Below are 50,682 nucleotides of genomic sequence, written 5' to 3'. Positions count from 1 at the left end.
GCCATTTGGCGCAGCAACGTGGCTTGCGACGAAACGGGAACAGACCCTAGGATACGGCGCAGGTTTTCCGGAGAAACTCGATGTTCAAGCCGCACAGATTGTCGCTGTTGGCCGCTGCTGTCGTGCTGGCGGGCTGTCAGGCCGTCAACACCACCAGCGGTGGCGCCGTAGGCGTCGACCGCAAGCAGTACATGTTCAGCATGCTGTCGACCGAGCAGGTCAACCAGATGTATGCCCAGTCCTACCAGGAGACGCTCAGTGCGGCGTCGAGCAAGGGTGTGCTGGAGAAGAACAGTGCAATCGCCAAGCGGGTCAATGGCATTGCCCAGCGGCTGATCGCCAAGGTCGGAGTGTTCCGTCCCGATGCCACGCAATGGGACTGGCAGGTCAACGTCATCGACAGTCCGGAGCTCAACGCCAACTGCGGCCCGGGCGGCAAGATCATCTTCTACACCGGCCTGATCGAGAAGCTGAAACTCACTGACGACGAAATCGCGGCGGTGATGGGCCACGAGATCGCCCACGCATTGCGTGAGCACGGCCGCGAAGCCATGTCCAAGGCCTACGGCGTGCAGATGGCGACTCAGTTGGGTTCGGCTATGGGGGTCGGTACGGGTGGCCTGCAGCTGGCGAACATGGGCGTCGAATACCTGATGACGCTGCCCAACAGCCGCGGCAACGAGAACGAAGCGGATCTGATCGGTCTGGAACTGGCCGCTCGTGCCGGTTACAACCCGAACGCGGCGATCACGCTGTGGGAAAAGATGGCCTCGGCCGGTGGTTCGGCTCCGCCTGAGTTCATGAGCACCCACCCTTCCTCGGCGACTCGCACCGCGGCGCTGCGTGCCAATATTCCGAAAGTGATGCCGCTCTACGAGCAGGCCCGCAGCGGCCGCTGACCAAGGCGACGCTGCTCGCCGACCGCTCAGGTCGGCGACAGCAGCGTCGAGAGAGGTGTTTCGATACCCAGCTGCTGGTGCACGCCCTCGAGATCGATCAGTGTGTGAATTTCCTCGATATCGCCGGCCGGATTGAGCGTCCAGACGCTCATGGCGGCGATGGCGAGGATCTTGTCGGTGGCCGAATAGCCGAACAGCGGCGTCGCCAGTGTTCCCATCACCGTGCTCGAGGTGACCACCTTGTGGCCCTCGCAGATGCACTCGTCCACCACCACTTCCAGGTCCGGCATGGCGCTACGCACATTGCGCACGAGCTCGGCGAAGCCTGCGCTGTTCAGCGGCTGGCCAATGAATGAGCCCTTGTAGGCGAAATACTTGCTCTGCATCTGTTCGGAAAGGGCCAGGCGGCCCTTGTTCCAGCTCAGATCGATATGGTTGCAGACTCGTTTCTTGCGTCCATCCGCTGACATGCAGCCTGATCTCCTCGGGGCGCTGATGTGCGCTGCGGTAGCGCACTCTATCAGCTCCCCGGTTGCGCAGATTTGCGCTGGGTATCAGCCTGAGACAATCGTGCTCATGGTCAGCGCCTGATAGCCGGCGTACAGCGCCAACGCGGCAAAGCCGGCGGCGGCGACCCGGCGGATCAGCGTCAGCGGCAGCCGGTCGGCGGCGAAGTGGCTGGCCAGTACCACCGGAACGTTGGCCAGCAGCATGCCGACCGTGGTGCCGAGGATGACCAGCACGAACTCCGGATACTGCGCGGCGAGCATCACGGTCGCGACCTGGGTCTTGTCGCCCATCTCGGCAATGAAAAAGGCGATCGTTGTCGCGACGAAGGGGCCGTAGGGGCGGCCCAGCTTGGCGTCGTCGTCATCGAGTTTGTCCGGCACCAGCGTCCACAGCGCCACGGCGGCGAAGCTGGCTGCCAGTATCCAGCTCAGCGCTACCGGCGAGAGCAGGCTCGATACCCAGCTGCCGACCGCACCGGCGGCGGCATGGTTGGCCAAGGTGGCGACGACGATGCCCCAGATGATCGGCCAGGGGCGCCGGTAACGCGCCGCCAGCAGCAGTGCGAGCAACTGCGTCTTGTCGCCGATTTCGGCGAGCGCAACGATCAGAGTGGGGACAAAAAACGATTCCAAGCGGCATTCCTTTAGGGCGGGTCGACAGATTCACCATGACATGCGCAGCCTGCCCGCCCGGGTCAGGTGTACATGTCATGGGTCTTGTCAAACCTGACCTGGCGTATCGTTACGCGCTGGCCGGTCGCATGCGCCATGGTCTGTGGACCAAGTATGTTGACGCATGCCGGACGAGCAGGGCGCTCGTCGGAGACTACTCCCCCAAGGACGGCGGCGAGTTTGCCGCAACCGGCCGTTCGGTGCAACCGCCGGTCGCGGGCATCAGGGCCGCACGGCGCGGTAGATACGGAAGCCGTCGCGCTCGGCGAGCGTGTGGCAGGGGCCAAGATGCTGCTCGATCAGGGGGGGATACCTGAGGAACGCGTTGGCTACCAGCCGCAGCTCGCCATCGCTGACCAAGTGCTCGGCGGCGCGTTCGATCAGCGTCTCGCTGGCCCGGTAGCTGGTGTGCACGCCCTGATGGAACGGCGGGTTACTGACGATCGCAGCCAGTTGCCGAGGCGCGGCGTCGATGCCATCGCCGGCAATGACTTCAGCTTCGAGCCCGTTCGCGGCGAGCGTCCGGCGACTGCTCTCGACGGCGAAGGCGTCGACGTCCAGCAGCACCAGCTCGCTTTGCGGATAACGGCGTTTCAGCGTGGCACCGAGAATGCCGGCACCGCAGCCGAAATCCAGCAGTCGGCCGCCGGGCAAGTCGTCGAGGTGCTCGAGCAACAGGGCGCTGCCCAGATCCAGGCGGCCATGGCTGAACACACCCGGCAGACTGACCACCTCGAGCGGCCCGTCAGCCAGTTGCAGGGTAAAACGGCTGGCCAGCGCATCGAGATCCGGCGCGGCGGGCGCCTGCTCGACCTCGACCTGCCAGAGCTGGCAGTGACGGGCACTGTCGAGCTTGCGCGCGCGGCCGAAACTGGCCAGCTGCTTGGCGGCGCGTTCGATGCCGCCGCGCTTCTCGCCCACCAGGTACAGCGGTCGGCCGGGCAAACGTGCCGCCAGGGCCTGCAACAGATAGTCCGTCAGCTCGCGGGACTTCGGCAGGAACAGCACCGCCGTGTCGAACACCCCCTGCGGCGGGGCAACGCCGAAGCTGCAGCGCCCGCCGAAGCGCTTGTCCAGCTGCTGCTGTTCGCCGGCGTGCCAGCTCCAGGCGGTAGCGCCTGTCAGCTGCCCCAGCAGATCGTCGGCCGGCAGGCCGGCGAGCAATACCCGGCCGCCGAACAGCTCGGCCTGACGCAGCAGCACTTCGCTTCGCGGGTCCATTGGGGTCTCCCTGAAAAAGGCCGGAAGCTTAGGGGCGCGGTGGCTTCCCTCGCAAGTCGTAGTTGCCCGGCTCAATTGACCTGGCGGCGTGGGCTTCCGGCGAAGAACGCCGTGGCGTTCTCGGCCAGCTGGCCGACGATGCGCTGGCGTGCCTCGCGGCTACCCCAGGCGCTGTGCGGCGTGATGATCAGGCGCGGCAGGTCCGGGGCGAGCAACGGGTTGTCGTCGCGTGGCGGCTCGCTGGTCAGCACGTCGGTGGCGGCGCCACCCAGGTGGCCGCGGCGCAGCGCATCGGCCAGTGCCTGTTCGTCCACCAGACCGCCACGGGCGGCGTTGATCAGGAAGGCGCTCGGCTTCATCAGCTGCAGCTCGCGGGCACCGATGAGATTGCGCGTCTGTTCGGTCAGCGGGCAATGCAGGGTCAGTGCATCGACCTGTGGCAGCAGCTCGTCCAGGTCGAGGCGATCCGGGCGCTTCGGCCGTCCCGGCAGGTTGCCGACCAGCACGCGCATGCCCAGAGCTTCGGCCAGCTTCGCCACGGCACTGCCCAGCTCGCCATGCCCGAGCAGGCCGAGGGTCTTGCCGTCCAGCTCGACGATCGGGAAGTCGAGCAGGCAGAACTGTCCGCTTTCCTGCCAGCGTCCGCGGGCGACGGCGGCCTGGTAGTCGGGCAGCCGCGTGGCCAGGGCCAGCAGCAGCATCAGGGTGTGCTGGGCGACGGTTGGGGTGCCGTAGGCCTGGCAATTGCTGACGACGATGCCGCGTTCGCGGGCGGCCTGCAGGTCGATGTTGTTGACGCCGGTGGCCGAGACGAGGATCAGCTTGAGTTCCGGACAGGCGGCGAGCGTCTCTGCATCAAGCGCCACCTTGTTGACGATGGCCACCTGGGCGCCGCGCAGACGCTCGACGATCTGGTCCGGCGAACTCAGTTCATGGCAGACCAGCTCGTCGAAGGCGCTGCGCAGCGGGACGAGATCGAGATCGCCCTGATCGAGCGGGGAGAGGTCGAGGAAAACGGCGCGAATGGGCATCAACTGTACCTTTCGAAGTCGCCGGGGCTGGACGACAATGTCTAGCCCGGCTTAAGCGTGGAGAGCGGATTGTGTACTGGATGGAGTTTATGACCGTGGCGCTGGTGCATCTGCTCGCGGTGGCGAGCCCCGGCCCGGATTTCGCGGTGGTGGTGCGCGAAAGCGTGGCGCAGGGCCGGCGTGCGGGTAGCTGGACGGCGCTGGGAGTCGGCTGCGGAATATTCGTCCATGTCGCCTATTCCCTGCTCGGCATCGGCCTGATCGTCTCGCAGTCGATTGTGCTGTTCAACCTCTTCAAGTGGCTGGCGGCCGCTTATCTGGTGTACCTCGGTTGGCGAGCGCTGCGGGCGCGGCCGATGAGCCTGGAGGCGATCGACGGGGCGAACGCACCGGTGGCGCGAAGCGCGTGGCGGGCGTTCGTGATCGGCTTCGTCACCAATGGCCTGAATCCCAAGGCCACGCTGTTCTTCCTCTCGCTATTCACCGTCGTGATCAGCCCCGATACGCCGCTGCTGGTGCAGGCCGGCTACGGCGTCTATCTCGCCGGCGCGACCGCGCTGTGGTTCCTGCTGGTGGCCTGGCTGTTCAGTCGAGGCCGCGTGCGTGCTGGCTTCGCGCGCATTGGCCACTGGTTCGATCGGCTGACGGGGGCGGTGCTGATCGGCCTTGGTGCTCGCCTGGCCCTGAGCGAAGTCGGTTAACACGCTGAAACGAGGTGTGGGGAAAATAATCCTTTGGACTGATTTTGCCTGGGGGGCGACGCTCTAGAGTGCAGCGTACAAGTCCAACAAGAACAGGATGCCCCCCATGCAGACCCGTGTCATCAAGCCCGCGGCGAACGCCTACCAGTATCCCCTGCTGATCAAGCGCCTGCTGCTGTCCGGCGTGCGCTACGAGCGCAGCCGGGAAATCGTCTACCGCGACCAGCTGCGTTACGACTACCGCACCCTCAACGAACGGGTCGCGCAGCTGGCCAACGTGCTGACTGCGGCCGGGGTCAAGCCGGGCGATACGGTGGCGGTGATGGACTGGGACAGCCACCGCTACCTCGAATGCATGTTCGCCATCCCGATGATCGGCGCGGTGGTGCACACCATCAACGTGCGGCTTTCACCGGATCAGATCCTCTACACCATGAACCACGCCGACGACCGTTTCGTACTGGTCAACAGCGAGTTCGTGCCGCTGTACCAGGCGATCGCCGGGCAGCTGACCACCGTGCAGAAGACACTGCTGCTCACCGATGGCGACGCGCACGACGTAGGCCTGCCGGATTGCGTCGGCGAATACGAAAGCCTGCTGGCCGCCGCTGCGCCGAGCTATGACTTCCCGGACTTCGACGAGGATTCGGTCGCCACGACCTTCTACACCACGGGCACCACCGGCAACCCCAAAGGCGTGTACTTCACCCATCGCCAGCTGGTGCTGCACACCCTGGCCGCGGCGGTGACCGTCGGCTGTCGGGAAAATCCGCGGCTGATGGGCTCGGACGACGTCTACATGCCGATCACACCGATGTTCCACGTGCATGCATGGGGGCTGCCCTATGTTGCCACCATGCTCGGTCTCAAACAGGTTTATCCGGGCCGCTACGACCCCGAGTACCTGATCGATCTCTGGCGCCGCGAGCAGGTGACCTTCTCCCATTGCGTGCCGACCATCGTGCAGATGCTGCTCAATGCCAAGGCCGCCCAGGGCACCGACTTCAAGGGCTGGAAGATCACCATCGGCGGCAGCGCGCTGACCCGCGGCCTCTACGACCAGGCAAAGGCGTCCGGTATGAATCTGATTGCCGCCTACGGCATGTCCGAGACCTGCCCGCTGATCTCAGGAGCGCACATCAACGACGAGTTGCTCGAGGCCGACGAGGACACGCGCAGCACCTTCCACCTCAAGGCCGGCGTGCCGGTGGTGCTGGTCGATGCGGCGATCCAGGCCGCCGATGGCAGTTTCCTGCCGGCGGATGGCGCCTCTCAGGGCGAGCTGGTACTGCGGGCGCCGTGGCTGACCCAGGGCTACTACAACGAGCCGGAGAAGAGCGAGGAGCTCTGGGCCGGCGGCTGGCTGCATACCGGTGACGTCGCGGTGATCGACGAGATGGCCAATATCGAGATCCGCGACCGCATCAAGGACGTGATCAAGACTGGCGGGGAGTGGTTGTCGTCACTGACGTTGGAAGGACTGATCAGCCGCCACGAGGCTGTGCGTGACGTGGCCGTGGTCGGGGTACCGGACGAGCGCTGGGGTGAGCGGCCCTTCGCACTGGTGGTGCTGGGCGAAGGCCAAGAGTTGAATGCCGAACAGCTGCGTACCTTCCTCGAGCCGGCGGTTGCCGAAGGCCATATCAACAAGTGGGCGATTCCCCAGCAGATCGCCGTGGTGAGCGAGATTCCCAAGACCAGCGTCGGCAAGCTGGACAAGAAGCGCATCCGCAGCGAAATCGCCCGCTGGCAGGAGGAGAGTGCGTAACAGGCCTCGCGCTGAGGCGTTCGGCTAGGCGGGGGTGGACTCCAGCAGCGTCTGCACCCGCGTCTGCAAGGCATCCAGCGTGAAGGGTTTGCCAAGCGCCTCCTGCGCTGGTGCCGAGGGTTGCTCCGCGAACTGCGCCTGCTCGGCGTAACCAGTGATCATCAGCACCTTCAGGTCGGGTAGCTGCCGGCGCGCCTGCTCGGCGAACTGGTGGCCGTTCATGCCGCCAGGCAGACCGATATCGGTAATCAGCAGGTCTATCGAACCGGTCTCCGCCAGCAGGTCGAGGGCGGTGACGCCATTGGCCGCCTGCAACGTCCGGTGACCCATTTCCTCCAGCACCTCGCAGACCAGCGTGCGGATACTGTCCTCGTCATCCACCACCAGCACCCGCCGGCCGGCTATGCCGCTCGGCAGCTGTCGCGGAGCCGTCTGCTCCGTCTGCTCGCTCAGCGCGCCACTGTAGCGCGGCAGATACAGGCAGACCGAGGTGCCCTGTCCGGGCGTACTGTCGATCTGAGCACTGCCTCCCGATTGGCGGGCGAAACCGTAGACCATCGACAGGCCGAGCCCGGTACCGGCGCCCAGCGGCTTGGTGGTGAAGAAGGGGTCGAAAACGTAGGGCAGCTTTTCCGGGGCGATACCACTGCCCGTGTCTTCCACGCTCAACACCACGTAGTCGCCTGCAGTCATGCCCAGGCGCGCGGCAGCTGATTCATCGAGTGTCTGGTTAGCGGTCCTGATGCCCAGGCGGCCGCCGTCGGGCATGGCGTCTCGCGCATTGAGCGCCAGGTTCAACAATACATTCTCCAATTGATTGGCGTCGCACCGGGTCAGCCAGAGGTTGTGCGCCAATGCCAGGTCGAAGGTCACCAGCGGGCCGATGGTTCGCTGCAGCAATTCGCGCATGCCATCGACCAGCGCGTTGGCGTCGGTCGGGCGAAGATGCAACGGCTGACGCCGGGAGAATGCCAGCAACCGGTGAGTCAGCGCTGCCGCCCGGTCAGCGGAACTCAGCGCACTGTCGAGATGGCGGTGCAGCTCGTCATGGCGGCCCTGATCCAGGCGCCGGCCGAGAAGGCCCAGCGCGCCGACGATGCCACCCAGCAGGTTGTTGAAGTCATGGGCGAGGCCGCTGGTGAGCTGGCCTACCGCCTCCATCTTCTGCGCCTGGTGCAGGGCCGATTCGGCGGCGGCGCGGGCGGCGATGGCTTCTTCGACACGACTTTCCAGGGTGTCGTTGAGCCGCTGCAGGGCCAGTTCGGTGCGCTTGTGGTCGGTGACGTCAATGCACGCGCCGACCAGGTAGGAAGGTTGCCCGGCCTGGTCGCTGACGTTCATCGCCCGACCGAACAGCCAGCGCTCACCGAGGGCCGGTAGCAGCACGCGAAAGTGCATCTCGAAATCGTCACCGCTCGTGGCGCAGCGCTCGGCCAAAGCTGCCATGCGCTCGCGGTCATTGTGATGCACGCGCGCGAGCAGGTCGCTCAGGTAGATCTCGCCGAAGCCCTCCATGCTCACCAGGCGCAACATTGCTGCGTCCATGTCGATTTGCCCGCTGGCGAGCTGCCAGTAGAAGGTTCCGGTGCCCGATACCAGCAGCGCGGCATTCAGGCGCTCGTCGCTTTCCTGCAGTTGAGCGCGGGCCAGTTCCTGGGCGTGCAGCTGTGCAGTGACATCCTCGACCCGGTGGATGATATAGCGCACCCGTCCCTCGGCGTCCTTCACCGGTGCGTTGACCACGTTCCAGAAGCGCTCCTCGAAACCGCCGCCGCTGGAATCGGGGCGCCGAATCGCGTAGCGCACCTGGGTCAGGCGCTGGGGCTGCCCGGTGGCGATTACCTGTTGCAGTGAACGTCGCAACGTCGCGGCGCCCGAGTTCGGGTTGTCCGGTTGCTGGTCGCTGAACACCTCGAATAGCGGCTTGTCGATTACGTCCTCGCGGCGAGTCATAGTGATGCGCAGTCGCTCATCACTACAGGCAACCATGGTGTAATCGGCGTCCGCCACCACGATCAGGTAAATACCGGGCAGGCCGTCGATGATTGCCTGCAAATCATGCATAACGATCAGGTTCCCTTTTGCGGCGCGCCTCATGCGCGTCTATGTAGTGACTCCATCGCAGCGGGAAAATTGCCCGCCAGGTCACGGGCGGCCCGCGTGATTGCCTGTCGTCCACGCAGGCGGCAATCTGTTGCTTGCTGCGCCAGCGCCGCGATTAACCTTGCCCTGCTTGAGGATGTCATGACTGACACTGGACCCACCTTGATCCGCGAAACCTTTCCCGTCGGCCCCTTGCAGTGCAACTGCACCATCATTGGCGACCCGCTGAGCAAGAAGGCCATCGTCGTCGACCCAGGCGGCGATCCTGAGCTGATCATGGCGCGGTTGGACGCTCATGGTCTGAAAGTGGTAAGCATCATCCATACTCATGCGCATCTGGATCACTTTCTTGCATCCGGCAAGATGAAGGAGCGCACCGGAGCCACGCTGCATCTGCACAAGGCCGATCAGTTTCTCTGGGACAATCTGGAGATGCAGTGCCGCCTGTTTGGCGTGCCCTATACGCCGGTGCCGGCGCCCGATCGGTGGCTGGCGGATGACGAGGAGCTGGCCTGCGGCTGCGGCGTGGCGTTGCATACACCCGGGCATACGCCGGGCTCGATGAGCTTCTGGTTCGCCGACGCCAAGCTGCTGATCGCCGGTGACACCCTGTTCCGCCGCGGTATCGGGCGGACCGACCTGTGGGGCGGCGACTACGCGGCGATCGAGCGCTCCATCAGGCAGCGGCTCTACAAGCTTGATGAGGAGGCCACGGTGGTGACGGGCCACGGTCCGGACACCCGGCTGGGCGACGAGATGCGCGAAAATCCTTTCGTCCGTGGCTGAGCAGGCAGGGGGCGTTGCGCGGGTTCTGCTGCACGGTTCCAATCGCTAGTCATGGTCGGTGTTAATCTAGCGCCGCACTCAGGGCTGGGCTCGCATGAGCACGGGATCGCCCTGGTAACTGTCGAGAGAAGGAAGTACCTATGAAAAAGCTGAACATCACCGCTCTCGCAGCGGGTGTCGTCCTGCTGGCTGGTTGCACCACCAATCCCTATACCGGCGAGCAGCAGGCAGGTAAGGCTGGTATCTACGGCGGCATCGGTGCGGTCAGCGGTGCAGTCATCGGCGCGGCGACTTCGAGCAAGAAGGACCGTACCAAGGGCGCGCTGATCGGCGCCGCGGTGGGTGGTGCGGCGGGCGGTGGCTACGGTTACTACGTCGATACCCAGGAAGCCAAGCTGCGCCAGACGCTGCAGGGCACCGGTGTTCAGGTGCAGCGCAACGGCGACAACCTGACCCTCATCATGCCGGGCAATATCACCTTTGCCAGCAACTCCGCGGACATTTCCAGCAGCTTCTACCCCACCCTGAACTCGCTGGTGCAGGTCTTCAAGGAGTTCAACAAGAACGGTGTCGATATCGTCGGCCATACCGACAGCACCGGCTCGCTGCAGCTCAACCAGGACCTGTCCAACCGCCGCGCGCAGAGCGTCGCGTCCTACCTGATCGCCAATGGCGTCGCCCCTGCGCGCATTTCGTCCTACGGCGCCGGCCCGAGCCAGCCGATCGCGAGCAACGACACTGCTGCTGGTCGCGCGCAGAATCGCCGCGTCGAGATCAATCTCCGTCGGCTGTAATCGCCGTCCCGGCGGCCGGTTGGTTGAGTCCCCGTCAGCCGGAGTTTGCAGGGCCTGCTTACGGAACGCCTCATAGGCATCGGCATCGCAATGGTGCCGATGCCGTCGTTATTCAGACGCCATCAATCCGTTCGTGCTCGCAACCATGGAACCTCTCTGCGCTATGCGAATCTGACATTCGATAGCGCGCCAGTAGTGGCACAGAGGAGGTCGAATGGATGATCGTCCCGCTCTCCATTCCCGCAGGTCCTGGCTGCCATTACTGGTCGCTCTGACCCTGATGGCGGGGCTGGGTGGATGGATTGGCTGGCAGTGGCATGTCCAGGAGCAACGCAGCAAGGTCGAGCAGGAGCAGCGCTTCACTTTCGCGGTCGATGACATCGAGCACACGCTGCGCGAGCGCATGCGCGCTTACGAGATGGTGCTGCGCGGCCTGGCCGGCGTCGTCGCGGGCAGCGATCTGGTGACGGTGGACGACTGGGCGCGGGCTGCCGATCAGCTGCAGTTGCAGGACTTCTATCCCGGCATTCAGGCGGTGGCGCTGGCCCGGCATGCCACGCCGGAAACCATCGACGACATGATCGAGCAGATTCGCGCCAGCGGGCGTGAACGCTTTCGCATGTACCCGGCCGGTGAGCGGGCCGAGTACGTGGTCGTCGACTACATCCATCCCACCGACTGGCGAAACCGGCGGGTGCTGGGCTTCGATCTGTTCAGCGAGGCCACCCGTAGGGAAGCCATCATCAATACCCGCAACAGTGGCAACCCGGTGCTTACCGGACCGTTGCGCTTGAAGCAGGAAACCGAGCAGAACATCCAGGTCGGCGTCTTGCTGTTCCTTCCGCTCTACGCTGCGGCCGCTCCGGTAACTACGGAAGAGGAGCGCCAGCGAGCCTTCGTTGGGACCTTGCACGGTGCGTTTCGCCTCACCGATCTGATGGAAGGCATCCTCGGTTCGCGCAGCCGAATGCTGCAGCTGCAACTGTTCGACGCCGCTAATCCGGACGAGCCGTTGCTGGCTGGCCGAGCCCCGGTCAGCAACGATGCGGCCTTCCAGCGGGTGCGCAACATTTACATGTATGGCCGCAGCTGGCAGCTGCAGGTCGCCAGCACGCCGGAATACGAGGCAGTACTGCGCGACAACAACCGGGCCTTCAGCCTGGCGGCAGCTCTCACGGCGGCGGCTCTGTTCTCGTTGCTGGTTGGCGGTTACCTGTATCTGCGCGAACGTGCGTTGCGCAGCAGCCAGGCGCTCAGCCTGCAGCTGCAGGAACGGGAAGCGCGCTTTCGCCAGCTCATCGAGCAGCTTCCCGTCGCGACGCTGCTGTGCAATGCCAGTGGGCGCATCGAGCTGGCCAATCAGAGTGCCGGGCTGCTGCTCGGCAGCACGGCCGAACTGTTGGCCGGCGAACGGGTGAGTCGCTACGTGCCGGGCGTGCTCGGCGAGCAGATCCTGCGACAGTTGCGCGAAACGAGTCAGCTCGAGTTGCAGGGTCAGCGCGACGATGGTCGGCCGATCCCGTTGGCGGTCAGCCTGACCAGCTTCAGTCACGACGAGACCCTGTACTACGTACTCAACCTGCTCGACCTGCAGGCGCGCAAGCGTGATGAAGAACGTTTTCGTAACGTTGTAGAGGCATCGCCCAACGCGTTCGTGCTGGTTGATGAGCACGGCGAAATCGTCATGGTCAATCGCCAGACGGAGCTGTTGTTCGGCTACACCCGCCAGGAGCTGCTCGGGCAACCGGTCGAGCTGCTGCTGCCGGAAGTCCTTCGCGAAGCCCATCGAGGCTTGCGCCAGGGTTACGCCGAGCATCCGGAGCCGCGGCGCATGGGCGGCAATCGCGAGCTGTTCGGACGCCATCGCGATGGCAGTGCGTTGCCGGTGGAGATCGGTTTGTCACCGCTGCGCAGCGGCGACGAGCAGCTGGTGCAGGCGGTGATCATCGACATCAGCCATCGCAAGGCCGCCGAGCGCCGGCTACGCGAGCAGGCGGACCAGCTGGCAGTGGCCAATCGCTACAAGTCCGAGTTCCTCGCCAACATGTCCCATGAGCTGCGTACCCCGCTCAACAGCATCCTGATTCTCAGCGACCAGCTGCGGCAGAACGGCTCGGGCAATCTCAACGACAAACAGGTGCGCCATGCCGACATCATTCACCGTGCCGGTCATGAACTGCTGCAGCTGATCAACGATGTGCTGGATCTGGCCAAGATCGAGTCCGGACGCATGCAGCTCAAGCTGGAGCCGTTCAATCTGCGCGAGCTGCTGAGCGAACTGGAGTCGGCACTGCGGCCGATGGCCGAGCAGAACGGCCTGCTGTTCAAAGTCAGCGTCGACCCCGACGTGCCGTCCAGTCTGAGTTCCGACCGGGCGCGGCTGCGGCAGGTGTTGCACAACCTGCTGACCAATGCGCTCAAGTTCACCGAGCAGGGCGAGGTGGAGCTGCGGGTGAGCTGCCCGAGCGACGCTCATGAGGCCGATCGGCAACTGCAGATCGAGGTGCGCGACACCGGCATCGGCATCGCCGCGGATCAGCAGGAGCGCATTTTTCAGGCGTTCCAGCAGATCGATGGCTCGATCAGCCGTCACTACGGCGGCACTGGCCTGGGCCTGGCGATCACCCGCCAGCTGGTGGAGGTGCTGGGCGGCGAAGTCAGAGTGCAGAGCGAACTGGGCCACGGAGCCATCTTCACCGTGCGCTTGCCGATTGGTGCGTCGGCTGCACCGGCGCAGGCCGAGCTACCGCGCCAGCCGCAGCGTCGTGGACGTGGTCCGGGGCTGTTGATCATCGAGGACGACGCCGACTTCGCATCCGTCGTGGCCGAGGTGGGGCAGAGTCATGGTTTCACCAGTCTGATCTGCAATACCGGGCAGCAGGGCCTGGAGGCCCTGCAGCGAGAGCATTTCGCCGCAGTGATTCTGGATATCCTGCTGCCGGACATGAGCGGTTGGCAGGTCCATCGCGAGCTACGCAACGACGAGCGACACCAGGGGTTGCCGGTGCTGATCATTTCCTGTGTGCCGCAGCCCAACGACTGGCGTGACGATGGGACTCGCTACCTGGTCAAGCCGGTCGCGCAGGCTGAACTCGAACGCATCTTCTCCGAGCTGGCGCGGCATGAGCACAACCCGTTACGGCTGTTGCTGGTGGAGGCCGATTCGCAGCGCCGCGAGCTGATTCGCAACTACTTCGAGCGGCTCGGCTACCGCGTCACGCTCGCCGTTACTGCCGGCGGGGCAAGGTTGGCCTATGCCGAGCAGGTGTTCCCGGTGCTGGTGGTCGACAACGAACTGGCCGACGGCAATGGTCTGGATTTGCTGGACGCGCTCGACCAGGTGCGCTCGTTGCGTGGCGTGACCGTGCTGCTGAACAGTCGCGAGCCGCTTTCTGACGCCGACCTCAAGCGGCTGCATCGGTATTCGGCGACCGCGTTGTCCAAGACCGAAGCGCTCGAGCGCATGGGTCAGGTGCTGCGCCCACAATCCGATTCAGCAGTACCGAGCCCGGTGGTTGCGCTGCAATTGTCGGCGCCTGGGCGAAGGGTGCTGTTGGTGGATGAAGACGTGCGTCTGATCTATTCGCTAACGGCCCAGCTCGACGCGCTGGGCCTGCAGGTAGTCCCGGCAACCAGCGCCGAAGAGGCCATTGCGCGTTTCCAGGAGGATGCCTTCGATCTGGTACTGCTGGACATGGATCAGCCGGGGGTGGAAGGTCCGGAAGTGACTCGACGCCTCAAGCATGAGCTCGATTGCCAAGTGCCGATCGTGGCGCTGACCGGCCCCGAGGCGGCGCGGACGAAGGACTCTGTTCTTCTGGCGGGTGTGGATGATGTGCTGGCCAAACCGGTCGAGGATACGGCGTTGCTGGAACTGGTGCGGCGGAGGCTGGGCCTGGAGCAGGGCGCGACCGATGCGGAGAAGGAGTAGCGAGTGGGACAGGCTGAACAACGTGATTTCAAGCTGGTAGCGCAGTCATCGGTATACGTGGTGCATGCTCCCGTCGGCGGGTGTTCACCGCTGACGGTCCTGCAGTGTCGGCCCGGAGGTTGGCGATGAGTCAGGCGCAGCTCAAGGCCAGACCGCGCAGCCGTACGCTGCTGGTGGTGGATGATCGCGAGGCCAATCTGGTGGCGATGGAGGCGCTGCTGGGCGACGGTGACTGGCAGGTGCATACGGTCAACTCCGGCGAGGCGGCGCTCAAGGCCTTGTTGGAACTCGACGTGGAGCTGGTCCTGCTGGATGTGCAGATGCCTGGCATGGATGGCTTCGAGGTTGCCCGCTTGATGCGCGGCAGTCCGCATACCCGCTATACGCCGATCATCTTCGTCTCGGCCATCGCGCATACCCGTGATTCGGTGTTGCGCGGCTATGCCACCGGCGCGGTGGATTTCATCCTCAAACCGTTTGACCCGCAGGTGCTCAAGCACAAGATCAACACGCTGTTGGCCCACGAGCACAACCGGCGCGATCTGCAGTTGCTCACCCAGCAACTCGACAGTGCCCGCGCGTTCAACGCGTCGGTGCTGAGCAACGCCGCCGAAGGCATTCTGGTGGTTGCCGAGGACGGCATCATCAGCTTTGCCAACCCGGCGATCGCCGGCATGCTGCACACCCGCGTCGAAGACCTGCAGGGCACACCCTTGCTGTCACACCTGGCCGCACCGGATATGCCCGCGGAGTGGCACGAGTCGGACTTCTATCGTTACTGGCGCAGTGGCTCGACCTTCCGCCTGCACGAAGCGCAGCTGCATACCGCCAACGGAACGCCGCTGCCGGTGGCGCTATCGAGCTCGCCGCTGCCGCGCCAGCAGCGCTCGATGGTGGTGATCGCCCTGGATATGTCAGTGGTGCGCAACCTGCACACGCAGCTGGAAACCCAGGCGGTCACCGACTCGCTCACCGGACTGCTCAATCGCCGCGGGTTCCATCAGGCGCTGGAATCGTCGCTGGCACGGGTCGATCGCAACGGCAAGCGCATGGCGATCCTCTACATCGATCTGGACGGCTTCAAGCGCATCAACGATTCGCTCGGCCACGACGCCGGTGATGAAATCCTCTGCAAGGTGGCGCGCCTGCTGGAAACCTGCATGCGCCCGTACGACATCATCGCGCGCATGGGGGGCGACGAGTTCACCGCGCTGCTCGATTCCCTAGACCAGCCGGAGGACGCCGCGCGGGTCGCGGAAAAACTCATCGAACTGATCTCGGTGCGGCACAAGATCGATGGCACCGAGGTAACCCTGGGCGCCAGCATCGGCATCGCGCACTTTCCCGACTGCGGAGTCAGTGTCGACCAATTGCTGCGCTCGGCCGATATGGCGATGTACGAGGCCAAACGCGCCGGTCGGCGGCAGTATCGCTTTTTCTCCAGCGATATGAACGAGCGGGCGCATGCGCGGCTGATGATGGAGGAGAACCTGCGCAGCGCCACCGACCGCAACGATTTCGAGCTGCTCTACCAGCCGCAGGTGATGCTCGACAGCGGAGCCCTGCGCGGTTTCGAAGGCCTGTTGCGCTGGCCGCAGGGCGAGGCCGGCGAGAACCAGCCCGGCGTGTTCATCCCATTGCTGGAAGAGACCCGGCTGATCGAGCGGGTAGGCGACTGGGTGCTGCGCGAAGGGATGAACGAGTACGTGCGCTGGCTGCCAGCCCTCGGCACCGACCTGATCCTCAGCCTGAACGTCAGTCCGGTGCAATTCAGCCGGGCCGGGCTGTTCGATTCACTGCGACGGCTGCTTGATGAATACCAGCTGAACCCGGCTCAGCTGGAGCTGGAAGTCACCGAAGGCACGTTGATGCAGGATCTCGACCAAAGCTGCGAGAAGCTGCGGCAGCTGCGCAAGCTCGGGGTGCGCGTGGCAATCGACGACTTCGGCACCGGCTATTCATCACTGGCCTATCTGCGGCATTTCGAACTGGACACGCTGAAGATCGACCGGCTGTTCATCGCCAATATGCTGGACTCGCCGCGCGATGCGGCGGTCGTCAGCACCATCATCGACCTGGGGCGCAACCTGGGGCTGGAAGTGGTGGCGGAGGGCGTGGAAACCCTCGCTCAGCGCGATTGGCTGGTGGAAAACGGCTGTGATGTCATGCAGGGCTTCCTCGTGTCCCCTGCGGTTACCGCTGAGCAGGCGCGCGCCTTTGCGGCGCAGCCCGTCTGGCAGCCGCCGAGCCGCTAGAGCTGCCTCAGCGGCGCGGCGCAAACTGCTCGTGCAGTTGCGCCAGCTCGGCGTCCTTTTCGCTCCATAGTTCGTTGACCCACTGCTGGAAGCTCAGTCGATAGGCCTCTTCCTGGTCATAGTTTCTGCGCAGGAACTCGCCAGGGATCGGCTGTGCCTTGAGCCGCAGGACCACCTCGGGAATGTTGCCGGCGAGCAGATCCCAGAAGCTCGGTCGACCGTGCGGGTAGTGGATGGTGACGTTGATCAATGCCGTCAGCTGCTCGCCCATGGCGTCGATGACGAAGGCGATGCCGCCGGCCCGGGGCTTGAGCAGGTGGCGGTAAGGGGACGCCTGCTCGCCGTGCTTGTCCTCGGTAAAACGCGTGCCTTCGAGGAAGTTGAACACCGACACCGGGTTGGTCCGATAACGCTCGCAGGCCCGCCGCGTGGTGGCCAGGTCCTCGCCGCGCTTTTCCGGGTGCTTGGCCAGGTATTCCTTGCTGAAGCGCTTCATGAACGGAAACTCCAGCGCCCACCAGCACAGGCCGATCACGGGCACCCAGATCAGCTCCTGCTTGAGGAAGAACTTGAGGAACGGCATGCGCCGGTTGAGCTGGTACTGCAGCACCAGGATGTCCGCCCAGCTCTGGTGATTGCTGGTCACCAGGTAGGAGTGATGCATATCGACCTGATCCAGCCCCTGCACGTCCCAGCGGATTGGACGGACCAGGTCCATCCAGAAGCTGTTCATCGCGATCCAGGACTCGGCGATCCAGTGCATGCCGAAGCGCAGTGTGCGTTGTACCGCGGGAAGGGGAAGCGCCAACTTGAGCAGTGACAGGGCGAACAGCGGCCAGCACCAGAACAGGGTATTGAGCGCGAGCAACAGCGCGGCGAGGGCGCCTCGCACTGGCGCGGGGAGGAAATTCAGCATGGAATTCTCATCGATACGGCTGATTCGAGGCGCCAAGAGTAGCGATTATGCGCTGAACTGCAACTATCGAGAGCGAAAAGCGATTGCTGCCGCCGGCCCCAGGGCGCGGCGACAGCGATCGTCGAGGCCGATCAGGCCTTCTGGTTGGCGGCCTGCAGTGCGGTCAGGGCGATGGTGAAGACGATGTCGTCCACCAGGGCGCCGCGCGACAGGTCGTTCACCGGCTTGGCCAGGCCCTGCAGCATCGGGCCGACGCTGAGGCAGTTGGCGTTGCGCTGAACGGCCTTGTAGGTGGTGTTGCCGGTGTTCAGGTCGGGGAAGATGAACACCGTGGCCTGGCCGGCTACCTTGCTGTTCGGCGCCTTCTGCCGGCCGACGCTGAGCACGGAGGCGGCGTCGTACTGCAGCGGGCCGTCGATCGGCAGCTCCGGTGCGCGCTCCTGGGCGATGCGCGTGGCTTCGGCGACCTTCTCGACTTCCGCTCCGCTGCCGGAGCTGCCGGTGGAGTAGCTGATCATCGCCACACGCGGGTTGACGCCCAGCGCCACGGCAGACTCGGCGCTCTGCAGGGCGATTTCGGCCAGCTCGGTAGCGCTCGGGTTCGGGTTTACCGCGCAGTCGCCATAGACCAGTACCTGGTCCGGCAGCAGCATGAAGAACACCGAGGATACCAGGCTGTAGCCCGGTGCAGTCTTGATCAGCTGCAGGGCCGGGCGGATGGTGTTGGCGGTGGTGTGCACGGCACCGGAAACCAGGCCGTCCACTTCGTCCAGTGCCAGCATCATGGTGCCGAGGACCACGGTGTCCTTCAGCTGCTCGCGGGCATCGTCGGGCGTCAGGCCCTTGGCCTTGCGCATTTCGCACATCGGCTCGACGTAGCGGTTGGCGATGCTGTCCGGATCGAGGATCTCCAGGCTGGCCGGCAGGGTGATGCCCTGCTCGCGGGCGACCTGCTGGACTTCCTCCGGATTGGCCAACAGCACGCAGCGGGCGATGCCACGCTCCTGGCAGATGGCGGCGGCGCGGATGGTGCGCGGCTCGTTGCCTTCCGGCAGTACGATGCGCTTGTTGGCGTCCTGGGCGCGCTTGACCAGCTGGTAGCGGAATGCGGCCGGCGACATGCGCAGCTCGCCACGCGGTACGCTGCAGCGGGTGTGGAGGAATTCCGGGTGCAGGTGCTTGGCGATGAACTCGGTCACGCGGGTGGCGCGCTCGATATCGTCCGCCGGGGTTTCCTTGTTCAGGCCGAACAGGTTGTTGGCCGTATCGTAGGAGTTGCTCTCCACGGTCATCACCGGCAGGCCGCCATCCAGGGCGGCCTTGCACAGCTCGAGGATGCGAGGGTCCGGCTCGAAGTCGCTGCACAGCAGCAGGCCGGCGAGCTTCTCGCCGTTGAGCGAGGCCAGGCTGGCGGCGAGGATGATGTCGTCGCGGTCGCCCGGGGTCACCACGAGCACGCCGGAGCGCAGCAGTTGCACGGTGTTGGGCACGGCGCGGGCGCAGAGAACGATCTTGTTCACGCGGCGCTGGTCGGCCTCGCCGGCGTTGAGCACCTGGGCGCCGAGCAGTTCGGCGATGTCACGGGTGCGCAGGGCGTTGAGTTCCTCGGAGAACGGGATGGCGCCGAGCAGCTGGAAGTCGGCGCTGCCCAGCAGCGGCAGGTGCTGCTTGAGGCTGTCGATAAAGGCCGGCAGACCTTCTTCGGTCTTGACCTTGTTGAGGATCACGCCGAGCACTTTCGGATCCTTGGCGCCGCCGTACAGCTGGGCCTGGATCTCGATGCGTTCGGCCAGGCGCTTGAGGCTGTCGCTGCCCTGGGCGCCGATCAGGATGACCTCGGCGTCCAGGCTCTTGGCCAGCTGGGTGTTGATGCGCTGGGTGTAGTTGGACTCGCGGGTCGGCACCATGCCTTCGACGATGACCACGTCCTTGCCCACAGCAACTTGCTGGAAGCGGCTGACCACGTCTTCGAGCAGCAGGTCGATCTCGCCATCGGCAAGCTGGCGCTCGACCTGTTCCAGCGGCAGCGGCTCGGGAGAGGTCAGGTTCAGCGTGCGCTCGACCAGGATGCAGGAGCGTTCACGGCCCTGGTCGACCGGGAAGGGTTGAGCGATCGGCTTGAAGAAGCCGACCTTCAGCCCGGCGCTTTCCAGCGCGCGGATCAGGCCAAGGCTGATGGAGTTGAGGCCGCCGCCGAAACCGGTAGGGGCAAGGAAGAGTGTGTGCATGGCATCTCCTAGTGGACAGGGTGCTCGGGTAACGGGAGCTGGGCGCCGGCTAGGCTAGGCGACTCGCCCGGGGGCGGAAACTGCCGGATTGCCGCGGCGCTCAAGAGCAGAAACCCGACGGCGGAGCCAGTCGGGTTTCGTATCGCTGCTCGCCTGCTGTGCTCAGGCGTCCAGCAGGGCTAGCGTGTCGAGGGCAATCTGGCGCTCCTCGTTGGTCGGCACGACCATGACGCGCGGGCTGCCCTCGGCTTGGATCTCGCCGGCAACGCCGCGGGTGCAGCGGGCGTTGGCCTCGGCATCGAGCTTGAAGCCGAACAGCTTGAGGTGATCCAGGGTGCGCTCGCGTACGGCCGAGGAGTTCTCGCCGATACCGCCGGTGAAGACCAGACCGTCCAGCTGCGGCAGGGCGCAGGACATGGCGGCCAGCGACTTGGCCAGGCGATAGCAGAACACCTCGAAGGCCAGCACGGCGCCCGGATGGCCAGCCTGGCGCGCTTCGGCCAGGGTGCGCATGTCGTTGGACAGGCCGGACAGTCCCTTCAGGCCGCTCTCCTTGTTGAGCATGTTGTCGATCTTGGCCAGATCCCAGCCCAGAGTCTTGTTCAGGAAGTTCTGCAGGCTCGGATCGACGTCGCCGCTGCGGGTGCCCATGACCAGGCCTTCGAGCGGGGTCAGGCCCATGCTGGTGTCGCGGCTTTCGCCATTGACCACGGCGCAGGTCGAGCAGCCGTTGCCCAGGTGAGCGACCAGCCAGCTGCTGTTCTCGACCGGCAGGCCGGCCAGCTCCGCGGCGCGCTTGCTGACGTAGCGATGGCTGGTGCCGTGGAAGCCGTAGCGGCGTACGCCGTGCTCCTTGTAGAGCACATCCGGCACGGCATAACGGTAGGCGTGCTCGGGCATGGTCTGGTGGAAGGCGGTGTCGAACACGCCGACCTGTGGCAGTTCGGGGAAAAGATTGATGGCGGCGTGGATACCGCTCAGGTTGGCCGGGTTGTGCAGCGGTGCCAGCTGGATGTTGGCTTCGATGCCGGCGAGGGTTTCATCGGTGAGCAGCGACGAGGCGAAGAACTTCTCGCCACCGTGCACGACACGGTGGCCGATGCCGTCCAGGTGGCCACCGGCGGCGTCTTCCACGCGCGGCAGGATCTGGGCCAGAGCAGCCTGATGATCGGCATTGGGCACCTTGACGCTTTCCTTGCCAGCGGCGCTCTCGAAGTGGATGACGGCCTCCGGGCTGCCGATGCATTCGGCCAGGCCTTGTAGTGGGAAGGTCGCTTGCGCTTCGTTGACCAGGGCGAACTTGATCGACGAGCTGCCACAGTTAATCACCAGGATGTTACGAGCCGACATCGGTGCTCCTTGGATCTCTAATGTTATTGAAATGGGTGCCAAAGATACTTTTCGCGGATTCTTGCACATCGGCCATGAAAGCGATGCCATCCAAAGGTTGTAGTCCCACGTTCGATGGGACTACATCGTGACCGCTTGCGACGAGCGGCGATTGGTCCGTTCATCCAAGGTCGGTTCGCAATCGGCGTGGCGGATGGTTAAACTTCGACATCCATTCTCTAAAGCAAAGGTTCTGCCCCATGCTGATTGCCGCTAACAAGGCTGTCTCCATCGACTACACACTCACCAACGACGCCGGTGAGGTGATCGACAGCTCGGCCGGCGGCGCGCCGCTGGTCTACCTGCACGGCGCAGGCAACATCATCCCCGGCCTGGAAAAGGCGCTTGAGGGCAAGCAGGGCGGTGACCAGATTCAGGTCGCCATCGAGCCGCAGGACGCTTACGGCGAGTACAGCCCGGAGCTGGTCGCTACGCTGAATCGCGCCATGTTCGAAGGCGTCGACGAACTCGAAGTCGGTATGCAGTTCCACGCCTCGGGTCCCGATGGCGGCATGCAGATCGTCACCATTCGCGACGTCGAAGGCGACGACGTGATCGTCGACGGCAACCACCCACTGGCCGGCCAGCGCCTGAACTTCGACGTCAAGGTCGTCAGCGTGCGTGACGCCAGCGAGGAAGAAGTGGCCCACGGTCACATCCATGGCGAGGGTGGTCACCACCACTGATCCGGCTGCCCTAACGGCGACCGCACGCACGGCGGCAGGAATGGCTGCCGTGCCGATCGAAAAAGAGAGCGCTCCGGTCGTGTGCCGGGGCGTTTTTTTGTCAGGAGAAATGTCATGAGCGCATTCCATCAATTGGTGTTGCCAGGCCTGGGTGGCGAGGAATTGCCGCTGGCGCAGTTCGGCGATCGGATCACGTTGGTGGTCAATGTCGCCTCGCAGTGTGGCCTGACGCCGCAATACGCCGGCCTCGAGCGGTTGCAGCAGCAGTACGCCGCGCGCGGCTTCAGTGTGCTGGGCGTGCCGTGCAATCAGTTCGCTGCGCAGGAGCCAGGTAGCGACGATGAGATCCGCTCGTTCTGCACGCTGAACTACGGCGTCAGCTTCCCCCTGAGCGGCAAGCTCGAAGTCAACGGACCGCAGCGTCATCCGCTGTATCGGCTGCTGGCAGGTGAGGGCGCCGATTTTCCCGGGGACATCAGCTGGAACTTCGAGAAGTTCCTCGTCGGCAAGGATGGCCGAGTACTGGCGCGCTTCTCGCCGCGCACCACGCCGGACGATCCTGCCCTGATCCAGGCAATCGAAAGCGCCCTGAGCTGATCCCGCCAGATCGCGCGGCCGCGATTGCGGTCGCGCATCTTTCTTCCCGCTCTGCGTGTTATGCCATCGCTGCCATGGTTGCGGCTGAATAAGCGCCATGGATGATGCTGTGCCGGCGAGACGACCGGTCATATTCTCGGCGCATGAGCAATCCAGCACGCAACGACAAGCGCGACCTTATCCTCTCCAAGGGCGCCCAGGTGATGACCCGCCGCGGCTACCACGGTACCGGGGTCCAGGAAATCGTCCAGGCCGCGGGAATTCCCAAGGGCTCGTTCTACCATTACTTCGCCAGCAAGGAAGACTTCGCCTTGCAGGCGCTGGAGTACATCTATGCTCCGCGGCTGGAGCGCTATCGGCTGGCGCTGAGCAACGCCGTATTGCCGCCCGCGCAGCGCATCCTCGATTACTACGCCGACCTCGTTGCGCATTTCGCCCGCCAGGAAAAGCCCGAATATCACTGCTTCATCGGTAGCCTGAGCTTCGAGATGGCCGAACTCTGTCCGCCTATCGCCACCCGGCTCAGCGAGATTCTGGCGCGCTCCGTCGAGCTGCTCGCGCACTGCCTGGAGCAGGCGCGCAGCACGGGCGCGCTTGCGCCGGACAGCAATAGCCAGGTCGTTGCCGAGTTCATCAGCAACGCCTGGGAAGGCGCGCTGCTACGCATGAAAGTGAGCGGCAGCGTCGCACCACTGCAGGTTTTCCTCCAGCAGCTCGAGCGCCTGCTGGCGCCGGTCGCACCTCATTCACCGGGCGCGAGCGCCCGGTTGCCTTGCCCAGATGAATAAAAAGGAGTCGTATCGATGACCGCTAGCGTACAAGCCCTGTTTGAGCCCTTCGAATTGGGCGCCCTTCGTTTGCCGACCCGTGTGGTCATGGCACCGATGACCCGTTCGTTCTCACCCAACGGCGTGCCCACTGCCGACGTGGTGGAGTACTACCGCCGGCGTGCTGCCTCCGGGGTCGGACTGATCATCACCGAAGGCACCACGGTCGGTCATGCCGCGGCGAACGGCTATCCCCATGTGCCGCGCTTCTACGGTGAGGATGCCCTGGCTGGCTGGAAGGCGGTGGTCGAAGCGGTGCATGCCGCTGGCGGCAAGATCGTCCCGCAGCTCTGGCACGTAGGCAACGTGCGCCGCAAGGGCACCGAGCCAGAGCCGGAAGTGCCGGGTTATGGGCCGATGGAAAAGCAGAAGGACGGGCAGGTCGTCGTGCATGGCATGACCAAGCAGGACATTCAGGATGTGATCGAGGCCTTCGCCCAGGCTGCCCGCGATGCGCAGGCGATCGGCATGGACGGCGTCGAGATTCACGGCGCTCACGGCTATCTGATCGACCAGTTCTTCTGGGAAGGCAGCAACCAGCGCACCGACGAGTACGGCGGCAGCCTGGCCAACCGCTCGCGCTTCGCCATCGAGCTGGTGCAGGCCGTACGCGCAGCGGTCGGCCCCGATTTCCCGGTCATCTTCCGCTTCTCGCAGTGGAAGCAGCAGGACTACACGGCACGCCTGGTGCAGTCGCCCGAAGAACTCGGCGAGTTCCTGGCACCTTTGTCGGCGGCCGGCGTGGACATCTTCCATTGCTCGACGCGGCGTTTCTGGGAGCCGGAGTTCGAAGGCTCCGAGCTCAACCTGGCCGGCTGGACCCGCCAGCTGACCGGCAAGCCGACCATCACCGTGGGTAGCGTCGGCCTGGATGGCGAATTCCTGCAGTTCATGGTCAAGACCGACAAGGTGGCGCAGCCGGCCAACATCGAAGGGCTGCTGGAGCGGCTGAACAAGGCCGAGTTCGATCTGGTGGCCGTGGGACGTGCCCTGATCTGCGATCCGGAATGGGCGGTAAAGGTGCGTGAAGGGCGGATGGAAGAGATCCTGCCGTTCAGTCGGGAAGCGTTGAAGACGCTGGCGTGAGTGACGGCGGCAGCCAGGGTGATCTGGCTGCCGATTTCCCCTTACCCGGCAGCATTCGATCTCGCCAGGCCTTCGTGCTGTAGCTGTCAGCATGTGACGTGGTGCGGACGGAGAGATTCGAACTCTCACACCTTGCGGCGCTGGAACCTGACCGCCGAGCGCGACGCCTGACGTCTATGCGGGTCGGTCCAACTGCCGATTCGGCCCGCCTTCCCGGACCCAGAACAGCGTCGCCCCCGCCACCGCCGCGGGCATGATCAGCAGGTTCAGCACCGGCACCAGCAACGCCGCATAGGTCACCGCGCCAAAGCTCAGGCTCTGCCAGCGGCGCTGGCGCAGCCACACCATCATGTCCGCCCAGCTCAGCTTGTTGTTGTCCGCTGGATAGTCGATGTATTGCACCGCCATCATCCACACGCCGAACAACAGCCATAACGGTGCAGCCGCAAGGTTCAGCACCGGGATGAACGAGAGCACCAGCAGGGCCAGCGCACGCGGTGCGAAGTAGGCCAGCTTGCGCAATTCACGACCGATGGTGCGCGGTAGCATGGCGAGCAGCTCGGTCCAGCTGAACGGCGGGGCGGCATCTTCCCCGCGTACCACCACCTCGACCTTTTCAGCGAGAAAGCCGTTGAACGGCGCGGCGATGATGTTGGCCAGCATGGTGAAGGTGAAGAACACCATCAGCACCACCAGTGCAACGAACAGCGGCCAGAGCAGGTATTCGAGAAAGGCCAGCCAGCTCGGCAGGCTCGGCATGAAGGTGTCGACCCAACCGCTGAACTGGCCCACGGCCAGCCAGATCAGGCCGAAGAACAGCAGTACGTTCACGGTCAGGGGCAGGATCACGAACAGGCGCAGCCCCGGGCTAAGCACCAGGCGCAGACCTTCGCGCAGGTACTGCGGGCCGGAAAGAGCGGATACGGGCATGGCATCTCCTGTGAGGCGTTGTCGCGACGGGAAGGCGGGATAGCCCATGACTATGGGCGAGATGCGAAAACTGAATTATCCGCAGCGCTGCGTGATGGGTAAGGTGGCGCCCATCGCTTTTCGGGTCATCCGCTCCTTAAGCCTTCCCCAAGTGCTTGGATGACCCTTTTTATTTCAGTCGAGTCGGGCGAACCGGCTCGCAACGCACGGCGTCTACTTGCGCTTGAGCGGCACGCTGTCGAAGCGCACGCCTGGCAACCCGGTTTCCATCAGAGCGCGAATGTTGCGGTGGTCGCTGCCGTTCGGGGTGGCCAGCACCGCCTGGTAGTGTTCGCCGAATGCGAGCAAGGCCTCTTCGGTGCTGAAACCCTCCAGTACCGCCAGACCAAGTGTCTTGCAGGAACCTTCGTTCTCGCCAGCAGCGTTCTCGACGGCTCCGTTGACGAAACGAGTGGGCTGGTAGTCGTAGGCGGCCTCGATAAAGGCGAGCGTTTCACTGAACGCGTGGTTGCGATTGCGCAGGCTGGCGCGGAAGTCCTTGAGGTCTTTCATGGTTTCTGTGCCTTGTCGAAAGCGGCCTGCTGCTCGGCGCTCGCTTCCTTCTGATAACGTTTTTTCCATTCACTGTAAGGCATGCCGTATACCTCTTCGCGGGCCTGGTCGATGCTCACTTCGACTTCCAGATCGTCCGCGGCGGCCTTGTACCACTTCGACAGGCAGTTGCGACAGAAACCAGCCAGGTTCATCAGTTCGATGTTCTGGACGTCGGGGCGGGTGCGCAGGTGCTGGACCAGGCGGCGGAAAGCGGCAGCTTCCAGTTCGGTGCGTTCTTGCTCGTTCATCTCTCGGGTCTCGGCGTTGGCTGAGGTCGGCCGGATCATAACCTCGCGTCGTTGAGCGAACCAGCCTTGCGCAGGGTCAATCCCGATGGGCTGCCAGGGTGATCGATACCGACTCGGCGAAGCGCAGCGCGTGAGGTTTGTCGACCTCGACTTCGGCGTAACGGACCTGCGGATAACGCATCACCAGATCGAGGATCTCCTGGGTCAGCCGCTCCAGCAGGGCGAATCGGTTGTCCTCGACGTGCTGGATGATCGCCTTGGTGATGGTGCGGTAGTTCAGTGCCTGCTCGATATCGTTCTCGCGTACCGCTTCGGCGGCAGGGTAGAGCATGGTCAGGTTGATCAGCACGTCCTGGCGATTGAGGATTTCTTCTTCCTTGATGCCGATGTAGGTGCGCAGCCGTAGGTCCTTGACGCGGATGCGCGCCATCGCGGGTTCCAGTCTGGGCATGTCGTCTCCTTGTCGTGTTAGATCAGATGGCGACCGCCATTGACGGTCAGTGTGGTGCCGGTGACGTAGGGGTTGTCGAGCAGATAGCGCAGGCTCTGGTAGATCACCTCGGCGCCGGGCTCGATGCCCAGTGCGGACTTGGCCAGCGCCTTGCGGCGATAGTCCTCGTCGTCGTCCGGATTGAACTGGATCAGCGCCGGTGCAATGCCGTTGACCTTGATCTGCGGCGCCAGGCTGGCGGCGAAGGACAGTGTCAAGTTGTCCAGACCAGCCTTGCTCGCAGCGTAGGCGATGTGCTTCTTGCTGCCCTTGCGGGTGACGTCGTCCCCGATGTGCACGATATCCGCTGGGCCGCCATGGCGCAGCAGCTCGGCGCAGTGCAGGTTGATCAGATAGGGCGCGAGCATATGCACCTGGAACAGCTGGCGAAACGCCTCGGCTTCCTGCCCCGGGGTATCCGCGCGCCACTCGGAGGCGTTGTGGATGATGGCCCGCAGGCTGGAGATCTGTTGCCGGATGGCTGCAATGAAGTCATGGATGCCGGCTTCGGTGCTGAAGTCCGCCTGCAGCGCCAGCGCACCGCGGGCCCGCAGGCGTGCGATGCTGTCGCGCTCGCGACGATAGGTGACGATGATCGGGAAGCCGTCATCCAGCAGCCGCTCGGCGCAATGCAGGCCGATTCGCTGGCTGGCTCCGGTGATTAGAATCGGTGCCTGATGCATGAGAGTCCACTGCCGGATCATGAATGGGCCGCTGGTCTTTGCCAGCGGCCGCTACAGGCGTGGCAGCTTACACCAGATCGGTCGGCGGCTCAGGCTGCAGGCGGGGGTGTAGCCGCTGGTGCTGACGATAGAGGAACGAGCGGATGCGCTCAGCGTCCCGTTCCTGTGGGAATTCCACCTCGTAGGCGGCCAGTCCTCCGGTCAGCTCGCGTACGCGATGGGCATCGATCTCCAACGGTGTGTCGTCCGGCAGGGCCAGGCGCAGGTGAAAATGCTTGGGTGGTCTACGATGTTTGCCGGACTCCACCAGCAGGCCGTGGGGAGAAAGCTCATGCACGCTGAGCGAGCTTTTGCCACCGTCGTTCTCCAGCAAGGGTAGCGGTTCGTCCAGGTGCAGACGCCAGGCGCGCGTCGTCGGGCCGCGTTCGTAGATCACCGGAGGCGCCAGCTGCAGATTGAGGCTGTGAAGCTCGTCCTCCTCGAGCTGCACGGGAAACGACATGCAGAAATCTTCGAACTCGGCTTGCAGCGACAGGTTGGCACGGTCCGCCAGTTGCATGAGCAGCTCGTTGGAGTGCGTACCACCGTCGATCCGGAAGCCTGTCGGGCGTTCGCCACTGGCCTCGCCATTGCGTTGCATCAACTTGCGGATGAAGGTCAGTTCGTCTTTGCTGAGAATCGTCTGTTCCGCCATGCGGATAACCTCGGAGGGCAATGCCTCTCCCGTCCAGCGTCGCTGCATGCGGGTGCAGCAGCTGGCTGCATTGTGGCAATCGGCGCTATGACTGGCGTTTTTCATTTTAGTTCAACTTCAGCGATGGGCATGCCGCTCGTGCCAGCGCCGCCCGCGGACGGCGAATGCGGCATAATGCGCGGCTTGATTCGTCTCGGAGCTGCACATGAAAGTCGCCATCCTTTCCGCGAGCGTCTACGGCACTGCCGAAGATGTCGCTCGCCACGCCGAACACCAGCTCAAGGCCGCTGGCTTCGAAACCTGGCACGACCCTCGTGCCCAGCTGCAGCAGATCATCGACTTCGCGCCCGATGCCTTGCTGGTCGTAACCTCGACCACTGGCATGGGTGAACTACCGGACAGCTTCATTCCGTTGTATTCAGCCATTCGGGACCAATTTCCAGCCTGGAGCGGCCTGCCCGGTGGCGTCATTGCGCTGGGTGATGCCAGCTACGGCGATACCTTTTGTGGCGGTGGCGAATTGATTCGCGAGCTGTACGCCGAGCTGGGCGTGCGGGAGGTGGTGGAGATGCTGCGTCTCGATGCCAGCGAGACGGTCACCCCGGAAAGCGATGCCGAGCCCTGGCTGGAGGCGTTCGCCGCTGCCCTGCGTGGCTGAACCTGGCTCGCCGGGTCAGCGGCCTGGCTGCAAAGGCAACTGCCGCGCTGTCGGCGGCTGGCTAGAATCGATGGCACCTTCATGACAATAACAAGAGGTGCCATCGATGACTGCGCTGCACAGCCTGCCTTCGCTTCAGTCCCAGGTCAGCCCCGCCGAATGGCAGGCGCGGGTCGATCTCGCCGCCTGCTACCGCCTGGTGGCGCTGCACGGCTGGGATGACCTGATCTTTACCCATATCTCGGCGAAGATTCCCGACACCGAGCACTTCCTGATCAACCCGTACGGGTTGATGTTCCAGGAAATCACCGCCTCGAGCCTGGTCAAGGTCGACCTGGCCGGCAACAAGGTGATGGACAGTCCGTACGAGATCAATCCCGCCGGCTATACCATCCACAGTGCGGTGCATGAGGTACGCCACGACGTCGCCTGCGTGATGCATACCCATACCTCCGCCGGGGTCGCGGTGTCGGCACAGCGCCAGGGCCTGCTGCCCATCAGCCAGCAATCGCTGTTCGTATTGGCCAGCCTGTCGACGCATGGCTACGAGGGCGTTGCGCTGAACCACGACGAAAAGGCGCGGCTGCAGGCCGATCTGGGCGAGACCGGCTTCATGCTGTTACACAACCACGGCCTGATGACCTGCGGTGGCAGCATCGCCGACACCTTTCTGATGATGTTCATCTTCCAGCGCGCCTGCGAAATTCAGGTCATGGCGCAATCCGGTGGCAGCGAACTGATCGCCATTCCGGAGCAGATCCTGGCCGGCGCCAAGGCCATGGCAGCCGGGGTGACCCGTTCCCGCTCGGGCATGGGTGGTGCGCTGGCCTGGCCGGCCCTATTGCGCAAGCTGGATATGCAAAGCCCCGGCTACGGTGCCTGAGGCAGCAGCGGCTCAGGCCGTTCGGGCGAAATGCTGAAGGGCTGGATAGAAGTCACGGAAGTCCTGGAGCAGCGGCTCGTATAGCTGCTCCAGCTCGATCAGCCCGCCGGCGAGGCCATCCGGTCGACTCAGGCGCCGGCTCATGTTCGCAAGCACCCGTTCCAGTACACCGAATTCGCGATAACTGCCCAGCCAGTCGTGCGCCGCCATGTGCGGCGCGATCACCGCGAGCTTGCCTGGCAGCTCGGGTTCGGCGGCCAGCACGTCGTAGACGCGCTGGGTAAAGCGTTCCAGCGGTTCTGTGGAGTAGTCCGCCCAGTTGGCCGCCAGGCAATGATCGAAAAACAGATCGACCAGGATGCCGGCGTAGCGGCGCCGTTCGCTGGGGAAGCGGCTTTTGGCCTGCAGGACCAGCGGATGACTGTCGGTAAAGGCGTCGATCTGGCGATGCAGGCGGATGCCGGCTTCGATCTCGGCCGGCCAGCGACCCTGTAGCGGCCCCTTGACGAAGTCGCCGTAGAGGCTGCCGAGCAGGTCGCCCGGCCGCGGGCCACCGAGGTGAAGGTGTGCAAGATAGTTCATGGGCGAAGCTTAGCGCAGCCACCTGTTTTTCCGTACGCCTCAGGCGGCCTTGCTGATCTGCGCGCGGGGCTCGACTAGCAGCGCGTTGGCGATCGCTTGCTGCGCGTTCATCGCAACGGCCTTGCGATCGAGCGCCATCACATCGATCGGCGGCAACAGCTGGATTTCCACGTCGCAGATATCGCTCGTCAGCAAGCGGCGCAGATGGGCGGGCAATTCGTCGTCGCCGACGAAGGGGGCGACGGTGTCGGGCTTGCCGTTGCGCCAATAGCGAATGGCGACCGGCTGGACGGCACAGCCGGCCTCGAGCGCGCAGGCGAACAGCCTGGGGTGGAAGGTTCGCACGTCGGTTCCATCGGTCGAGGTGCCTTCGGGGAAGATCAGTAGATGGCGCCCTTGTACCAGCTGCGTGGCCAGTTGCCGATTGACCAGCGCCGCGTCGCCGCCGCCGCGGCGGATGAACAGCGTGCCGGCGGCCTGAGCGAGCCAGCCGAGGGCCGGCCAGGCACGGACCTCGGCTTTGGCCAGAAAGGATAGCGGTGCGAGCATGCCCAGCAGCGGGATATCGCACCAGGAGACATGATTGGCGACCCACAGCATCGGCTGAGTTGGTAGCTCGCCCGTGACGCGTAGGCGAAAGGGCAGGGCGGCCGCCAGCCGGGTGAGGAACCACTGGGTCAGCCGCTGCTTGCGCAGGGCCGAGACGGGTATCGCGCAGCGTTCGGCAATACCCAGTGCGCCGGCCAAGATCAGACCGCTCAGCACCACCCCGGCGACCCGCAGCAGGCGCCAGTACCGGCGCAGGCGCGGCATCTATACCGCTGCCTTGAAGTGGCGCGCATAGCGTGGGCAGAGCTCCTCGCGCTTGAGCAGGATGAACACGTCGGCCACCTGGAATTCCTGATCCCAGCAGGGCTCGCCGCAGATCTTCGCGCCCAGGCGCATGTAAGCCTTGAGCAGCGGCGGCAGCTGGGCGGTAACGTTGTCCGGCAGCTCTTGCGCGGGCAGGGGTGTACGCGGCTCGGCATGCAGCAGCTCGGTGCTGAGGTGGCTGTCGCGCAGTCGCTGCATGATGGCGTGGGCCTGGATGCCGCCGTCGCGCATAGGGATGCTGGCGCAGCCCATCAGGTAGCGGTAGCCGCCCCGGTTGAGCTCCTCGGCTAGCTCGCTCCAGAGCACGGCGATGGTCGCGCCGTTGCGATAGGCCGGCGCCACGCAGGTGCGGCCGATTTCCAGTACTGGCTCGTCCAGCTGGGCCAGGCCATGCAGGGCGAACTCGCCTTCGCTGTAGAAGCGGCCCAGCTGGCGAGCGGTAAGGTGATCCAGCAGGCGGGTGGTGGCGACCAGTTCGCCGCTGGCCAGGTCACGCACGCCGATATGCCGGCAGTGGCTATCGAAATCGTCCATGTCCAGGCCCAGTTCGGCGCCCTGCAGCCGAGCTTCGAACTCGCTGCTGAATACGCGGTAGCGCAGGGCCTGGGCTTCGCGCAGGGCCTCTGCGCCTTGCAGGCGTTCGGCTTGAAGCTGGCGTGTGCTGCGGTCGACGATGGCATTCATTGCTCTGTCTCCTTGTCCGCCGTGGCAGTGGCGGGTTGGCGATGCATCGCGAGCGTCTGGTTGTTATCGTTGGGCTCGCCTGGTCTGGCTGGATCAGGCTAGGGACCAGCCATGTCGCCGCTGTGACGAACGGATGATGGTTGGATGACGGCGTGAAACCTTGGAGATGAGCATGTCGTGGGCAGGATTGATCGGGCCGCTGCAGCCCATCGCGGCTAGCGCCGGGCTACGTGGCTGGTATGAAGAGCTGTGCGCAGCGGCTGGCGACGCAGATTCGCTGGGGCTGGCGGTACTCGGCGGGCGCCTGGCGGCGACGCCGGGGCTGGCCTTTCTTGCTGGCTATCAGGCAGCGCTGCGGGCGCTGTGGCCCGAGGCGCCGGCAGGGCTGGGAGCGCTGTGCGCCACGGAGCGACGCACATTGCGGCCGGCGGACATGTCCACGCGCTGGGACGGCGTGCAGCTGAGCGGCAGCAAGGACTTCGTCACGGCCGGCGATGCGGTGCAGTGGTTGCTGGTGTCGGCCCGCGAGGAGCGCGTCGATGAGGCACCGTGCCTCGGTCTGTTCTTGGTCGAACCAGTCGCTGCGGGCGTGGTGCTGAAGCCAGGGCCGAGCCTGCCGATCGTGCCTGACATCTCGCACGCCCGCCTGCAGCTCGACGGTGCGCCGGCGACGCGGCTGGCTGGTGATGGCTGGAGCGACTACGTCAAACCCTTCCGTACCCATGAGGATCTGCACGTGCTGGCAGCGCTGAGTGCCTGGCTTTATGGCGTGGCGCTGCGCGAGCGGTGGCCGCTCGGCCTGCAGCTTCGTCTGTTAGCGATTCTCGGCGGCGCTGCGGAAGTGGCCCGCTTGCCGGCTAAAGAGCCCTCCACGCATCTTTTGCTGGCTGCACAGCTCGAGCAGTTCGCTGCGCTGCAACCCGATTTGGATTCGGCCATGACGCATGCGGGAGGGCATTGCGCCGCGCTGTGGCAACGCGATCGAGCTGTCCTGACGCTTGCACGCGGTGCCCAGGCACGACGCCTGGAACAGGCCTGTAGCGCGCTCGGGCTGGGGTAGGTCCAGTTCGGGAACTCTGCCCGCTCGGTGCGAGCCTATAGGAGTCACCGCATTGCGCCGGCGTCGGTCATGCCGGCCATTGCCTTGCCGAGACGGGCAGGTAAGCTACCGCGCTGCGTCCGTCTTGCGCGGATCGATGTAGCACTTCCGTTTTGCTTCGGGATGCCCGCCGGAAAAAGGGATTTCATGTCGTATCGTTGTTGGTCTGCCAAGTCGTTTCGCTGGACTGCTGGCGCGCTCAACCCGGGTGTTCCCAGGTGATGCTGGCTGGTGCGGTATTCCCCTGGCGCAGCGACAACCGCTTCCGTCTGCTGGTCGACGGGCCGCAGTTCTTTCCCGCCATGATCGAAGCGATCGAGCGCGCCGAGCGGCGCATCGATCTCGAGCTCTATTTGGTGGAGGACGGCTATTGTCTGGAGCGCATGCTCGAGCCGCTGCTGCGCGCGGCGGAGCGGGGCGTACGTGTGCGCTGCCTGTTCGACGGCTTCGGTTGCCTGAAGATGAGCCAGGCCAATCGCGATAGGATGACCACGGCCGGAGTCGAGCTGCGGCTGTACAACCCGCTGTCGCTGCGCCTGAAGCTGCGCAATCTGCACCGCGATCATCGCAAGCTGTTGCTGGTGGACGGCTGCGTCGGCTTCGTCGGCGGCACCGGCATCACCGATGACTTCTGGAACCCGCGCAAGCCTGCGGTGCACTGGCACGAGGTGATGGTCGAGATGTTCGGCCCGCTGTTGCAGGACTGGCAGGCGCTGTTCGACAGCCAATGGGTGCACTGCCTGAAGCGACGCATCTGGCAATTGCCGCTGCCGAGCCGCGCACCGCGCATTCCGCATGTGCCTGAAGGGCTGGGCCTGGGCCGCGTCGCCTATGCCGCGGCGCGTCAGCACCGCGATATCCTGCTCAGCCTGCTGCGCAACCTGCGCCGCGCGCAGAATCGTATCTGGCTGGCGACGCCCTATTTCCTGCCCACCGGAAAGGTGCGCCGTGCGCTGATCCGCGCGGCACGCCGTGGCGTCGACGTGCGCCTGCTGCTCACCAGTCGCAACACCGACCACCCGCCGGTTCGCTATGCCGGCCAGCGCTTCTACCCGCGTCTGCTGCGCGCCGGCGTGCGGATCTACGAATATCAGCCACACTTCTCGCACCTGAAAATGGTGCTGGTCGATGACTGGGTCAGCGTCGGCTCGTGCAACTTCGACTACTGGAATCTGCGCTGGAATCTGGAGGCCAATCTCGAAGCCATCGATGCCGCCTTCAGTGCGCAGGTCCAGCAGAGTTTCGAGCGTGACTTTCAGCACAGCAGGGAGATCGACCTGGCCGGCTGGTACGCCAGGCCGCTGCACGTGCGGCTCTATCAGCGCATGTGGGGCGCAATGGACCGCCTGCTGGTGAACATTTTCAACCGCAATGGCTGAGGCCGTTGCGTACCGGAGCGATGCTCCAAACCCGCGCGAAAGAGGACGATGCAATGGCAGCAAAGAACATTTTGATGCTGGTGGGTGATTACGCCGAGGATTACGAAACCATGGTGCCGTTCCAGGCACTGCAGATGGTCGGCCATCGCGTGCATGCGGTGTGCCCGGACAAGAAGGCCGGCGACACCGTACGCACCGCGATCCATGATTTCGAGGGCGACCAGACCTACAGCGAGAAGCCGGGCCACAACTTTGCGCTGAACTTCGATTTCAACGCGGTGCGTGCCGAGGACTATGACGCGCTGGTGATTCCTGGCGGCCGCGCGCCGGAGTATCTGCGTCTGAACGAGCAGGTGCTGGCGCTGGTACGGGCCTTCGACGAAGCCGGCAAGCCGATCGCCGCCGTCTGTCATGGCGCACAGCTGCTGGCCGCTGCTGGTGTGTTGAAGGGCCGCGCGTGCAGCGCTTACCCAGCCTGCGCACCGGAGGTGAAGCTGGCCGGCGGCGACTACGTCGATATCCCGGTGGACCAGGCGCACACCGAAGGCAATCTGGTCAGCGCCCCGGCCTGGCCGGCGCATCCGGCCTGGCTGGCCGGCTTTCTCAAGCTGCTCGGCACCGAGATAAAGCTGTAGGATGCCCTGCGTGCCGTCCCGCATTTGCCGGCGGCACGCATGACCACCCCGCGGCTCGTGCCGCTTCAGCAAGAGCGCCATCCGTGTCTGCAACTCCCAACGATCCCCTTCATGGCGTCACCCTGGAAGCCATACTCACCGAGCTGCACGCCCACTACGGCTGGGACGGTTTGGCCCAGCGCGTCGACATCCGCTGCTTCAAGAGCGAGCCGAGCATCAAGTCGAGCCTGAAATTCCTGCGCAAGACGCCCTGGGCGCGGCAGAAGGTGGAAGCGCTGTTCGTCCAGTTGCACCGCCGCGGCTGATCGATCCGGTCTGACGCTGACAACGAAAAGCCCGGCACTGAGGCCGGGCTTTTCATTTTCCACCGGGGCGATTACTGCACTTCGACCGCCAGGCTGTCGGCGATCTTCTTCTGCCAGATCGCAGGTCCCGTGATGTGCACCGACTCGCCGTTGGTGTCCACCGCAACGGTGACCGGCATGTCCTTCACTTCGAACTCGTAGATCGCTTCCATGCCCAGTTCGGCGAACGCCAGCACCTTGGACTTCTTGATCGCCTGCGCCACCAGATAGGCGGCGCCGCCAACGGCCATCAGGTAGACGGCCTTGTTGTCCTTGATCGCCTCGATGGCGATCGGGCCGCGCTCGGACTTGCCGATCATGCCCAAGAGGCCAGTGCTCTCGAGAATCTGACGGGTGAACTTGTCCATGCGCGTCGCGGTAGTCGGGCCAGCCGGGCCAACCACTTCGTCACCGACCGGATCGACCGGGCCGACGTAGTAGATGAAGCGGCCCTTGAGGTCTACCGGCAGCTCTTCGCCCTTGTTCAGCATGTCGACCATGCGCTTGTGCGCGGCGTCGCGACCGGTGAGCATCTTGCCGTTGAGCAGGATGGTCTCGCCCGGCTTCCAGCTCTGCACCTCTTCCGGGGTGATGCTGTCGAGGTTGACGCGGCGTGCGCTCGGGCCGGCTTCCCAGACGATTTCCGGGTAGGCGTCCAGCGGCGGTGCTTCCAGGCTGGCCGGGCCGGAGCCGTCGAGTACGAAGTGCGCATGACGGGTGGCGGCGCAGTTAGGGATCATGCATACCGGCAAGGATGCGGCATGGGTCGGGTAATCCATGATCTTGACGTCGAGCACGGTGGTCAGGCCGCCCAGGCCCTGGGCGCCGATGCCCAGCTGGTTGACCTTCTCGAACAGCTCCAGACGCAGCTCTTCGATGCGGTTCTGCGGGCCACGGGCTTTCAGCTCATGGATGTCGATGGATTCCATCAGCACTTCCTTGGCCATCACCGCGGCCTTCTCCGCGGTGCCGCCGATGCCGATGCCGAGCATGCCCGGCGGGCACCAGCCGGCGCCCATGGTCGGAACGGTCTTCAGGACCCAGTCGACGATGGAGTCGGACGGGTTGAGCATGGCCATCTTCGACTTGTTCTCCGAGCCACCGCCCTTGGCGGCCACATCCACCTCGACTTTGTCACCCGGGACGATGGAGTAATGGATGACGGCCGGGGTATTGTCCTTGGTGTTCTTGCGGGAACCTGCCGGGTCGGCCAGGATCGAAGCACGCAGGACGTTTTCCGGCAGGTTGTAGGCGCGGCGTACACCCTCGTTGATCATGTCGTCGACGCTCATGGTGGCGCCGTCCCAGCGCACGTCCATGCCGACGCGGATGAAGACGGTGACGATGCCGGTGTCCTGGCAAATCGGACGATGACCGGTGGCGCACATGCGCGAGTTGATCAGGATCTGCGCCATGGCGTCGCGCGCGGCCGGGGATTCTTCACGCAGGTAGGCTTCGTGCATTGCCTGAATGAAATCCACGGGATGGTAGTAAGAAATGAACTGCAAAGCGTCGGCGACGCTTTGAATCAGGTCGTCTTGCTTGATCACGGTCATGCAGCGCGTCCTCATGGCGGGGCGGTAAGAGGCGCGTCGGGAGTGGCAGTCGACGCGCCGCGAAAAAATGCGCGGCAGTATAACGCGTCGGGCTGCGCGGTACACGGACGGACCAGGAGCGATGGGAATGCCGGCTAGGTTTTTGTTTTCGGTAGGCGTAGAGTGCGGCAAATTGCCACAGTGGGATGGATCCCTATGAGCCCGGTACGTGACGAGACCGATGAGCGGACGCTGCAGCAGTTGGTGACGCGGCGCTTCGCGATGGCTTCGGTGACTTATGGACTTGCGCTGCTGCTGACATGGGTCGCGGTGGCGGGCGGCTTCTACCAGGCGACCATTTCCAGTGCGGTCGTGCATTCGGCGCTGATCGTGCTGAGTCAACTGGCGTTCTTCTGGCTTTTCCATCGCGGTATCAATCTGCGCTTCAAGGACCCCAGCCTGACGGAGCCTCAGGTACTGGTCGCGCTGGTGTGGCTGACTTACTTCCTGTTCAACCTGGGCAGCGCCCGCGGTTCGCTTCTGGTGCTGTATCTGCTGGTCCTGATGTTCGCCGTGTTCCTGCCGCCGAAGGTTTTCGTTCGCTACGCGACGTTGGCTTTTCTCAGCTTCATCGGCCTTGCCGCAATGGACTACTACCTGCAGCGGACGGTGGATGTCACGGTGTTTCTGTTGCAGGCCTGCGTGCTGCTGGTCACGCTGATCTGGATGTGCCTGCTCACCGGGCATGTGTACCGCCTGCGGCAGCGCATGCGGCAAAGGCGATTCGCCCTGCAGGCACATCAGGACACCCTGCGCGGCATGATGCGGCAACTGGAGGATCTGGCCTCCACCGACGAGCTGACCGGCCTCTACAACCGTCGCCGCTTCCTGCGGATTGCCGAAGGCGACCTGAGCCGCTTGCGCAGGGGACACCAGTCCGGGCTGGCCTTGATCGACCTCGACCACTTCAAACGAATCAACGATATCCACGGCCACGCGACAGGTGATCGCGTGCTGCAGACGTTCGCCAAGGTGGCGCGGACCTGTCTGCGTGATGACGACGTACTGGCCCGTTACGGCGGCGAGGAGTTCGTGCTGTTGCTGCCGGAAACCGACGCCGAGCAGTTCCGCGCCTGCTGCGAGCGCTTGCGCGAAGCGTTCGCCAATGCCGAGCCGGAGGATGCCGACATCGCGTCGGGGCACCTCAGCCTGTCCATCGGGCTGACCCTGCTGAATGCCGGGGATAACCTGGATGCCGCGCTGCAACGTGCCGACGAGGCGCTCTACCGCGCCAAGCGCGCCGGGCGTAACCGCTGCGAGGCGGCGTGGGATGTCTGCAATGCCTGAACTCTGCTGTGCCGGGAGGCGTTGGCAGGTGGCAACTGCAAGCAATCTGCTCGATGCCCTGATCCAGGGCGGCGTGCCGGTACCCTCCGGTTGCCGGGCCGGAAGCTGTCACGCCTGCCTGGTGCGCTGTCTTGAGGGCGAGCCGCATGACCTGCAGCCGGACCTGTTGCGTCCCGAGCAACGTCATGCCGGCTGGCGGCTCGCATGCCAGTGCCGGGTCGAAGGCGATCTGAGCCTGGAGGTCTTCGATCCCCGCCGCGATGGGTTGGCGGCGCGCGTGGAAAGCCTGGAATGGCTGGGCAGCAGCGTGCTGCGCCTGCGTGTGCTGCCGGAGCGGCCGCTGCGCTATCGAGCCGGTCAGCACCTGCTGCTATGGACGGCTACGGGCGTGGCTCGGCCGTATTCGCTGGCCAGTCTTCCCGACGATGACCCGTGGCTGGAGTTTCATATCGACTGCAGCCGGCCCGGCGCTTTCTCTGACTTCGCGCGTCAGCTGCGTCCCGGCGATCTGCTGCGGCTGGGTGAATTGCATGGGGGCGCTCTGCACTACGAGCGGGAGTGGGCCGAGCGGCCGTTGCTGCTGCTGGCGGCCGGAACCGGCCTCGGACCTCTCTGGGGCGTGCTGCGCGAGAGCCTGCGCCAGGGCCACCGGGGCCCTATCAGGTTGCTGCATACCTGTCGCGACGGGCATTACCTGAAGGAGCCGCTGCAGGCGCTCGCGCAGACGCATGACAACCTGCAGCTGGAATGGATTGGGGCGGATGGGCGAGACCGTATGTTGGATACGCTGCGGCCCACTTCGCGCCGGGATGTCGCGCTGGTCTGTGGCAGTCCGTCGTTCATCGAGGCCTGTGCCAGGCGCCTGTACCTCGCCGGTCTGCCGCGCGGACAGATATTCGGCGATGCCTTCATCAGGGCCAATCGGGGCGACGTTCCCTGAAAAACAGAAAGGCCGGCAAACGCCGGCCTTTCTGCTGCTGCGCTGGCGCGATTACTGATCGCCGACGCGCAGGATCTTCATGGTGTTGGTGCCGCCGGTGCTGTCGTGGTAGCTGTCGCCCTTGGTCAGGATCACCCAGTCGCCCGGCTGCACGATGTTGCGCTTGAGCAGTTCCTCCACGGCCATCTGGCTGACCTTGTCTGCCGGCAGTGCGGCCGGGTCGAACGGCACGGTCTGCACGCCGCGGAACAGGGCGACACGCGCTTGGGTCTCGCGATGCGGCGAGAAGGCAAAGATCGGTACCGAGGAGCGGATGCGCGACATGATCAACGGCGTGTAGCCACTCTCGGTCAGCGCAATGATCGCCTTGACGCCGGGGAAGTGGTTGGCGGTGTACATCGCCGCCAGCGCCGCGCTTTCGTCACAGCGCTCGAACTGCTGGCCGAGGCGGTGACCGGACTTGGTGCTGGTCGGGTGCTTTTCCGCACCGCAGCAGACGCGCGCCATGGCCTTGATCGCTTCGATCGGGTATTCGCCAGCGGCGCTTTCCGCCGACAGCATCACCGCGTCGGTGTAGTCGAGTACCGCGTTGGCTACATCGGACACTTCGGCACGGGTCGGCATCGGGCTGTGGATCATCGACTCCATCATCTGGGTCGCGGTGATCACCACCTTGTTGTGACGGCGCGCGTGCAAAATGATCTTTTTCTGGATACCCACTAGCTCGGCATCGCCGATTTCCACGCCGAGGTCGCCGCGCGCCACCATTACACCGTCGCTGGCGCGGATCAGGCCGTCCAGCGCCTCGTCATCGGCCACGGCTTCGGCTCGTTCGATCTTGGCGATCAGCCAGGCGCTGGAGCCGGCTTCGTCGCGCAGGCGGCGCGCCAGGTCCATGTCGGCGGCATCGCGCGGAAAGGAAACCGCCAGGTAGTCCAGCTTGAGGTCGGCGGCCAGTTTGATATCGGCCTTGTCCTTGGCGGTCAGCGCCGGCGCGGTCAGACCGCCGCCGCGACGGTTGATCCCCTTGTTGTCCGACAGCGGGCCGCCAATCAACACGGTGCAGTGCAGTTCGTCAGCCGTGGCGTTGTCCACGCGCATCACCACGCGCCCGTCGTCCAGCAGCAGTTCGTCACCGACGCCGCAATCCTTGACCAGGTCCGGGTAGTCGATGCCGACCACTTCCTGGGTGCCGGCGTCGCGCGGGTGGGTGACGGAGAAGCGGAAGTGGTCGCCTTCTTTCAGCTCGATGCGCTTGTCGGTGAACTTGGCGATGCGGATCTTCGGGCCCTGCAAGTCGCCCAGCAGTGCGACGAAGCGGCCATGGCGGGCGGCGATCTCGCGGACCAGTTCGGCCCGGGCACGGTGCTCGTCGGGGCTGCCGTGTGAGAAGTTCAGACGGGCGACATCCAGCCCGGCGATGATCATCTTTTCCAGCACCTCCGGTGAGCTGCTGGCCGGGCCCAGGGTGGCGACGATCTTGGTGCGACGCTGAATCATTCAAATGGCTCCTTTTTCTGGCTGGCAGCGAGGCTACTATGCTCGTCCGTTGTAGTCATCGCTCGCCAGCCACTACTCTTTCGGCGCATTTGACGGGCTGTCTGCAGGTTTTTCCGGCGCGGTCGATACAGCGGCAAAACGGAGGAACCCCATGCGCACCCTGATGATCCTTTTTCTGACCCTGCTCACCGTTGGCTGCAGCGCCCGTCATGCGTCCGATCGCCATCTGGATGAGGCATACCGGCATTACGAAGCGGACAATTGCGAGCGGGTGATGCAGTCGCTGTCGCAGGCCGAGCGTAGCAGCAAGCCGCGTAGCCAGGTGCAGCCGGAGATTTCGCTGTTGCGCGGCCAGTGCCTGGAGCGCCAGAGCCTGTTCGTCGATGCCGCGCAAACCTACCGCTTCATCATCGAGCGCTTCCCAGCGAGCGAATATGCCTATCGCGCCCGCGCCCGACTGGAGACGCTGCGACAGCTTGGCCACTATGATGCCGAGGCGCAGCCGGCGATTTACCCGGCGAAACCTTGATGCCGTAGCGAACTGTTCATGTGAGGGACCATGCGAACTCTATTGCTGATTACCCTGCTGTTGCCGACCCTTGCATCAGCGCAGATCTACCGTTGGACGGACGCCGAGGGGCGTGTCCACTTCGGCCAGCGACCTGCTGCCGGAGCCGAACAGATCGAGGTGCGGCCACAGGTTGTCGAGCGCGACGATCAGACCCGTGAGCGCGAAGCGCGCAGCGAACGCTTCTTCGATGCGCGCCGGCAGGAACAGCAGGCGGCACGAGAGCAGGCCAGCCAGACTCGGGCGGCGCAGGAGCAGGAATGTCAGAGCTTGCGCAACCGTTTATCGCAGCTGCAGCTCGGCGGACGCTTTTTCCGTAACGATGCAGCCGGAGAGCGCGTCTACTACAGTGACAGTGAACTAGAGGCGGCTCGACAGCACCTGGCGGCGCGAATCAGCCAGGTATGCAGCTGAGCCGAAAGGACTCGCACAAGGCTAAGGTAGAAGGCTTCGACGACATGAACATGGCGAACCAGCGTCGTATTCAGCGGCAACAGTTGCCGTACTACCTCAACGTATTCAACCGTTTCACCGACAGGCCCTTAGGTTTCATCGGCAACCTGTCCGAAGGCGGGCTCATGCTGATCAGCCCCTATCCGATGATGCTCGGCGTGCGTTTCGAAATGCGCCTGAAGATTCCCGGGAAGGCCGGGCAGCTGCGTCATGTGGATTTTAGTGCGCTCAGTCTCTGGAGCCACGAGGATGTCACGCCGGGCAGCTACGACACCGGCTTTTCGCTGATCGAGCCACCGATCGAAATCCGCGACATGATCCTGGCCTTGCACCATTACTTCAGTTTTCAGCCGATGCCGCACGTACCCATGGCGCATCATCCGAGCCCGTCGTCCAACCGCTTTACGGATAAGGATTGCTGTCACGGCTTGTAGCGCGGTCACAGCGATCCGGCTTTCTTCCAGGCCAGGTAGCGCCCGACCAGCTCCGGCCCCAGATCGCCGGGGCGTGCATCGAGTACAGGCACTCCACGGGCATGCAGGCGCTTGTGCAGATTCTCGCGGATACACAGGTAGTCCTGCGCGCCGCAGTAGTCCAGGGCATCTTCAAGGGTCTGTACCGGGCGCAGGCGAAGCCGGTCCAATATTTCCTCCCTGAGGCTCACCATCAGCACCTGATGTCGGCGCGACAGGCGTGTCAGCGCTGCGTGCAGGCCGGCGTCATCTTCATCACGCAGATTGCTCAGCACGATGACCAGTGCCCGCCGCTGCTGGCGGGCAAGCAGCCGTTCTACCGCCTCGCTGTAGTCGGCGGGGCGCTGAGTGGCCTGCAGATCGTAGACCGCGTTGAGCAGCACCCGTAGCTGCTGCTGGCCCTTGGCTGGCGCGATGTGCCGGGGGTTGTCGCTGGCAAAGGTGCAGAGCCCGACGGCATCGCCCTGACGCAGGGCGGCATAGGCCAGCAGCAGGCTGGCATTGAGCGCGTGGTCGAAATGGGTCAGCTCGTCATCCTGGCTGCGCATCCGGCGGCCGCAGTCGAGCATCAGCATGATCTGCTGGTCGCGTTCGTCCTGGTATTCGCGGGCGATCGGCGTCCGGGTGCGGGCAGTGGCCTTCCAGTCGATCTGGCGCAGCGTGTCGCCCTCGCGAAACTCGCGCAATTGGTGAAACTCCAGCCCCAGGCCGCGGCGAGGTTGCGGGCGTACACCAAGGCGGTTCAGCCAGAGGTCGATGGCCTGCATGCCGGCGCCCTGCAGCTGGGCGAAGTCAGGATAGACCCGCGTCTCGTCGACCCGCTCCACGCGATGGCGGCGGCGCCAAAGGCAGAAAGGGCTGGTCAGCCGGATATCGCAGCGCTCGAACTGAAAATGGCCGCGCTGAAGCGGGCGAAGGCGGTAGTGAAGCAGGCAGTGCTGCCCAGGTGGCAGGCGCAGTCCTTGTGGCAGCTGTTCGAAACGCATGCCATTTGGGACATGATCGAACAGCTCGATCTGCAGCGCGCGGGTATGGCGGTTGCGAACCACCAACTGCACGTCGCTCCAGTGTCCGAGCGGCAGATTGCCCGCCAGCTGCCGTTGTACGGCCGGAACGGGCAAACGCCGCAGGGCGAGGGCATCGAACAAAGCAAACCCGAAGAGGGCCAGCAGCGCCCCCCACCATGCGCTGTGCCAGCTGTCGGCCAGCGCTACATCGAGCGCGGCGCAGACGCCAAGCGGCAAAGCCAGCAGCGCCAATGCGCCCAGCGCAGCGAGGAGACGGCGAGACGGTGTCATGCGCGCGGTGCCGCCGCCTGGTCGAGCAGCTGCTGCAGAACCTGATCGACGGCGACTCCCTCGATGTCCAGCTCGGCGGAGAGTCGTACGCGATGGCGCAGCACCGCCGGTGCGCAGGCCTTGACGTCGTCCGGCGTCACGAACTCGCCGCCGCGCAGCAGGGCCCGTGCGCGGGCGCCGCGAACCAGTGCGATCGATGCGCGCGGCCCGGCCCCCAGCGTCAGTCCCGGCCAGCTGCGGGTACTGCGCACCAGGCGTACGGCATAGTCCAGTACCTGATCGTCCAGTGGCAGCTCACTGGCGATTTTCTGCAGTGCCAGCACATCGCGCGGCTGTACCAGCTGGCGCAGGGCGCTGACATCGAGCATGTCGGCACGTGCCGAGCGGGTGACCTGACGCACCAGCTCCAGTTCTTCCTCGGCCTGCGGATAGTCCATGCGCAACATCAGCATGAAGCGGTCGAGTTCGGCTTCGGGCAACGGGTAGGTGCCTTCCTGCTCGATGGGGTTCTCCGTGGCCATGACCAGGAAGGGTTGGGGTACGGCCAGCGCCTTGCCTTCGAGGGTCACCTGACGCTCCTGCATCACCTCGAGCAATGCTGCCTGGGTCTTGGCGGGCGCGCGGTTGATTTCGTCTGCCAGCAGCAGATGGGCGAACACCGGCCCCTTGCGCAGCTTGAACTGCTCGCTTTGCAGGTCGTACACGGCGTGGCCAGTGATGTCGCTGGGCATCAGGTCTGGCGTGAACTGAATGCGCGAGAATCCGCCACCGAAGCAGTGCGCCAGAGCGCGTACCAACAGCGTCTTGCCCAAACCGGGCACGCCCTCGATCAGTACATGACCACCAGCGATCAAGGCGGTCAGCACACCGTCGATGACCTCGTCCTGGCCGATCACCGCCTTGTGCAGCTCGTCGCGCAGGGCCTGGGCCAGCTGACTGGCTCGTATGCGCTGACTGCTTGGATTGCTGTTCGGGGCGGGACTGCTGGATTCGGGGGTGTATTCGCTCATAGCGCATTCCTGAGGGTTTGCAGGTGGGTCACCTGCCGGGTGAATTCAACCGCTGACATCCGTTGCGCCGGCCGTGGTTGCATGGCCGCCTCGATGCTGGCGACCGGCATGTTGCTGAGGCGCGCGAGCACGGAGCGCTGTGCAGGCTCGGTAAGCCGGTCAAAGCCGGGATGGTGAAGATTGGCTCTGCGCCGGATGTCGTGCTGCAGGCGCTGCAGCAGGCCATGTTGGCGACCGTGACGAAGCAGGAATTCTGCGGTACCGCGCAGGTGCTCCTGCAGCTGGCGGCGGGCGTTATTGGCCGGCGGTTGCAGCGGGCCGAAGCGCTGGCCGACGTGCCAGGCCCCGAGCAGGATGAGCAGGCCGAGAATGACCAGCAGCTCCGGGAAGTAGCGGCGCAACTGCGTGAACAATCCGTCATGCTCGCTGCGGTGCACCAGCGTCACTGCGCTGTCCTGGGTCAGGTACCAGAGCAGCCAGGCATGGTCGTACTTGCCGATGTTGCGGTTCTGCCAGAGCCAGCTGTCGGTCAGTGCGGTGATCAGCCCATCGCCATGTTGCAGCTGCAGCATGTGGGTGGCGCCGGCGCTGTTGGCCCAGGCGTGGGCGCGATTGTCGGCGTCGTACAGGTGATAGTCGGTATCGAAGGCCAGGTAGGCCGGCGCAGTCTCGTTTTCCAGATAGAGCTTGGTCAGCTGAGGATGATCGTCGGCGGTACCCTGGACGGAAGCGCGTGCGCTTTCGTCGTCCAGATCCTCGGCCTGGTACTGCTGGATATTCAGGCGGTCGAGCAGCAGATCGCCGCTCTTGCCCGCCTGCTCATCCCAGATTCGCTCGGCGACCACGACCAGGTGACCGCCAGCTGCGGCCCACTCCAGCAAGCGATCGGTTTGTCGCGGCGTCAGGTTGCGCCGGTCGCCGAGCAACAGCAGGGTCTGACCACGGCTCGGCAGGGTCTCGAGGCCCGCCGAACTCTCGAGCTGAGTCACCGGCAGGTCGAGAGAGCGCAGGAACAGTTCGGCAGCGAGATAGGTATTGCGCTGTGCTTCAGGAGACGGGCCGTGTTCGACCACCTCCTCATAGGGCTGCAGCTTGGCAAACAGCCAGCTGGCCGCGAGCGCGACGAGCACAACGAAGGCCGCGATCAGCAGGCGCGAACCAAGCCGGCTCATGTCGGCCTCGCCGTCGAAAACAGGGCACGCCACTCGGCGCAGAGTCTGTCGCGTACAGTCTCGTCCGCATCCTGATGTCCATAGGCCTGGCGCTGCCAGTGCTGAGTGACGCACTCGGCGAACCGCACCAGCTGCGGCTGAGCCAGTCGGTGCACGGCGGCCAGTACTTCGCCTTCCGTGTGCGCAGTCTTGAGCGGCAGCCGGAACTCATGCAGCAGGATGCTGAGCAGGCCGCGGTAGAGTAGTGCGAGCGCGGCTCTGGGGTTTTCGCTCCAGAGTCGCTCAGCCTCGCCAGCGACATCGCTCGGCAGGCTTTCCGGGGCGACGTCCAGGCCAAACATCTGCGTTGGGCTCGGGTTGTGAGCTCGGGTCGGTATTCGACTCCGGCCCGCGAAGGTGCGCAGCCAGTCGCGATAGCGCCAGCACAGCAGCACGACCAGAATCGCCAGCGCGCTCCACAGCAGCACCTCCAGCACCTGCGCCAGATGTTCGAGGCTGCGCCAGAAGGAGCCGCCTTTCAGCAGGTTTTCGATCAGGCGTGCCAGCGTGCTGGTTTCTTCCGCCTGGTCGGCATCGCCCAGTCGCCAGCGGGTAACCGTTTCGCGGTGCTGGAACGGCGGCTGATCCAACAGCTCGCCGATGCGCTGGCGCGAGGCCTCGCTGGTCAGAGGTTGATTGAGCAGCCTGCCGCTGTCCGGGCCGGGCGAAGCGCTGTCCGTAGCGGTTTCGGCGGCTGCCCAGGCGGTGCGCTCGGCCGGGACGAGCAAAAGACTGCAGGCAAGTGCAAGCAGCGGCAGAGTACCGAGCAGGCGCTGGCGCAGCTTGCGAAAAGTCAGCTCGATGTCCCACGCCTCCAGATGGGTGCGGCGATTGAGGTAGAGGCTGAATCCGCAGGCAACGTAGACCGGTTCCCAGATGATCAACAGCAGCGCATAGAGCAGGTTGGACAGATGCTCCAGCCAGAGCCATTGCGCGCTGAGTCCGAGCAGATCCTCCCAGTTCCAGCTCTGCACCAGCTGGGCGGGCAGCATGAGGTAGAGCAGCCCCAGCAGGCCGAGCCAGAGGGCGCCCTCCAAGTGCACTCCGACTACGGTCAGCCAGCTTGCGGCGCGCCCGCCGCGTCGACCGAGCGTCACCAGTCGCTGTCTGCGGGCGTTGCCGTCGAGCCCTTCGAGTTGCTGAACCGGCAGGTCGAAGCTTCGCGTCATGCTCAACCGACGCCAGGTGAGGCTGGCGAACCATTGAGGGCGCCACAACCCGGGGACCGCTTTCAGGCTCTCTCCGAGGCTGGGTGTTTCGCCGAACAGCGCCCTGGAAAGGATGAACAGCGGCAGTCGTTCGTACAGCGGCTTCAGCCACCAGAACAGCAGCAGTGCCAGGCTCGGGTGCTGCCACAGCAGCAGGCTGAGCACGGCGAAGACAGGCAGCGTGACGGCGGCCCAGCTCGCCATCAACAGAGGCGCATGGCGCCTGGCGAGCTGCGTGCCGAGGTCGATCGCTTCCCATGGGGTGCGAGGGCGGATCGCGACGTTGGCTTCAGTCAGCTGCATGACGGCTGCGTCCGGCGAAGGAGAAATAAGCGGCGACGAGCAGCCAGAGCAATGCGCCGACGATGAACTTGATCGTCGGTGAACTCAGCGTCATGGACGACCAGTACGCCTCGACGAAGGCAGCGATCAGCAAGAACACGATAGCTCCACCGACCAGGCGGATGGCCTGCCGGGCAGACTGGCGCAGGGCATCGCCGCGTGTCATTCGACCCGGTGCCAGCAGTGCCACGCCCAGTTGCAGACCCGCCGCGCCAGCGAGGGTAATGGCGGTCAGCTCGAATGCACCGTGGCCGATGACGAAGGACCAGAACGGCAGGTGATAGCCGATACCGCTCAGGTGGCCTGCCACGGCGCCGATGGTCAGGCCGTTGAACAGCAGGAAGAACAGCGTGCCAAGGCCGAACAGCAGGCCACTGGCGAAGGTCTGGAAGGCGATGCCGATGTTGTTCATCACGTAGTAGCCGAACATCAGCCAATCGTCGCCGGCACCTCGTTCGGCAAAGCGCCCCAAGCGGCTGGCGTCCGGATCGTACATCTGCTCCATCTGCGCGACCTGGTCGGGTGGCAGGATGCTGTACACCAGATCAGGGAAGGCGTAGACCAGTGCAGCCATGCCGAGCAGGCTGCCGTAGAACAGCAGGCTGGCCGCCAGCAGGTAACGCCATTGTTCGCGGACCGACCGGGCGAAGCCGCCAGTGATGAAGCCCAGCAGCCGGCCAAGCAGGGTACTGTGGTGCCGGTAGAGCTGCTGGTGACCACGCAGGGCCAGCTGATGCAGCTGATCGATCAGCTGGCCGCTGTAGCCACGCGATTCGGCCAACGCCAGATGCTGGCAAAGCTGACGGTAGGCGGAAGGGAACGCGTCCAGCGAAGGCTCGTCCAGCGGCCGGCCCCGTTCGAGCAGATCGAACTGCGTGGTCAATGCCAGCCAAAGCTGCTGATGCTGACGTTCGAATTCGGCCTGTTTCACGTTGCCCCCGTCAGCGCGCGGGCAATTCCGTGGATAGTTCGCTCGGCGTCCTCAGGTGTCGTTGCGAGCGGCTCGGCGAGGATCGCGGCGAGTTCGCGGCGACGGTCCGGGGACAGGCTGGCCTGGCGCTCGGCGAAGGAAATGAGTGCACGTTGCTCGTCAAGGCTGAGGCCGACCGGTGGCGCCACCGGTTCGGCCGGCGCAAGCGCAGGACGTTCGGCAGGCTTTTCCTGATAGACGACCAACGTACCGGCTGCGATATCACCAAGGCGCTTGAATGCCGGATGTCCGAGGCAGCTGAGAGCGCCGAGGAAATAGCCGAACGGCAGCAGGTCGACGAAACGCAACAGATTGCGCGTCAGCGAAGAGGCCCAGCCCACCGGCGTGCCGTCGTCGTGCACGACGCGCAGGCCCAGCGAGTGCTTGCCGGGTGTGCGCCCCTGGTTCAGCACCTCGAAGAGCACCATGTACCACCACTGCACCAGAAATAGCAGCAGCGCGCCGAGCCCCATCCCGAACTTGCCCAGCAGGCCCAGGCTGATAAACAGCGCGAGCAGTATCGCGCCGCGAATCGCCAGATCCACGGCGAACGCCAGCGCGCGAGGAACGAGACCGGCAGGCCGCAACAGCAGGTCAACGCCTTCTGGCGTTTCCACGCGCAGGCGATTGTCCAGCAGCGGTGATCGAGCGAGAGTCGGGAGCAAGAGATAAGGTCGTCCAGGTGCAGGCTAGGGCGATGCTATGCGCCAAGCGTGCCGGCGGCAATCTACGAGACGGTGCGTGAGGCGCGATTATGGCCAAATGCCTGTGTCGATGTCGGATGTCGTTCGCAGAGTTGTCGTCGCTGCGCCAGCGGCCGCTGGCGCGTTGCAGGCGTGAGGGCTGTTAGACTGCTGCGCGCCGATCGAGAAGGACCCTCCCGTGACTCCAAGCATTTTCTGGTACGACTTCGAAACCACAGGGATATCGCCCAGCCGCGACCGACCGATGCAGGTGGCGGGTATTCGCACCAACGAAGCGCTCGAGGAAGTTGGCGAGCCGCTGAATCTTTATTGCCGTCTCAGTGACGACATCCTGCCCCATCCGGCGGCGTGCCTGGTTACCGGGATCACGCCGGCAACACTGCAGCAGCAAGGGCTAAGCGAAGCGGAGTTCGTTCGCCGTCTGCATGAGGAGCTGGCTACCCCGGGTACCTGTGTCGCTGGCTACAACAGCCTGCGCTTCGATGACGAGGTTACACGCTACAGCCTCTATCGAAACTTCTATGATCCTTACGCGCGTGAATGGCAGGGCGGCAACAGCCGCTGGGACCTGATCGATCTGGTGCGCACGGCTTATGCGCTACGTCCCGAAGGGTTGGTGTGGCCGGAGGAAGACGGGCGAGTGACGCTCAAGCTCGAACGCTTGAGCGCTGCCAACGGGCTGGAGCATCTGAACGCCCATGACGCGCTGTCCGATGTGCGCGCCACCATCGCGCTGGCCAGGCTCATTCGCCAGCGCCAGCCACGTCTGTATGAGTACCTTTTCAATTTGCGCCGCAAACAGGCAGTGCTGGATCAGATCACCCTGCTCGAGCCGCTTGTGCATGTCTCGGGGCGCTTCGCCGCAGGCCGCCACTTCCTGTCGATAGTTCTGCCGTTGGCCTGGCATCCGCGCAATCGCAATGCGCTGATCGTCTGCGATCTGCAGGCCGAAGTGGAGCCGCTCTGGCAGGAAAGTGCACAGACGTTGCGGCAGCGCCTCTATACGCGTCGCGAGCAGCTCGGCGAGGGTGAGCTGCCGGTGCCGTTGAAACTGGTGCACATCAACAAGTGTCCGGTGCTGGCGCCGCTCAAGGTGCTGCGCGACGACGATGTCCGGCGTCTGGCTCTGAATCTGTCGCTGTGTCATGAGCGGGCGGCGCTGTTGCGCGAGCGACGGCACGTCTGGGTCGATAAGCTGGCCGAGATCTATGCCGAGGAAGGCTTTGGTGGCAGCGACGATCCCGAGCAGCAGCTGTATGACGGCTTTCTCGGCGAGCGAGACCGGCGCCTGTGCGAGCAGATACGTGGGCTCAGGCCAGCCGAATTGGCCAGGCACCCGTGCCGCTTCGAAGATGTGCGGTTGGAGGCGTTGCTGTTTCGCTATCGCGCACGCAACTTTCCCGAAGGGTTATCCGTGCAGGAGCAATCGCAGTGGAGGTCGTTCTGTCAGCAGCGACTGAGCGATGCGGCACATGGCGGGCCGAATACCCTGGCGCAGTTTGAAACTGAAATTGCGCGGCTGATGCCCACTATCACCGTGGCGCAGCAACAACTGCTGCAACAATGGCTCGAGTATGGCCGAGGGCTGGGCGAGCGTTATGGATTGCGCCTCTGACGTCGTCAGATGTCGTTCCGACTGTCCTGCTGCAACGCTGTACTGGCAAGGCCTGAAATGAAAAACGCCGTTCCTCGATAAGCGCATCGAGAAACGGCGTTTCTATTAACCGTTATTGCTTAGCCCAGAAGAGTGGCCCAGCTTTCAACGGTGTCGGAACCCCACTGGGCTTTCCATTCTTTCAGCGTCTTGTGGTTGCCGCCTTTCGTTTCAATTACTTCGCCGCTATGCGGATTCTTGTACTGCTTCACGCGGCGAGCGCGCTTGCTGGTGGTAGGCGTCTTTGCAGCGCGCGGACTCTTGCTGCTGCGCGAGGCATCCGGATCGAGCAGG

General features: G+C 64.5%; 49 protein-coding genes, 1 tRNA gene and 1 riboswitch (1 of these 51 running past the window's edge). Of the genes, 23 read left to right on the top strand and 27 right to left on the bottom strand.

Going from position 1 to position 50,682, the window contains the following annotated elements:
* Positions 1–80 precede the first annotated feature (80 nt).
* Positions 81–899: a M48 family metallopeptidase gene (locus tag NAO55_RS18075; protein ID WP_063544559.1), complete on the top strand. Its 819-nt coding sequence runs from the start codon at positions 81–83 to the stop codon at positions 897–899.
* A 26-nt stretch (positions 900–925) separates the two neighbouring features.
* Here NAO55_RS18075 and NAO55_RS18070 read toward each other — a convergent pair whose 3' ends face one another.
* The 4 genes from NAO55_RS18070 to NAO55_RS18055 form a co-directional block, all read right to left on the bottom strand.
* Entirely contained in the window at positions 926–1,369 is a 444-nt protein-coding gene (locus NAO55_RS18070) for an ester cyclase (protein WP_102840618.1), read from the bottom strand.
* An 84-nt stretch (positions 1,370–1,453) separates the two neighbouring features.
* Positions 1,454–2,041 carry a TMEM165/GDT1 family protein gene (locus tag NAO55_RS18065; RefSeq protein ID WP_063544563.1) on the bottom strand — a complete coding sequence of 196 codons (588 nt, stop codon included), beginning with the start codon at positions 2,039–2,041 and terminating at the stop codon, positions 1,454–1,456.
* 89 nt (positions 2,042–2,130) lie between these two features.
* A riboswitch (yybP-ykoY riboswitch) is annotated at positions 2,131–2,248 on the bottom strand.
* Positions 2,249–2,302: 54 nt separating this feature from the next.
* A complete protein-coding gene (locus NAO55_RS18060) occupies positions 2,303–3,301 on the bottom strand; it encodes a methyltransferase (RefSeq protein ID WP_102840619.1) in 999 nt (332 codons plus the stop codon).
* A 71-nt stretch (positions 3,302–3,372) separates the two neighbouring features.
* A complete protein-coding gene (locus NAO55_RS18055) occupies positions 3,373–4,332 on the bottom strand; it encodes a 2-hydroxyacid dehydrogenase (RefSeq protein WP_102840620.1) in 960 nt (319 codons plus the stop codon).
* Positions 4,333–4,403: 71 nt separating this feature from the next.
* Here NAO55_RS18055 and NAO55_RS18050 point away from each other — a divergent pair, with 71 nt between their 5' ends.
* Both NAO55_RS18050 and NAO55_RS18045 read left to right on the top strand, forming a co-directional pair.
* On the top strand, positions 4,404–5,033 hold the full coding sequence (locus NAO55_RS18050) for a LysE family translocator (RefSeq protein WP_102840621.1): 630 nt from the start codon (positions 4,404–4,406) through the stop codon (positions 5,031–5,033).
* Positions 5,034–5,130: 97 nt separating this feature from the next.
* Complete coding sequence (locus NAO55_RS18045) at positions 5,131–6,801, top strand: fatty acid--CoA ligase (protein ID WP_256431798.1); 1,671 nt, start codon at positions 5,131–5,133, stop codon at positions 6,799–6,801.
* A 24-nt stretch (positions 6,802–6,825) separates the two neighbouring features.
* On the opposite strand, the gene NAO55_RS18040 is transcribed toward NAO55_RS18045, so the two are convergent.
* A complete protein-coding gene (locus NAO55_RS18040) occupies positions 6,826–8,865 on the bottom strand; it encodes an ATP-binding protein (RefSeq protein WP_102840623.1) in 2,040 nt (679 codons plus the stop codon).
* A gap of 180 nt (positions 8,866–9,045) precedes the next feature.
* On the opposite strand from NAO55_RS18040, the gene NAO55_RS18035 reads away from it, so the two are divergent.
* The 4 genes from NAO55_RS18035 to NAO55_RS18020 all read left to right on the top strand — a co-directional run bounded on the left by NAO55_RS18035 (position 9,046) and on the right by NAO55_RS18020 (position 16,670).
* A complete protein-coding gene (locus NAO55_RS18035) occupies positions 9,046–9,690 on the top strand; it encodes an MBL fold metallo-hydrolase (RefSeq protein WP_102840624.1) in 645 nt (214 codons plus the stop codon).
* Between the two features lie 140 nt (positions 9,691–9,830).
* Positions 9,831–10,484 carry a YiaD family glycine zipper/OmpA-like lipoprotein gene (locus NAO55_RS18030; protein ID WP_102840625.1) on the top strand — a complete coding sequence of 218 codons (654 nt, stop codon included), beginning with the start codon at positions 9,831–9,833 and terminating at the stop codon, positions 10,482–10,484.
* 214 nt (positions 10,485–10,698) lie between these two features.
* Positions 10,699–14,415: a CHASE domain-containing protein gene (locus NAO55_RS18025; RefSeq protein ID WP_102840626.1), complete on the top strand. Its 3,717-nt coding sequence runs from the start codon at positions 10,699–10,701 to the stop codon at positions 14,413–14,415.
* Positions 14,416–14,540: 125 nt separating this feature from the next.
* Positions 14,541–16,670 carry a two-component system response regulator gene (locus NAO55_RS18020; RefSeq protein WP_102840627.1) on the top strand — a complete coding sequence of 710 codons (2,130 nt, stop codon included), beginning with the start codon at positions 14,541–14,543 and terminating at the stop codon, positions 16,668–16,670.
* Between the two features lie 7 nt (positions 16,671–16,677).
* Here the strand turns inward: NAO55_RS18020 and yihG are convergent, their stop codons facing one another.
* The 3 genes from yihG to NAO55_RS18005 form a co-directional block, all read right to left on the bottom strand.
* Complete coding sequence (gene yihG, locus NAO55_RS18015) at positions 16,678–17,586, bottom strand: 1-acylglycerol-3-phosphate O-acyltransferase, YihG family (RefSeq protein WP_102840628.1); 909 nt, start codon at positions 17,584–17,586, stop codon at positions 16,678–16,680.
* A 131-nt stretch (positions 17,587–17,717) separates the two neighbouring features.
* The gene (gene pta / locus NAO55_RS18010; protein ID WP_102840629.1) at positions 17,718–19,814 is read right to left on the bottom strand and encodes a phosphate acetyltransferase; all 2,097 of its coding nucleotides are present in this window, start codon (positions 19,812–19,814) and stop codon (positions 17,718–17,720) included.
* Between the two features lie 162 nt (positions 19,815–19,976).
* Positions 19,977–21,164, bottom strand: coding sequence for an acetate kinase (locus tag NAO55_RS18005; protein WP_102840630.1), 1,188 nt, complete (start codon positions 21,162–21,164; stop codon positions 19,977–19,979).
* 239 nt (positions 21,165–21,403) lie between these two features.
* On the opposite strand from NAO55_RS18005, the gene NAO55_RS18000 reads away from it, so the two are divergent.
* From NAO55_RS18000 to NAO55_RS17985, 4 genes are all read left to right on the top strand, one after another.
* Entirely contained in the window at positions 21,404–21,889 is a 486-nt protein-coding gene (locus NAO55_RS18000; RefSeq protein WP_063544587.1) for an FKBP-type peptidyl-prolyl cis-trans isomerase, read from the top strand.
* A 114-nt stretch (positions 21,890–22,003) separates the two neighbouring features.
* Positions 22,004–22,486: a glutathione peroxidase gene (locus tag NAO55_RS17995; protein WP_063544589.1), complete on the top strand. Its 483-nt coding sequence runs from the start codon at positions 22,004–22,006 to the stop codon at positions 22,484–22,486.
* 143 nt (positions 22,487–22,629) lie between these two features.
* Positions 22,630–23,274, top strand: a complete 645-nt coding sequence (locus NAO55_RS17990; protein ID WP_102840631.1) for a TetR/AcrR family transcriptional regulator — start codon at positions 22,630–22,632, stop codon at positions 23,272–23,274.
* A 15-nt stretch (positions 23,275–23,289) separates the two neighbouring features.
* On the top strand, positions 23,290–24,399 hold the full coding sequence (locus tag NAO55_RS17985; protein ID WP_102840632.1) for an NADH:flavin oxidoreductase: 1,110 nt from the start codon (positions 23,290–23,292) through the stop codon (positions 24,397–24,399).
* Between the two features lie 99 nt (positions 24,400–24,498).
* Here the strand turns inward: NAO55_RS17985 and NAO55_RS17980 are convergent.
* The 7 genes from NAO55_RS17980 to NAO55_RS17950 all read right to left on the bottom strand — a co-directional run bounded on the left by NAO55_RS17980 (position 24,499) and on the right by NAO55_RS17950 (position 28,038).
* Positions 24,499–24,608 (bottom strand) — tRNA-OTHER (locus NAO55_RS17980).
* On the bottom strand, positions 24,574–25,329 hold the full coding sequence (gene cysZ / locus NAO55_RS17975) for a sulfate transporter CysZ (protein WP_102840633.1): 756 nt from the start codon (positions 25,327–25,329) through the stop codon (positions 24,574–24,576). The genes NAO55_RS17980 and cysZ overlap by 35 nt, the downstream gene beginning before the upstream one ends.
* Before the next feature lie 213 nt (positions 25,330–25,542).
* A complete protein-coding gene (locus NAO55_RS17970) occupies positions 25,543–25,881 on the bottom strand; it encodes a HopJ type III effector protein (RefSeq protein WP_102840634.1) in 339 nt (112 codons plus the stop codon).
* Positions 25,878–26,171 (bottom strand): DUF1244 domain-containing protein, encoded by a 294-nt coding sequence (locus NAO55_RS17965; RefSeq protein ID WP_063544771.1) that lies wholly within the window; start codon positions 26,169–26,171, stop codon positions 25,878–25,880. Before NAO55_RS17965 ends, NAO55_RS17970 begins: the two co-directional genes overlap by 4 nt.
* 76 nt (positions 26,172–26,247) lie before the next feature.
* Complete coding sequence (gene folX, locus NAO55_RS17960) at positions 26,248–26,622, bottom strand: dihydroneopterin triphosphate 2'-epimerase (RefSeq protein ID WP_003285881.1); 375 nt, start codon at positions 26,620–26,622, stop codon at positions 26,248–26,250.
* A 17-nt stretch (positions 26,623–26,639) separates the two neighbouring features.
* Positions 26,640–27,344, bottom strand: coding sequence for a dihydromonapterin reductase (folM, locus tag NAO55_RS17955; RefSeq protein WP_063544599.1), 705 nt, complete (start codon positions 27,342–27,344; stop codon positions 26,640–26,642).
* A gap of 67 nt (positions 27,345–27,411) precedes the next feature.
* Positions 27,412–28,038: a PilZ domain-containing protein gene (locus tag NAO55_RS17950; protein WP_102840635.1), complete on the bottom strand. Its 627-nt coding sequence runs from the start codon at positions 28,036–28,038 to the stop codon at positions 27,412–27,414.
* A 205-nt stretch (positions 28,039–28,243) separates the two neighbouring features.
* On the opposite strand from NAO55_RS17950, the gene NAO55_RS17945 reads away from it, so the two are divergent.
* Both NAO55_RS17945 and NAO55_RS17940 read left to right on the top strand, forming a co-directional pair.
* The gene (locus NAO55_RS17945) at positions 28,244–28,696 is read left to right on the top strand and encodes a flavodoxin (RefSeq protein WP_102840636.1); all 453 of its coding nucleotides are present in this window, start codon (positions 28,244–28,246) and stop codon (positions 28,694–28,696) included.
* 106 nt (positions 28,697–28,802) lie between these two features.
* Positions 28,803–29,579, top strand: coding sequence for a class II aldolase/adducin family protein (locus tag NAO55_RS17940; RefSeq protein ID WP_102840637.1), 777 nt, complete (start codon positions 28,803–28,805; stop codon positions 29,577–29,579).
* A 12-nt stretch (positions 29,580–29,591) separates the two neighbouring features.
* Here NAO55_RS17940 and NAO55_RS17935 read toward each other — a convergent pair whose 3' ends face one another.
* The 3 genes from NAO55_RS17935 to olsB are packed head-to-tail and all read right to left on the bottom strand — an operon-like array spanning position 29,592 to position 31,718.
* Positions 29,592–30,161: an acyl carrier protein phosphodiesterase gene (locus NAO55_RS17935; protein ID WP_048328671.1), complete on the bottom strand. Its 570-nt coding sequence runs from the start codon at positions 30,159–30,161 to the stop codon at positions 29,592–29,594.
* 39 nt (positions 30,162–30,200) lie between these two features.
* Positions 30,201–30,974: a lysophospholipid acyltransferase family protein gene (locus NAO55_RS17930; protein WP_102840638.1), complete on the bottom strand. Its 774-nt coding sequence runs from the start codon at positions 30,972–30,974 to the stop codon at positions 30,201–30,203.
* Positions 30,975–31,718 (bottom strand): L-ornithine N(alpha)-acyltransferase, encoded by a 744-nt coding sequence (olsB, locus tag NAO55_RS17925; protein WP_048328673.1) that lies wholly within the window; start codon positions 31,716–31,718, stop codon positions 30,975–30,977.
* A gap of 166 nt (positions 31,719–31,884) precedes the next feature.
* On the opposite strand from olsB, the gene NAO55_RS17920 reads away from it, so the two are divergent.
* The 4 genes from NAO55_RS17920 (at position 31,885) to NAO55_RS17905 (ending at position 35,136) form a co-directional block, all read left to right on the top strand.
* Positions 31,885–32,778, top strand: a complete 894-nt coding sequence (locus NAO55_RS17920) for an acyl-CoA dehydrogenase middle domain-containing protein (protein ID WP_102840639.1) — start codon at positions 31,885–31,887, stop codon at positions 32,776–32,778.
* A gap of 260 nt (positions 32,779–33,038) precedes the next feature.
* A complete protein-coding gene (locus tag NAO55_RS17915; protein ID WP_063544614.1) occupies positions 33,039–34,196 on the top strand; it encodes a phospholipase D-like domain-containing protein in 1,158 nt (385 codons plus the stop codon).
* Between the two features lie 53 nt (positions 34,197–34,249).
* Entirely contained in the window at positions 34,250–34,831 is a 582-nt protein-coding gene (locus tag NAO55_RS17910; RefSeq protein WP_102840640.1) for a DJ-1/PfpI family protein, read from the top strand.
* 83 nt (positions 34,832–34,914) lie between these two features.
* A complete protein-coding gene (locus NAO55_RS17905; protein ID WP_020306428.1) occupies positions 34,915–35,136 on the top strand; it encodes a VF530 family protein in 222 nt (73 codons plus the stop codon).
* A 71-nt stretch (positions 35,137–35,207) separates the two neighbouring features.
* On the opposite strand, the gene NAO55_RS17900 is transcribed toward NAO55_RS17905, so the two are convergent.
* Positions 35,208–36,731 (bottom strand): fumarate hydratase, encoded by a 1,524-nt coding sequence (locus NAO55_RS17900; RefSeq protein WP_102840641.1) that lies wholly within the window; start codon positions 36,729–36,731, stop codon positions 35,208–35,210.
* A 195-nt stretch (positions 36,732–36,926) separates the two neighbouring features.
* On the opposite strand from NAO55_RS17900, the gene NAO55_RS17895 reads away from it, so the two are divergent.
* A complete protein-coding gene (locus NAO55_RS17895) occupies positions 36,927–38,057 on the top strand; it encodes a GGDEF domain-containing protein (RefSeq protein WP_102840642.1) in 1,131 nt (376 codons plus the stop codon).
* Positions 38,050–38,997, top strand: a complete 948-nt coding sequence (locus NAO55_RS17890) for an iron-sulfur-binding ferredoxin reductase (RefSeq protein ID WP_102840643.1) — start codon at positions 38,050–38,052, stop codon at positions 38,995–38,997. The genes NAO55_RS17895 and NAO55_RS17890 overlap by 8 nt, the downstream gene beginning before the upstream one ends.
* Positions 38,998–39,048: 51 nt before the next feature.
* On the opposite strand, the gene pyk is transcribed toward NAO55_RS17890, so the two are convergent.
* Positions 39,049–40,497 carry a pyruvate kinase gene (pyk, locus tag NAO55_RS17885; RefSeq protein WP_063544625.1) on the bottom strand — a complete coding sequence of 483 codons (1,449 nt, stop codon included), beginning with the start codon at positions 40,495–40,497 and terminating at the stop codon, positions 39,049–39,051.
* A gap of 151 nt (positions 40,498–40,648) precedes the next feature.
* On the opposite strand from pyk, the gene NAO55_RS17880 reads away from it, so the two are divergent.
* Genes NAO55_RS17880 through NAO55_RS17870 form a run of 3 tightly spaced genes read left to right on the top strand, consistent with a single transcriptional unit; the run spans position 40,649 to position 41,952 of the window.
* Positions 40,649–41,026, top strand: a complete 378-nt coding sequence (locus NAO55_RS17880; protein ID WP_102840644.1) for a tetratricopeptide repeat protein — start codon at positions 40,649–40,651, stop codon at positions 41,024–41,026.
* A 30-nt stretch (positions 41,027–41,056) separates the two neighbouring features.
* Positions 41,057–41,479, top strand: a complete 423-nt coding sequence (locus tag NAO55_RS17875) for a DUF4124 domain-containing protein (protein WP_102840645.1) — start codon at positions 41,057–41,059, stop codon at positions 41,477–41,479.
* A gap of 44 nt (positions 41,480–41,523) precedes the next feature.
* The gene (locus tag NAO55_RS17870; protein WP_063544773.1) at positions 41,524–41,952 is read left to right on the top strand and encodes a PilZ domain-containing protein; all 429 of its coding nucleotides are present in this window, start codon (positions 41,524–41,526) and stop codon (positions 41,950–41,952) included.
* A 5-nt stretch (positions 41,953–41,957) separates the two neighbouring features.
* Here NAO55_RS17870 and NAO55_RS17865 read toward each other — a convergent pair whose 3' ends face one another.
* The 6 genes from NAO55_RS17865 to NAO55_RS17840 are packed head-to-tail and all read right to left on the bottom strand — an operon-like array spanning position 41,958 to position 48,695.
* Complete coding sequence (locus NAO55_RS17865; RefSeq protein WP_102840646.1) at positions 41,958–43,289, bottom strand: DUF58 domain-containing protein; 1,332 nt, start codon at positions 43,287–43,289, stop codon at positions 41,958–41,960.
* Entirely contained in the window at positions 43,286–44,299 is a 1,014-nt protein-coding gene (locus NAO55_RS17860) for an AAA family ATPase (RefSeq protein ID WP_102840647.1), read from the bottom strand. Before NAO55_RS17860 ends, NAO55_RS17865 begins: the two co-directional genes overlap by 4 nt.
* Positions 44,296–45,471, bottom strand: a complete 1,176-nt coding sequence (locus NAO55_RS17855) for a DUF4350 domain-containing protein (protein WP_102840648.1) — start codon at positions 45,469–45,471, stop codon at positions 44,296–44,298. Before NAO55_RS17855 ends, NAO55_RS17860 begins: the two co-directional genes overlap by 4 nt.
* Positions 45,468–47,021 (bottom strand): DUF4129 domain-containing protein, encoded by a 1,554-nt coding sequence (locus NAO55_RS17850; protein WP_102840649.1) that lies wholly within the window; start codon positions 47,019–47,021, stop codon positions 45,468–45,470. Before NAO55_RS17850 ends, NAO55_RS17855 begins: the two co-directional genes overlap by 4 nt.
* Complete coding sequence (locus NAO55_RS17845) at positions 47,008–47,991, bottom strand: stage II sporulation protein M (RefSeq protein ID WP_102840650.1); 984 nt, start codon at positions 47,989–47,991, stop codon at positions 47,008–47,010. The genes NAO55_RS17850 and NAO55_RS17845 overlap by 14 nt, the downstream gene beginning before the upstream one ends.
* Positions 47,988–48,695 (bottom strand): RDD family protein, encoded by a 708-nt coding sequence (locus NAO55_RS17840; RefSeq protein WP_102840651.1) that lies wholly within the window; start codon positions 48,693–48,695, stop codon positions 47,988–47,990. The genes NAO55_RS17845 and NAO55_RS17840 overlap by 4 nt, the downstream gene beginning before the upstream one ends.
* A gap of 217 nt (positions 48,696–48,912) precedes the next feature.
* Between NAO55_RS17840 and sbcB the strand changes: the two genes are divergently transcribed.
* Positions 48,913–50,349: an exodeoxyribonuclease I gene (gene sbcB, locus NAO55_RS17835; RefSeq protein ID WP_102840652.1), complete on the top strand. Its 1,437-nt coding sequence runs from the start codon at positions 48,913–48,915 to the stop codon at positions 50,347–50,349.
* A gap of 119 nt (positions 50,350–50,468) precedes the next feature.
* On the opposite strand, the gene mvaT is transcribed toward sbcB, so the two are convergent.
* Positions 50,469–50,682, bottom strand: partial view of a histone-like nucleoid-structuring protein MvaT gene (gene mvaT / locus NAO55_RS17830; RefSeq protein WP_063544645.1) — the 3' portion only. The gene runs 167 nt beyond the window's last position; the window shows 214 of its 381 coding nt (coding positions 168–381); the start codon falls outside the window, past its right edge; its stop codon occupies positions 50,469–50,471.

The organism is Stutzerimonas frequens, assembly GCF_024448335.1.
GTDB classification, from domain to species: Bacteria; Pseudomonadota; Gammaproteobacteria; order Pseudomonadales; family Pseudomonadaceae; genus Stutzerimonas; species Stutzerimonas frequens.
This window is presented reverse-complemented; position numbering and strand designations above follow the sequence as displayed.

Coding starts and splice junctions, on each gene's coding strand:
- NAO55_RS18075 (WP_063544559.1), top strand. CDS start 81: ATGTTCAAGCCGCACAGATTGTCGCTGTTGGCCGCTGCTGTCGTGCTG.
- NAO55_RS18070 (WP_102840618.1), bottom strand. CDS start 1,369: ATGTCAGCGGATGGACGCAAGAAACGAGTCTGCAACCATATCGATCTG.
- NAO55_RS18060 (WP_102840619.1), bottom strand. CDS start 3,301: ATGGACCCGCGAAGCGAAGTGCTGCTGCGTCAGGCCGAGCTGTTCGGC.
- NAO55_RS18055 (WP_102840620.1), bottom strand. CDS start 4,332: ATGCCCATTCGCGCCGTTTTCCTCGACCTCTCCCCGCTCGATCAGGGC.
- NAO55_RS18045 (WP_256431798.1), top strand. CDS start 5,131: ATGCCCCCCATGCAGACCCGTGTCATCAAGCCCGCGGCGAACGCCTAC.
- NAO55_RS18040 (WP_102840623.1), bottom strand. CDS start 8,865: ATGCATGATTTGCAGGCAATCATCGACGGCCTGCCCGGTATTTACCTG.
- NAO55_RS18035 (WP_102840624.1), top strand. CDS start 9,046: ATGACTGACACTGGACCCACCTTGATCCGCGAAACCTTTCCCGTCGGC.
- NAO55_RS18030 (WP_102840625.1), top strand. CDS start 9,831: ATGAAAAAGCTGAACATCACCGCTCTCGCAGCGGGTGTCGTCCTGCTG.
- NAO55_RS18025 (WP_102840626.1), top strand. CDS start 10,699: ATGGATGATCGTCCCGCTCTCCATTCCCGCAGGTCCTGGCTGCCATTA.
- NAO55_RS18020 (WP_102840627.1), top strand. CDS start 14,541: ATGAGTCAGGCGCAGCTCAAGGCCAGACCGCGCAGCCGTACGCTGCTG.
- yihG (WP_102840628.1), bottom strand. CDS start 17,586: ATGCTGAATTTCCTCCCCGCGCCAGTGCGAGGCGCCCTCGCCGCGCTG.
- pta (WP_102840629.1), bottom strand. CDS start 19,814: ATGCACACACTCTTCCTTGCCCCTACCGGTTTCGGCGGCGGCCTCAAC.
- NAO55_RS18005 (WP_102840630.1), bottom strand. CDS start 21,164: ATGTCGGCTCGTAACATCCTGGTGATTAACTGTGGCAGCTCGTCGATC.
- NAO55_RS18000 (WP_063544587.1), top strand. CDS start 21,404: ATGCTGATTGCCGCTAACAAGGCTGTCTCCATCGACTACACACTCACC.
- NAO55_RS17995 (WP_063544589.1), top strand. CDS start 22,004: ATGAGCGCATTCCATCAATTGGTGTTGCCAGGCCTGGGTGGCGAGGAA.
- NAO55_RS17990 (WP_102840631.1), top strand. CDS start 22,630: ATGAGCAATCCAGCACGCAACGACAAGCGCGACCTTATCCTCTCCAAG.
- NAO55_RS17985 (WP_102840632.1), top strand. CDS start 23,290: ATGACCGCTAGCGTACAAGCCCTGTTTGAGCCCTTCGAATTGGGCGCC.
- cysZ (WP_102840633.1), bottom strand. CDS start 25,329: ATGCCCGTATCCGCTCTTTCCGGCCCGCAGTACCTGCGCGAAGGTCTG.
- NAO55_RS17970 (WP_102840634.1), bottom strand. CDS start 25,881: ATGAAAGACCTCAAGGACTTCCGCGCCAGCCTGCGCAATCGCAACCAC.
- NAO55_RS17965 (WP_063544771.1), bottom strand. CDS start 26,171: ATGAACGAGCAAGAACGCACCGAACTGGAAGCTGCCGCTTTCCGCCGC.
- folX (WP_003285881.1), bottom strand. CDS start 26,622: ATGCCCAGACTGGAACCCGCGATGGCGCGCATCCGCGTCAAGGACCTA.
- folM (WP_063544599.1), bottom strand. CDS start 27,344: ATGCATCAGGCACCGATTCTAATCACCGGAGCCAGCCAGCGAATCGGC.
- NAO55_RS17950 (WP_102840635.1), bottom strand. CDS start 28,038: ATGGCGGAACAGACGATTCTCAGCAAAGACGAACTGACCTTCATCCGC.
- NAO55_RS17945 (WP_102840636.1), top strand. CDS start 28,244: ATGAAAGTCGCCATCCTTTCCGCGAGCGTCTACGGCACTGCCGAAGAT.
- NAO55_RS17940 (WP_102840637.1), top strand. CDS start 28,803: ATGACTGCGCTGCACAGCCTGCCTTCGCTTCAGTCCCAGGTCAGCCCC.
- NAO55_RS17935 (WP_048328671.1), bottom strand. CDS start 30,161: ATGAACTATCTTGCACACCTTCACCTCGGTGGCCCGCGGCCGGGCGAC.
- NAO55_RS17930 (WP_102840638.1), bottom strand. CDS start 30,974: ATGCCGCGCCTGCGCCGGTACTGGCGCCTGCTGCGGGTCGCCGGGGTG.
- olsB (WP_048328673.1), bottom strand. CDS start 31,718: ATGAATGCCATCGTCGACCGCAGCACACGCCAGCTTCAAGCCGAACGC.
- NAO55_RS17920 (WP_102840639.1), top strand. CDS start 31,885: ATGAGCATGTCGTGGGCAGGATTGATCGGGCCGCTGCAGCCCATCGCG.
- NAO55_RS17915 (WP_063544614.1), top strand. CDS start 33,039: ATGCTGGCTGGTGCGGTATTCCCCTGGCGCAGCGACAACCGCTTCCGT.
- NAO55_RS17910 (WP_102840640.1), top strand. CDS start 34,250: ATGGCAGCAAAGAACATTTTGATGCTGGTGGGTGATTACGCCGAGGAT.
- NAO55_RS17900 (WP_102840641.1), bottom strand. CDS start 36,731: ATGACCGTGATCAAGCAAGACGACCTGATTCAAAGCGTCGCCGACGCT.
- NAO55_RS17895 (WP_102840642.1), top strand. CDS start 36,927: ATGAGCCCGGTACGTGACGAGACCGATGAGCGGACGCTGCAGCAGTTG.
- NAO55_RS17890 (WP_102840643.1), top strand. CDS start 38,050: ATGCCTGAACTCTGCTGTGCCGGGAGGCGTTGGCAGGTGGCAACTGCA.
- pyk (WP_063544625.1), bottom strand. CDS start 40,497: ATGATTCAGCGTCGCACCAAGATCGTCGCCACCCTGGGCCCGGCCAGC.
- NAO55_RS17880 (WP_102840644.1), top strand. CDS start 40,649: ATGCGCACCCTGATGATCCTTTTTCTGACCCTGCTCACCGTTGGCTGC.
- NAO55_RS17875 (WP_102840645.1), top strand. CDS start 41,057: ATGCGAACTCTATTGCTGATTACCCTGCTGTTGCCGACCCTTGCATCA.
- NAO55_RS17870 (WP_063544773.1), top strand. CDS start 41,524: ATGAACATGGCGAACCAGCGTCGTATTCAGCGGCAACAGTTGCCGTAC.
- NAO55_RS17865 (WP_102840646.1), bottom strand. CDS start 43,289: ATGACACCGTCTCGCCGTCTCCTCGCTGCGCTGGGCGCATTGGCGCTG.
- NAO55_RS17860 (WP_102840647.1), bottom strand. CDS start 44,299: ATGAGCGAATACACCCCCGAATCCAGCAGTCCCGCCCCGAACAGCAAT.
- NAO55_RS17855 (WP_102840648.1), bottom strand. CDS start 45,471: ATGAGCCGGCTTGGTTCGCGCCTGCTGATCGCGGCCTTCGTTGTGCTC.
- NAO55_RS17850 (WP_102840649.1), bottom strand. CDS start 47,021: ATGCAGCTGACTGAAGCCAACGTCGCGATCCGCCCTCGCACCCCATGG.